Below are 53240 nucleotides of genomic sequence, written 5' to 3' on the forward strand. Positions count from 1 at the left end.
TCGGGGGGGGGGGGGGCCCCCCCGGCCCCCGGTCGCCCCGCGGGGGCGCGACATCCCCGGTTCGCCGCGAGATCGAGGGTGCGAACCGTCGATCTCGCGTCGAACCCACGATCTCACCGCCGGCTGACGGCGACGGGGGCTGGGTCAGGGTGCGACGGCGACCCGGGGGCGGACCGGCTCGGCCCGCCGGGCGCGGCGCAGCAGCTCACCCGGTACCTGGACCGCGCGGGAGCGGGTCGGCATGAACCGCAGGAAGAAGCCGACGCGCATCGCCCACGCCAGCCACCCGGTGAGCGGGACGCCGTACAGGTCGGCCACCCCGCGGCCGACGCCGAACGACGCCGCCTGACCGAGCCCGAGGTAGCGGAACCGCCGGCCCGGTCGTCCTGTCAGCGCGCGGGCGACGTTGCGGCCCACCTGGTCGCCGGCCTTGATCGCCCACAGCGCGTTGGCGGTCACCGGTGTGCCGCTGCGCGGGTGCGCCACGGAGGCGGCGTCGCCGGCGGACCAGACGTCGGGCGCGACGAGCAGCTCCCGGGTGGTCACCAGTCGTCCGCGCTCGTCGCGGGGCAGCCGCTCCAGACCGGGCAGGACGACGGCGCTCTGGCCCGTGGTCGCCAGCACCACGTGGGTGCCCAGCACCGACCCGTCGGACAGGGTCACCGAGCCGTCCCGCGCCGACACCACCCGCACCCCGGTCCGCACGTCCACCCCGAGCCGCGCCAGCTCCGTGGCGCACCGGGCCGCGAGCCGGGGCTGCTCGGCGTGCAGGGCGGGCACCACGCGGTCGGCCGACTGGACCAGCACCACGTGCGGCACCCGTGCGGCCAGCGCGGCGGACAGCTCGACCCCGGCCAGCCCTCCGCCGACCACCACCACCGGACCGTCCACCACGCGCACGCGCTGCAGCAGCTCCGCCAGGTCACCCGGTCCGCGCAGGGTCAGTCCGCGGCCGGCGAGCCCGTCGACCGCGTCGAGCGGCTCGCGCGCACCGGTCCCGACGACGAGGGCGTCGTAGGCCAGCTCGTCGTCCCCGTCGGCGCCATCGGACGTGGAGTAGTGCACCGTCCGGGTGGTCAGGTCCACGCGGGTCACCCGCGCGTGCAGCACCCGGGCGCGCGGCATCGCCTCTGTCAGCGGCGTCTGCGTGAGCCCGATCGGCAGCAACCCGGCGACCACCTCGCCCGTGAACCCGTGGAAGTTGTGCACGGTGTCGGCGCTGACCACGACGAGCTCCAGCTCGCCCCGGCGCAGCGGTCCGCGCAGCCGACGCACGATCGCGCCGTACGCGTGCAGGGTCACGTAGCCGCCACCGAGCAGGACGACCCGCCTCACCGGGCACCCACGAGGGGCCGCCCGAAGGTCGCCGGCGCGGCCGCCGCGAACCCGTGCCGCGCGAACCGCTGTGCGAGGCCGCGCACGTGCGCCACGTGGTCGAGCGTCGGCACCCCGATCGAGAAGTGTCCGCGGTGCCCGGCCAGCCCCAGCAGGAACGTCTCCGCGAAGCACGCGTACGCCTGTCCGCGGGGCAGGCCGATGTCGCCGCCGCGCAGGTGCATCCCGGGGATCTCGACCACGCCCCCGTCGACCAGCGTGACGTCGGGCCGCGCCGCGGCGAGGTCCGGTGAGGTGTTGCGGGGCTGCGTCGCGTCGAGCACGCGGGCGCCGGGCGCCAGGTGCTCCGCGCCGAGCAGGGCCTCGCTCGACGCCGTCAGCAGCACCACCGCGTCGCAGCCGCGCACGTCGAGGAGGTCGGTGGAGGTGGTCGTCGGGACCCGGCGCCCCACCTCCGCGGCGAGCGCCTGCAGCCGGGCCGCGCCGCGCGCCACCAGCAGCAGCGAGTCCACGGAGCCGCCCGCGGCGAGCAGGCGGACCAGCGTGGTGCCCACCGACCCGGTCGCGCCGACGACGGCCACGCGGCGGTCCGTCAGGTCCGCCAGCAGTTCGAGGAGCTGGTCCTCGACGATCGCCGCGGTGTACGCGTTCCCGTTGGTGACCCCGATGTCCGTGCGGCCGCGCAGGGTGGCGCCGCCGGCGGTGACGGTGGCCGTGAGCGCCCCGAGGCCGACGACGCCCGCACCGAGCCGCGCGGCGTGGTCGATCGCCCGACCGACGCGCGCGCGGCCCTCGTGCGGCTGGGACAGCAGGTGCCGAGCCCCGAACGGGACGAGGACCACGTGACCGACGGGACGGTCGTCGAGGTGCACCCGCGCCATCGCGTACGACGGCAGCGGCAGCCGTCGCACCGCGGCGTCGACCAGACCCTCGGGGAGCCAGCCCAGCGGGCGCCAGGCGCGGGCGAGGTCGTCGGCGATGCGGGTGCGCGGGTGGACAAGGAAGGCGAACGGTGGGGCGGTGCTCATCGGTGGCTCCCCTGTGGTGGGTCTGTGCCCCGAAGGGGCGCGAACGCACCCCGGAGATACAGGAGGGAGCCAAGCAAGCGAATGTGTCAGCCAGATGGCGCGCGGGTGGGTTCACCCGCAGGTTCACACGTTCGTGGTCCAGACCTTGCTCAGTCGAGGGTGAACAGCGCGGCGTAGCCCACCAGGGCGGAGCGACGGTCGCCATGCCAGGCCGGCACGCCCACTCCCCTCGTCGTCCGAGCACCCTGTCACTGGAGACAACGAGCGGACGGCCGCAACCGTTGGGGTCAGACCTCGTCGCGCCAGGTGTGCTGCGGGTCGTAGCCGAGGAGGCGCCGGGCCTTGTCGATGGACAGCAGCGTCTCGCGCCCCTCGACCGGGCGCGTCACGGGCACGTCCGGGAAGTACTGCGCCACCAGCTCCGCCGACGGCGTCTCCAGCACGGTGTCCGGCGACGCGATGATGAACGCCTCGAACCCGGTGAGGTCGCTCTCCAGCGCGAGCCGGACAGCCAGGGCACCGTCGCGCGCGTCGATGTAGCCCCACAGGTTCCAGATCCGGCTGCGAGGGTCGGCGGCGAAGCCCGGGAACGCGGCGTAGTCGGCGACCTCCATCACGTTGGAGAACCGCAGGCCGACGAGCTTGAGCTCGGGGTCCCACCGCGTGAAGTGCCGCGCCATCTCCTCCTCGACCGCCTTGCCGAGCGAGTAGGTGCTCTCCGGGCGGACCGCGTACTCCTCGTCGACCGGGACGTACGGCGGCGGCGTCTCGAAGGGCAGGCCGAGGACGGTCTCGCTGGAGGCCCAGACGACGTTCGTGATGCCTGCACGGCGGGCTGCGCTGAACACGTGGTGGGTGGCGACGACGTTGTTGGCGAACGTCGCACCGCTCGGGCGCAGGCCCGGCGCCGGGATCGCCGCGAGGTGGACGACCGCGTCGACGCCGTCGTACCGGTCGTCGATGCCGGTCAGCGCCTCGGTCACCTGGCCGAGGTCCGTCAGGTCGACCCGGCTGAACACCGCCGGCTGACCTGCGGGCGGCAGCACCGTGTCGACGTTCACCACGTCGTACCCGTGCTCCGCCAGGTGCTCCACGACGGCCCGACCGAGCTTCCCGCTCCCACCAGTGACCACGACGCGACTCATGCCCCGACGCTATCCCGCGTCGTTCGTCCTGAGGACCATGAAGCATCCGGCCCTCGCTCGGCCGGATCGTTCACGTTCCCGGGTCAGTCGGCGTCGAGCCAGACGTGCGGCGGCGGGACGAGCGCCTCCAGGGCCGGCCACAGGGCCTCGGGCAGCGGCACCGACGCCAGGTCGAGCGTGCGCGCGACGCGGCCTGGGCGGCTCATCCCGACGACCGTCGACGCGATCCGAGGGTCACGCAGCGAGAACTGCAGCGCCGCGGTACCCAGGTCCACGTGGAAGTCGGCGCAGACGTCCCGCATCGCCTTGATCGCGACGAGCGTCTCGGGCGGGGCCGGGCGGTACCCGTAGCTCGTCGGCCCGCCGGACTGGAACGCCAGGATCCCGCCGCCATACACCGCCGCGTTGAGGATCCCCATCTCCTGCCGGGTGGCCTCCTCCAGCAGCGGACCGGCGCTGCGGTCGACGAGGGTCCACCGGTTGTGCACCAGCAGGACGTCGAACACCCCGAGGTCCAGGTACTTGGCGATCTCCTGCACGCGCCCGCCTGCCAGGCCGATCGCGCCGACCTCGCCCTGCTCGCGCAGCTGCACCAGGGCCTCGACCGCACCGCCCGGTCCCGACATCTCCGCGAAGTCGAAGGACTCCGGGTCGTGCAGGTGCACCAGGGGCAGGTGGTCGATGCCGAGGCGCTCGCGGCTCTCCTCGACCGACGCGCGCACCCGGTCGCCCGAGTAGTCGCGGCCCGACGGGTCCACCTTCGTGCCGATGACGACACCCTCGGGGACGCCCCCGGCCTCCTTCAGCGCGGCACCGATCCGACGCTCGCTCTCCCCGTCGGAGTAGCCGTTGGACGTGTCGATGAACCGGACGGGGCTGTCGAGCGCGGCGAGCACGGTGGCGACGCCCTCGTCGGCGGAGACGTCGCGGCCGAACAGCTCGGGCATGCTGCCGAGCGGTCCGCCGCCGAGGCAGACGGCGGAGACGCGGAGCCCGGTCGAGCCGAGGTCACGGATCCAGCTCGGCTGACCGGGGGCGTAGACGGGTTGCTTCATGACGCCATCTCATCACGGGGGGTCCGAGATGTCCGGACCTTCGACGTACTCGCGGCGGAGCCTCACGGGCAGTCGGGGCTCGCGGTCGGATAGTCGTCGATCGGCTGGGCCGTCGGTGCGAGGCCGACCTCCTCGCGCGGCACCGAGATCGCCTCGCCCGGGGCGGGCCACTCCTCGAACACGCCGGTCGCCCACACCCCGTCGTCCATGGTCACGCGCACCCAGAGCGGGAGCTCGAGCTCGCTCGGCAGCACGCCGTCGGTCACGGCGGCCTCAGGCTCGGGTGCGGACAGAGCGATCTCGAGATGTCGATCGTCGGGCGACGCCGGCACCAGCTCACTCTGCGCGCGGACCCACGGGTTGGTCCCCGTCCCCAGCTCGATGGACGCCGTGCGTCCCCCGCACACGTTGAGGAGAAGGAGGAGGGTTCCGTCGGCCCTCGCTGCGAGCGCGACGTTGTCCGACAGGGGACCGGCGTCGGACGGCAGGCACCCGGCCATCGCCACATACATCCCCGCAAGCACCACCGTCGATCCCAGCATCGCGACGGTTGGCCTCATCACGCCATCTCATCACGGGGGGTCCGAGATGTCCGGACCTTCGCTAGCGTCGACCTCGGAGCGGTTCGAGCCGAGGAGCGCGCATGAGCCAGGCCGAGGTCGTCGTCAAGCCGTCACCCCTGCAGCGGGTGCTCGACGGGATCGAGCGGGCGGGCAACAAGGTCCCCCATCCGGTCATCATCTTCCTGATCCTCATCGCGTTCATCATGGTGCTGTCCGCGGTGTTCCAGGCCGTCGGCAGCACGGTCACGTTCGAGCAGGCGCAGATCGGGGCCGAGGAGCCCGTCACCGTGACGGTGGCCGCGCGGAGCCTGCTCGACGCCGACGGTCTGCGGTTCGTGTTCACCTCGCCGGTGGCCAACTTCAACAACTTCGGCGTGGTCGGCGTCATCGTCGTCGCCATGATCGGCGTGGGCATGGCCGAGGAGGTCGGCCTGATCGCGTCGTTCATCAAGCGGCTGGTCAAGATCGCCCCGCCGCGCGCCATCACGTTCATCATCGTGCTGCTGGGCGTCCTGTCCTCGATCGCCACCGACGCCGGCTACCTGGTGCTCATCCCGCTGGCCGCCGCGGTGTTCCTGTCCCTCGGCCGGCACCCGCTGGCCGGCTGGCGGCGGCGTTCGCGGGGGTCGGCGGCGGGTTCGCGGTGAACGTGCTGATCACGCCCGTGGACGGGATGCTCGCGGAGATCACCAACGAGGCGATCGCGGACCCCGCCAACCACGTGGCGATCACCGGCAACCTGTTCTTCGGCATCGTCTCCACGTTGCTGGTCACCGTGGTGGTCACCCTGCTCACGGAGAAGTTCGTCGAGCCGCGCCTCGGCGCCTACCACCCGTCGGAGGGGCCTGCCGACGCCGACGAGCCACCCTCAGGCGAGCTCACCGACGCCGAGAAGAACGGCCTGCGCTGGGCGTTCTGGGGCTTCCTCGGCACCACCGCCGTCGTGCTCGCGCTGGCGCTCCCGCCGAACGCGGTCCTGCGCAACCCCGAGACCGGCAGCCTGGTCGAGGACTCCCCGCTGCTGAACTCGATCATCTTCCTGATCCTCGTGTACTTCTTCGTGATGGGGCTCTGCTACGGCAAGGGCGCCGGCACCATCACGGGCTCGATGGACGTCATCAACCCGATGACCAAGACCATCGCCGGCCTCTCCGGCCTGATCTTCCTGCTCCTGGTGATCAGCCAGTTCATCGCGTACTTCAACTACTCGAACCTGGGCACCATCGCCGCGGTGAACATGGCCGACACCCTCGAGGCCGCCAACCTCAGCACCGTCTGGCTCATCCTCGGGCTCATCGCGATGACTGCGATCATCGACATCTTCATCGGCGGCGTCGTGCCCAAGTGGGCCATCTTCGCGCCCGTGTTCGTGCCGCTGTTCATCCAGCTCGGCATCTCGCCGGACCTGGCCATGGCCGCCTACCGCGTGGGCGACTCGCCCGTGAACGTGGCCACGCCGTTGATGCCGTACTTCGCGCTGATCGTGATCTTCGCGGAGCGGTACCGGCGCAAGGTCGGCGTCGGGTCGGTGATCTCGCTGATGCTCCCCTACACCGTGGTCCTGCTGGTCACTTGGTCCGCGCTGCTGGTGGTCTGGTACCTGCTGGGCATCCCGCTGGGCCCGGGGGCGTCGATCTACCTGACCTAGGTAGGAGTCGGGCAGGGATAGTCATCCGCCACGCGATCGAAGTACTCCGCTGCCTCGACGACCTCTCCGCCGACGTCGTAATGCCCGACGGGCAGGGACTCCAGGTCCTCCCGATCGCGTGGCGGCTCGACGACGGTGCCATAGGTGCTCGTTCCGGTGTCGATCTCGATGTCGACGGCAGCCAGCCCTGCGTAGCTGCCATCGACCTCCGACCAGTCGCGGGTGTCCAGCGCAACTCCGTTCCTCACCTCGCCGATGAACCCGGTTGCCGTCCAGGAGGGCAGGCCGGACGTGGCATCCGATGACCTCGACGTCACCGCAGCGCCGACGACCGTGACGCCGGGGCAATCAGGGATGAGCACAGTGAGGACGTCCCCATCCTGCCGGAGCCCCACCGGTGGACGGACGGGATCGCTGGGCAGAAGAGCGCACCCGGCGGTTGCCCAGACGGCCGCGAGGAGGGCCGCGGGTTTCAGCACGAACAGCCCCTCCATCCGGATATGTGTAGTCACAGAGTCTGAGCTCCGCCTTCGGTGAGGTGTCGGATGACGCTGAATCTCGGCCCGGTACCCGACCGTGCGCTCAACGACGGCCTGCGCGTCAGGAGGGAGCGTCGAACCTCGAAGTCGCCCCCGAGCACACTGGCCAGAGCAAAGGCGACGACCACGAAGAGCGCGGCGCAGAGCAGCCCAAGCACCCCTCGCGCGGAGAGGGCGAAGTAGTTCAGCGCCTTCACGGCGATCGCATACTCGCCAGACCGGCGACGAGGTGGGTTCGAGGCTCGTTCATCGGCGAAGCCGCACGCCACCGCCCGATAGACCTCTCCCCAGGCGGGTCCGAGAGTGCCCGTCACCAGCCACGCCTCGTGCGGTTGCCGGAACGCGCGAGCCAGCTCGTGCCCGTACTCGCCGCCCGAGGTCGTCACGTTCCGTCCCACCTTTGGTCGACCTAGCGGATCGCTGACGACACGAGAAGGATCGCCGACAGCAGGATCGCGACGCCCGGAAGAAGCTGACCGGTGGTGAGTTCGGTGAGCCGCGCCCGGTCCGTCCAGGTGAGCCGTCTCCGCCGCGAACCCGGGACCGACGGCGTCAGGACCACGAGCAAGCACAGGTACGTCACCGCCAGGGCGCCCGCCAGGCCCGCCAGGCCCGCTGCACCCGACACGCGCGCCGGAGTCGATCTGCTGGTCGTTCGCGTGCTGGATCGCGAGGAACGCCGCCATGCCTGCCAGTCCAGCGCCCAGCGCCTCGGCCGTCGCACCCCAGTGACCCGCCGAGTTCCACCGGTCACGGCGACCGCGGTGGAAGACGGCGCCGCCCGTCCAAGCACCGACCAGGCCGAGGAGCCCTGCCACCGCTGCGAGAGCCTCAGACACCGGGATCGCCGAAAGACACCGGAAGCCGGCACGTGGTGGAGGGCGAGTCCCACTCTCTCGTCATCTCGCCCCGATCGTCGGTGTCGCGCGCAATCTAGCGCAGACGTCAGGCCACCAGAGCGTCGACGCTGCGCGCCCGGCCCACCCCTACCCGTCGAGGAGCGCACGGAGCTGGGCTGACATCGGCAGGTCCGGCCTGTCAGCACGCAGCCGAGCGCCAGGCCTGCGGCGGAACTCGAGGCTGGCATCTCCGAGCGAGTGCACCGCGATGTCGGTCGTGCCGTCGCTGATGCGGAGGTAAGGGTCGAGCTTGGGCGCCCACGTCAATGCCACCAGCCGGATCTCGGCGATGCCGCTGCGCGCCTCCTTTCCCCCGGAGCTCCACGATCTCGTCGCGGATCAGGCCGACCCGATCCGGCCGGTCGAGGGCCGCGAACCCGAGCAGGATCAGGGCCGCTCCTCCCACCGCCCAGCCCCACTCCAGGTACCCAGCCAGGTGCAGCCCGAAGAGATAGATGCAGGTCACGAGGAGAGCGGGCGCGACGAATTCCCACGGGGAGAGCTCCCAGAACGAGGTTCCTTCGCTGTCGTCCACCATCAGCCCTTGTGGCCGGCACGGCCGACGAAGAAGATCGCACCAACCCCGAGGAGCGCGGCAGAGAGGTTCGCGATCCACGAAGCGACGAACATGAAGAACCCGACACCCGCCCCGAGGATGATCAGGATCGAACCGACGCTCGACGAGACGTCTCCGCGACGACGCGGACCTGTGGTCATCAGAGTCTCCCGCTGAGTCGGACTAGAGGTCGTCGACGAGCGCGGTCAGCCCGTCGCTGCTCACGCCGAACAGCCGGTGGTCGACGACCGCGAGAGAGGTGAACGTCGTCGGCACCCGCACGCTCCAGGCGCGGTGCCCGTCGGCGAGGTCCAAGGCCACCACCGACCGGTGCTCCCCCGCGACGAGCACGATCAGGTGCTCGCCGTCGGTGACCATGCTCTCGCCGAGCAGGCCGGTCGACTCGAAGACCCAGGCGCCCTCGCCGGTGCGCAGGTCGCGGACCGTGAGGAGCCCGTCGACGAGCACGGCCAGCCGTTCGTCGGCGACGACGATCGCGGGGAGCGCGCCCCGCACCGCCTGCTGCACCTCCCAGAGCCGGCCGCCGCTCACCCCGCCGACTCCGCGGAGGACGCCCTCGCCCTGGACGACCAGCACGCCCGGCGCTGACCCGTCGTCGGCGGCGATCCACGGAACCACGCCGCCCTCAAGGTCGACGTGGCGACCCGAGTCCAGGTCCGTGAGCCCGGGGGTGCCCATGTCGTACGCCCAGCGACCGCCACGCTGGTGCCAGGAGACGTCGGCGTCCAGCACGCCGGCCGGGGACCCGTCACCTGCGAACTGGTGGACGGAGCCAAGCCAGCTGACCTCGAGCACCTCCCCGTAGAGCTGCACCTGGGCATCGGCGGACCCGCCGGCGGCGGTGGGCCGGGGCACACCGCCGGCGGCGGTGGGCCGGGGCACGTCGACGCTCCACACCTCGTCGCCGGTGGTCGGGTCGAGGCGGGTCAGGGTGGCCGGATCGGTCCCCGACTCCGGCGTCTGCGCGAGCACGACGTCGCCGTCAAGCTCCACGACCGACGAGCGCTGTGCGACCGGCAGGTCCAGGACCTGCCCGCCGGTGCGCACGTCGTACGCCCGCAGCCGCACGGCGGTGGGCTCGACGAGCATCCCCACGTCCTCCTCGTCAGGGTGCTCCGGAGCGATCCTCCAGGACTCCGGCACGAGGCAGACGACGGCGCGGGGGCTGGCCACGCAGGCCGTGGGGTCGGCGACCGCGACGCTCTCGACCTCGCCCAGCTGGGGGGCCGCAGACAGGGCGGTCGTCCAGACCTCCTCGCCCGAGCGGAGGTCGAGCGCGCGCAACATGTGGGACTGCGCCGGACCCCCCGTCGACTCCCGCACGACCAGGACCTCGTCCCTGACCCACGCCTGGGTGTCGATGGCCGCCACGGACAGGCCGCTGATCGGCGGCGACGTCCACGCGACCCGCGGGGCGGAGTCCATCGGCGCGAGCACCCCGGGCAGGGCAGCCAGCGACGCCAGCCGCGCACGGTCCGCGCGCGCGGACACCACGACCGGAGCGGCGATCGCACCGACGACTGCGGCGATCACGACGATCGACAGCACCAGGTGTCGGCGGATCCAGCCCAGGGCGCCGCCGGCGGCCTCCCGCACGGCGCCGCGGGCCCGGTCGACGGCGTCGACGGGCGTCTCCGACGGCCCGTGGTCGAGCTCGAGGAGCTCGACCTGGTCCATCCCGTCGCGGCGCGCCATGCCGGGACGCTACAAGCACCGGAGGCTCGCCAGCGCCCCCGTCACCTGCCCGGAGCAGTTCCGCCGTCCCGCCCACGCTCGCGTGAAGACTTCGTCACGCTCGGAGCGACGAAGTCTTCACGCGAAGGCGTGCCGGACACGGTCCGCGCACGAGTCGGCGCGCGCTGGTTCTCGACCGGCCTCCTACCGCTCACCGAACCCCCCGCGATCGACTCGTGGGTCGCGCGCCGCTCGTTCACCGTTCCGTCACCGGGCCGCAGCGAACGTCGACGCCACCTCCACCAGCAGCCGCGCGCCGAACCCGGTCGCGCCCTTGGTGCGCCAGGCGTCGTCGGACTCGGACCGCATGGTGCCGGCGATGTCGATGTGCGCCCACGGCGTGTCCCCCACCCACTCGGCCAGGAACAGCGCCGCGGTGATGGCCCCGGCGAACTCGCCGCCGAGGTTCTTGATGTCCGCCACCTCGGAGTCCAGCTGCTTGCGGTACCGGCGGTCCAAGGGCAGCCGCCAGACCTGCTCGTCTGTGCGCTCGGCGGCGGCCTCGACCAGGTCGAGCATCCCGTCGTCGTTGCCGATCACTGCGGCCGTCAGCATCCCCAGGGCCGCCAGCGCGGCACCGGTGAGGGTGGCGATGTCGACGATCGCGTCGACGCCGTCCTCCCGCGCGAGCGCGATCGCGTCGACCATGACCAGGCGGCCCTCGGCGTCGGTGTTCACCACCTCGATCGTGCGACCGGCCCGGCTGGTCAGGACGTCACCCAGCTTGGTGGCCGAGCCCGACGGCATGTTGTCCGTGCAGGCGAGGTAGGCGCTGACCGCCACGGGGACGTCGAGGTCCGCGAGCGCGGTCATCGCGGCGAGCACCGCACCGGCACCGCTCATGTCCATCTTCATCGCCGCGTGCATCGCGTTCGACGGCTTGAGGCTGATGCCGCCGGAGTCGTAGGTGATGCCCTTGCCGACGAACGCCAGGTGCCCCCGCGGCTCCCCGGCGGGCACGTACCTGACGACGATCATCCGCGGCTCGACGACCGACCCCGCGTTCACGCCGAGCAACCCGCCGCAGCCCATCTCGACCAGCGCCTGCTCGTCGAACACCTCGATGTCCAGGCCGTGCTCGCCGGCCAGCCAGACGGCGACGTCGGCCAGGTCCGGGGCGGTGAGGTGCCCGGCCGGCGTGCTGGCCAGGTCCCGGGACAGGGCGGCCGCGCGGGCGAGCACGACGCCGTGGTCGGCTCCTCGGCGGGCGTCGTCGGCCGCGGCGTCGTCGACCAGGAGGACGATCTCGCGGACCGGGACGGTGGACGGGTCGGTCTTGAGGGCGTCGTACCGGTAGCGGCCGAGCAGGATCCCCTCGACGACGGCCTGCGCCGACGCGCCGCGGGAGACGCCGGCCGCGGCGAGGTCCGTGGTGAGCACGTCGTCGCGACCGGCCGCCCGGGCGAACGCCGCCGCCGCATCACGCAGTGACGCCTCGGTCGGCTCGTCGCCGATGCCTGTCACGATCACCGCCCCGCCCTCCCGCGGCAGGATCAGCGTCTCGCCGACGCCGCCGCGAAAGCCCCACTCGACCAGCGCGGCGCGGTCCAGCGGCACCGCCGACGGCACCTCACCCGAGGCGGTCACGGCGACGCCCAGGGCCCGGCCGGCGTCGGAACCGGGCGGCGCCACGCGGACGGACACACCCTCGAACAGCGCGCGGGACGGGATCGGGTCGAAGGACATCGTCGTGCTCCTCACGTGGGCCAGATGACGGGAATGAGCAGGAGGGCGACGACGAACCACGCCGCCGTGGTCGCCAGCCCGAGCTTCCAGTAGTCGCTGAACGCGTAGCCGCCCGGACCCATGACCATCATGTTGGCCGGGGTGGCGATCGGGGTGAGGAACGACGCGGCGCCGGCCACCGCGACGAGCATCAGCACCGGCGCGAGTGCCACCCCGGAGGCGTCGGCCATGGCGACCGCAATGGGCGCAACGATGAGCACGGTGGCCGTGTTGCTGATCACCTGGCCGAGCACCAGCGTCAGGACGAACAGGGTGGCCAGCACCACGCGCGGGCCCCCGTCGCCGACGAGGTCGACCAGCCGCCCGGCCACCACGTCCGCGGCGCCCGACGAGGCGATCGCGACGGACAGCGGGATGAGTCCCCCGACCAGCACGACCACCTGCCACGACACCGCGCGGTAGGCCTGCGGGACGCCGACCACGCCGGTCATGACCATGAGCGTGGCACCGATCAGCCCGGCGATCGCGGGCGGCACCACCCCGGTGGCCAGGAGCGCGACCGTGACGACGAGCACCGCGATCGCCCGCCACGCCGTCGGCCCGAGCGCCACGGTCTGCCGGCGGACCAGCTCGGGGCTGTCGACGATGAGCACGTCGTCCCCGGCCGCGAACGCCTCGACGGCCGGCCACGGGCCGTGCACCAGCAGCGAGTCCCCCTCGGCCAGCACCAGGTGGTCGGCGCCCCGGTCCTTGCCCAGCCGGCGCAGGCCGAGCACCGTCACGCCGGAGCGGACCACCCCCGCGAACACCACCTGACCGATCACCCGAGAGCGCGGCCGGACCACCAGCTCCGCGACGCCGACCTCGCGGCCGAGCAGCGCCTCACGTGTGCCGCGGGTCAGCGGCGTCGTCGCGACCGTGAGCGCGTGTTCCTCGACCAGCGACGCGATCCCCGCACTGTCCCCGGTGACCACGACGACGTCGCCCACGCTCAGCGTCTCGTCCTCGGCGGCGGGCTCGCCGGTGGACCGCTGCACCCCGATGAGGACCACACCCTCCGGCACGGAGACCTGCTCGCGCCGGCTGCCGACCACGTCGGACCCCGCGCCGACCAGGAGCCGGAAGAACCCGACGTCGAGGCTGTAGTGCTCGACCAGGGTGTCGACATGCCTCGAGTAGTCGGCGGGCAGGGCGGTGGGTGAGCGGTCGGGCAGCAGCCGCCGGCCGAGGAGCACGGAGACCGCGATCGTCACGAGCACCAGCGGCAGGCCGACCAGCCCGAACTCGAAGAACCCGAACCGCTCGCCGGTGGACGTGAACAGAGCGTCGGAGACGATGACGTTCACCGTGCTGCCGCTGAGCACCAGCAGCGCGCCCGCGCTCGCGGCGAACGCGAGCGGCATGAGCAGCTGCGACGTCGACTGCGTCGAGCGGCGGGCTGCGAGGACCACCACCGGCAGGAGCGCCGCGGCAGCGCCGTTCGGGGTGACCAGCGCGGCCATCACCGCGGACAGCGCCATGAGCGCGATCAGCAGCCGGTTCCGCGCCGTCCCCGCCCGGGTGATGAGCTGCTGACCGGCCCACGCCGTCACTCCCGACGACTCGAGCCCTTCGCTGAGCACGAACAGGGACGCGATGAACACGACGACCGGATCGCCGAACCCGGCGACGGCCTGCCCGGCGTCGATCAGTCCCGTCGCGTACAGCGCCAGCGCGGTGAGGATGGCGACGACGCCGACCGAGAGCCGGTTCCAGACGAACAGCCCGACGCACGCTGCGAGGACGAGCAGGCTGACCGTGGCGTCGGACATATCGCCAAACTAGGGGACGAGCACCCGCTCACGAACAGGCGCGGACACCCCGGTCACCAGGAGCCAGAGCAGGAACACGATCTCGGACACCCCGCCGAGGAACCCCAGCGCCAGCGCGGCGCTGGCGGCACCGGGCGCGACGAGCTCGACCAGCAGCCCCGCGAGGTACCCGAAGCCGCCGACCACCAGCGCGTACCCGAACGGCCGGGGCACCCACCCGGACCGGACCACCAGGTAGCCGAGCGGGATCAGCCACGCGCCGAAGAAGATCTGCGCCACCAGGTACCCGACGCCGTGCAGGTCGAGCAGCAGCACGGCGACCTCGTCGGAACCCCGCTGCGCCGCGAGCACCGCCCCGGCGTGGTTCACCATGTTCAGGCACTGGATGGCCGTGGCGACCGCGTTCATAGTGAGCATCGTGAGCGCGGCCGCGCGGTGCACGCGCCCGAGCAACGCGTAGAGGGCGAGCCCGACGAGCAGGAACGCGGTGAAGGCCACGAGGTCGGCGGCGAACGCGAGCTTCATGAGTCCGGCGTTCTCGCGCAGGGCGTCGGCGACGTCGTCGGAGGCGCGGACCCTGGCCCGGGCGAACAGCTCGGCGAACCCGCCGAAGACGGCGACGACGAGGTAGAGCAGACCGGCGAGGCGTGCGGTGGAGGGCATGGCTGTGCCTTTCTGGGCAGGACGGATCGCGAGACCGGGCGGCCTCGTACGGTTCGTTCGGGGGTCAGACCGGGTACTGGAAGACGTCGTCGAGCGGGACGTCGAACACGCGGGCGATCTGGAAGGCCATCTCGAGCGACGGGGAGTAGCGGCCCTGCTCGATCGCGATGACGGTCTGGCGGGTCACGCCGATGCGGTCGGCCAGCTCGGCCTGGGTCATCTCCCCGTGGGTGAACCGGAGCGTGCGGATGGAGTTGGTGACCTGCGTGGGCTTCACCACGTGGAGAAGCCCCGGCGGTAGGCGGCGAGCTTGGTGGCCGAGCCGACGAGAGCTGACAGGACGAAGCCGAGGTAGATCGCGTTGGCGATCCAGAACCAGTCCGCCTCCAGCATCGCCAGGACCATCGACCCGAGCGCGCCGATGACGACGAACGACTGGCCCGTGACCTCCCCGAGCCGGTTGATCTCCTTGTCGCGCTGGTCCGTCCGGTGTCCGTCGCGCCGGTTGGCCAGGGAGACCCCGATGGTGCCGACGATCGACGCGACGATCGCCCCGCCGATGGACCACAGCAGCGGGCCGACGTAGGCGACCTCGGTCAGCGGCGTGTCCCGTGCGCGGCTGAGCACCACGGCGACGTAGACCGTGTACGCGAGCACGGCGACGACGAGGAACACCCAGACGTTCCGCTCTTCGTACGACATCAGCTCTCCTGGGCGACGGTGAGGACGGTCTTGCCGCGGGCGTGCTCCGCGACCAGCCGGCGCAGCGCCTCCGGGGCGTCGCTCAGAGGGTAGGTGCGCTCGACCGCGGGCGAGAGCACCCCGGACTCGGCGAGCTCGCGGACCCGGTCGAGCTTCGCGCGGCTGGGCGTCGCGAAGACGGGCCGCAGGTGCTGGCTCACGACGAGGTTCACGACGAGCGCCTGCGCGAGCCGGCCCATCGGCCCGATGATCCGGCCGCCGCCGCCACCGGACAGGTGCAGGGTGCCGCGCGGGGCGAGCGCCCGCCGGTAGGCCGCCAGGCTCCGGTTGCCGACGAGGTCGATGATCAGGTCGTACCGGGTGCCGCCGGTGGTGAAGTCGGAGCGCTCGTAGTCGACGACGTGGTCCGCCCCGAGGCTCGCGACGAGCTCGACGTTCCGACCGCTGCACACCCCGGTGACCTCGGCCCCGAGCGCCGTGGCCAGCTGCACCGCGAACGAGCCGACCCCGCCGGACGCCCCGTTGACCAGCACCTTCTGCCCGGGCTGGACGCCGGCGACGCAGTCGAGAGCCGTGCCGGCGGCGAGCGGGAGGGTGGCGGCCTGCTCGAAGCTCAGGTTGGCAGGCTTCCCGCCGAGGAGCTTCGCAGGCACGGCCACGAACTCCGCCCAGGTGCCTCCGGTCGCCTCCCCGACGACCTCGTCGCCGACGCGGAGGTCGGTCACGTCCGCGCCGACCGACTCGACGACCCCCGCGACGTCCCGCCCGGGAACCCGGCGCCGCGGCTGCCGCAGCCCCATGACCGCCCGGATCAGCGCTGGCCGGCCGGTGACCATGGCCACGTCGGCGAAGTTCAGCGAGGACGCGTGCACCCGGACGAGGACCTCGTCCCGCTTCGGCACCGGCCGCGGGAGGGTGCCGGTGGTGAGGACCGCCTCGGGGGCGCCGTAGGCGCGCTGGACGATCGCCTGCATGGTGCGGGTCTCGGTCTCGACGCTCATCGGAGCCTCCGTGTTAAGAATTGTTGACACGGCGAAGGTATGGCGAACCAGACACGATGTCAAGAGTTCTTGACACGGCAGGATGGGAGCATGAAGGTTCTCGCGCTCTCCGGGACGGTCGGCGCCGGCAAGTCGACGGTCGCGGTCGCCCTGCGCAACGAGCTCCTCGCCCGGGGGCACGCGGCCGGAGATCTCGACGTCGACGCCATCGCCACCGAGACTCCGGCGCCGCCCGACGACCCCTTCAACGAGCGCGTCGTCGTCGAGCACCTGCGGACCATGCGCCCGCACTGGCGGGACGCCGGTCTCCAGGTGCTGCTCCTGCCGCGGGTCGTCGAGACACCGGCGCAGCGCGACGCCTACGCGGACGCCCTGGGCGAGGCCGTGCGGGTGGTGCGCATCGACGCGCCCGCGGCCACGCGCCACGCGCGCCTGGTCGCCCGGCACGAGCCCGGCCCGGAACGCGACTGGCACCTGGCCCGCACCGACGTGCTGGCGCTCCTGCTCGAGAAGGCCGCCGTCGAGGAGCTGGTGGTCGAGAACCACGACCGAGCCCCGTCGGCGGTCGCTCGGGAGATCGCCGACCAGCTGGGTCTCTAGAGCACCCGCGCGAGGCTCTCCATCGCGACCAGCGGGTCCGGGCCGACCGGCATCAGGACCGTCGTCGTGACCCCCGCGTCGTGCAGCTGCCCGATCCGGGTGCGGGCGTCGTGCACGGTGCCGACGACGGCGAGCTGGTCGACCCACACGTCCGGCATCCGCGCGACGAAGTCCGCCCGGTCCGTCGCACCGGCGCGCAGGGCACGGAACTCGTCGGCGAACGGCAGCGGCGCGATGTGCACGTCCCAGTCAGGTTCTCCGATCCACTCCAGGGCGGGCCGCGCGGCGTCGCGGGCGGCATCCGCAGAGTCGTCGACCGCCGCGACGCAGTACGCCACGACCCGGTGCTCACGCGTCGGCGCGATGTGCCGGAGCGCCTCGGCGACGTACTCCGGGGTCACCGGCTCGGCCAGGACCGTTCCGTCGGCGGACCGGCCTGCGAGCGCCAGCGACCTCGGCCCGCGGACCCCTGCCAGGATCCGCGGCGCCGGCGGGACGGACTCGAGCTGCACGTCGTCCAGCGTCACGTACCGGCCGTCGGTGCTGGTCGGGGCCCCGCCCAGAATCCCCCGCACGGCATCCAGGTGCTCACCCAGCATCGTCAGCGGGCTCTTTGGCCACGCGCCCACCTGCCGCATCCAGCCGGGCATCCCGTGCCCGATCCCCACGTCGATCCGCCCCGGGAACAGCTCCGCCAGCGTCGAGACCTCCATGGCCGTGAACGCCGCGTTCCGCACGGCCGCGGGCAGGATCCCGATGCCCACGCGGATGCGCTCGGTCATGGCGAGGGCAGACGCGGCCTGCGCGATCCCGCCGCGGAAGAAGCAGTCCTCGACCACCCAGAGCTCGTCGAACCCGAGCGCCTCGGCGCGCTGCGCGTAGGTGCGGAACAGGTGCGCGGGCAGGTCCCGCGGGAGCATGACGCCGACGGCGCGCTCGGTCATCAGATCTCCTTGATCACACGTGCGGGGTTCCCCACCGCGACCACGTCGGCGGGCAGGTCCCTGGTGACCACCGCCCCGGCGCCGACCACCGTGTTGTCGCCGATGGTCACCCCCGGGCAGACGATCACGCCTCCCCCGAGCCAGACGTTGTCGCCGATGGTGATCGGCTTGGCGGCCTCGAGCTTGTCCCGGCGCGGCTTCGGGTCCACCGGGTGGATCGGCGTGAGCAGCTGGACGTTCGGGCCGATCTTCGTGTCGTCACCGATCCGGATGTGCGCGACGTCGAGCGCGACCAGCCCGAAGTTCACGAACGACCTCGCCCCGACGTGCAGGTGCACCCCGAGATCGACGTACACCGGCGGGCGGATCCACGAGCCCTCGCCCAGCGAGCCCAGCAGCTCACGCAACCGGTCGACGGCGTCGTCGTCACCGTCGCGCACCGCCTGTGCGAACCGTTCGGCGCGCGCCTGCGCGGCGCTGGTCAACGCGTGGATCTCGGCGTCGGCCTCGTACCAGTCGCCGGCGACCATGCGCTCGTACTGGCTGCGGGTGTCCTCGGTGCTCACCCCTGCGCCGCCCGGAGGAACTGCTCCAGCAGCGGTCCCGCCGTGGTCGACCCGTACTCGCCGACGTCCACGAACACCGCGACCGCGAGGTCCCCCTGGACCGCGATCATCCACACGTGGTTCTGCAGGTTGCCCGCCTCGCCGAACTGGGCGGTGCCGGTCTTGGCGGCGACCTCGTCGCCGGGGACGTCCAGCAGGAACGTCGCGCCGCCCTCGGTCACCACGCCACGCATCAGCTCGCGCAGGGTGGCGGCCTCCTCGGCCGTCAGCGGGGCGGCCGGCACAGAGGTCTCGCTGGGCTCCGTGGCGTCCTCGTCCGTGGGCGTCGCGGCACCCTCGGCGGGGACGACGAGCCGCGGGACGACGGTCGCCCCGCGGGCCACGGAGGCCGCGACGGTAGCCATGCCGAGCGGCGAGGCCAGCACGCGGCCCTGCCCGATCATCGACGCGGCGTGGTCCGTGCCGTCCGAGTCGGCCGGGACGTCGCCGAGGAACGCGGGGAACCCGAGGGAGGCGTTCGGGTCGAGACCGAGCGAGCCGGCGGCGTCGATGAGCGCCGCCTGGTCCGCCTGGTCGCGCGCGGAGATGAACGCCGTGTTGCACGAGTAGGCGAAGGCCGTCCGCAGCGGGACGGTGCCCAGCTTGTCCGAGGGATACTCGGGGAAGTTGTTGAACACCCGTCCGTCGACCGAGACCGTGGCGGGGCAGCTGGTGTCGCTGTCCGCGGTGAGCCCGGACCGGAGCAGGGCGAGCGCGCTAACCACCTTGAACGTCGAGCCGGGGGCGAACTGGCCGAGCGTGGCGGTGGACATGCCCTCGCCGCCCAGACCGCTGGCGGCCGCGAGCACGTCGCCGGTCGAGGGCCGCAGGGCGACGATCGCGTTGGCCGGCCCGACGGTGGCGACGATCGACTCCGCCGCGTCCTGCAGCGCGACGTCCAGCGTCGTCGTCAGCGGGGTGCCTGGCGTGGGCTCGACGGCGTAGAGCTGGCGCGGCGCGGCACCGTCGGGAAGCGCGGCGGTGATGGTGAGCCCGGGCAGCCCGCGCAGCTGCGCGTCGTACTGGCGCTGCAGACCGGAGAGCCCGGCCAGGTCGCCGGCGGCCACCGCGCCGTCGGACTTCTCGACGATCTCGGCCGTGGCCGGACCCACCGTCCCGAGGATCGGCCGCGCGAACTGCCGGGTGGGAGCGAGCGGGAGGGTGTCCGGCACGTCGATCACGCCGGGCAGCCCGACGAGCGCCACCAGGTCGTAGCCCAGGTCGCCCTCACGGATGGTGATGGCCTCGACGAACGCCTTCTCCCCGGCGCCCAGGACCTTGGCGGCGTACGCGTCGGGGTCCATGCCCAGCTGGCCGGCCAGGCCGCGCGCGGCGGCGTCCTGGTCCGGGGCGGCGACCTTCGTCTTGTCGATGCCGACGCGGTGCACCTGGCGCGGCTCGACGATCACGGCGCCGCCCGCACCGAGCACGTTGGCGCGCTCGGCGCGCGTCCGGTCGACGCTGAGCACCTCGCCCGCGGAGAGGTCCGGAGCGAGCAGCGAGGGGGACCAGGTGACGAGCCACGCGTCCTCGTCGTCCCGGTCCAGCCGCGCGTGCGTCTCGTAGGTCCAGTCGGCGTCGCTCTCGTCGACGTCCCACGTGAACCCCAGCACCGCCGTGGCGACGTCCTCGTCCTGCTGGTCCACGGTGGCCGAGACGACCGTCACCGTGGGCTCCCACGGGGCGAGCCCCTCGTACGCGCTGGTCCGGGCGGTGGTCGCGGCGGTGACGTCCGCGCCGCCACCGGCGAAGGGGGCGCCGGCGAAGTCGCCGGACTGGAGCGCGGCAGCGAGCGCGTCGGTCGCACTCCGGGGCCCCGGCGGCTCGGCGGAGCAGGCCGCGAGCCCGGCAGCCGTGACCACCACGGCCAGGGCACCTCCCACCCACCGCCGAGCACCCTCGACGCGTCCACCTACCCGTTCACCTGCGAACGTCATGCTGTCCCCTCGTCGCGCGGCGCCGCCGCCGCATCGTGCCGGTGCATCGTGCTGGTGTGTCGGCTCAGGCTCGGGGTCCCACGGGGCAGCACCCGACGGCACGACGCCCCGCGAGCCTCCCACCGGCGGGTCTCCCCGCGGGCGGGAACGGCGCACCCTTCACCCTTCCTCCCCAGACGGGTCAGGCGAACACCCCCGCCGGGTCGTAGGTGCGCCGCACCCGGGTCAGCCGGTCCGCGGTGGAGGGGGCCCATGAGGCCGTCCCGAAGCCGGCGAAGTTGGGGTTGACCTCGGCCGACGCCCAGGGGGCCACCGCCTGCACGATCGCGTCCGCCGCGGCCGGCATCTCCCCGAACCGGCTCGGGTCCGCACCGACGATCCCGAGCACGAACGCCGCCCCACGCCCCGACACCGCCGAGCCGCCCGGCACGTCGGGGCCGGTCGCACCGGCGACGTGCCGCAGCTCGGCGGCGACGAACGGGTGCGAGGCGTCAGGGCCGACGTGCGCGAGCCAGGTGCTCGCCAGGTCGCCGTCCGCCCGGTCGAGCAGCAGCCCGCGCACCCAGCTGGGCCCCGGCTCGGTCGGATCGTTGTGGATCTCCGCGGACCGCGCGACGGGCAGCACCCCGACCGTGTCGAGGAACGCCGGAGCCAGGGCGCGCAACGGTGCCGCCGCCGCCGCGCCGGCGCCCTCGTCGCCCGGCCGGGCCACGCGCAGGAGCAGGACGGTCCGGCCCCGCAGGAACGGCGGCACCACCTCGAGCGGCGGGAAGCGGACGATCGCCGCGCTGGTCGTCGTGTCCGGGTCTGCGGTCGCCGTCCACGCCAGCCACCCGCGCAGCACCGTGTCGATGTGCTCGATGTCGAAGAACAGCGTGCCCGCGTAGAGGGCGGGCATCTCCACCAGCAGCAGGCGCACCTGTGTCACCACACCGAGCCCCGTCTTGCCGCCCCGCAGGGCCCAGAACAGCTCCGGGTGCTCCCCTGCCGACGCCTCGACCACCTCGCCCGTGCCGGTGACCACCGTGACGGACTCCAGCCGGTCCGAGCTGAACCCGTGGCTGCGGGCGAACGGACCGAGGCCCCCGCCGAGCAGGTAGCCGACCACGCCGACGTGCGCGGACGAGCCGGCGACCGGGGTCAGCCCGTGGGCGTCGGCAACGGGGACGACGTCGGTCCAGGCCGCACCGGCGCCGATCGTCGCCACCCGCGCGACCGGGTCCACGGCGACGCCGCCCAGCCGGTGGGTGGTGAGCAGGACGCCGGAGGTGACCGGTGTCGTGGCGCCGTGCCCGGTGGCCTGCACATGCACGGGCATGCCCTGCTCGGCAGCCCAGCGGACGGTCTCGACGACGTCCTGCGTGCTGGTGGCGCCGACCGCGACGTCGGGCGCGTGCACCACCGCGCGGTTGTGGGCCGCCACCTCGTCGGAGAACCCCTCGTCGTCCGGGGTCAGCACGGGGCCGGTGACGCGGGAGGTCAGGGGGTGGGACATGCCGCTGCTCCTTCGTGCGAGGTCGGTCGGACGGCAGGCTGCCACGCGGCAGGTGCCCGATGCACGACCTTTGCACCGACCACCGACACCCCGCGTGCGCGACGATCACCTGGTGACCGACGAGTTCACCTACGTCACCCACCGCCCGGCCGGTCCGCTGGGCCGGTACGTGGCGAGCATCTGGTACGCCCGCGGCCGGCTCCGGGCGCCCGCCGAGCGCGTGGCGCCGACGGGGTCGGCGGTGCTCGGGCTGGTGCTCGGGCCACCGATCGCGCAGGTGGCCCGCGACGGCACCGGCGACGTGCACCTGGCCAGGACCGGGTTCCTGCTGGGGCCGGACGACCGGCCGATGCTCAACCGGCCGCTCGGGGAGACCTGGTGCGTGGGCGTCGTCGCGACCCCGATCGGGTGCGCGACCGCGTTCGGCGTCGACCCCCGGGCCGTGCGCGGGCGCGTGGTCGGTGCGGAGGCCTGGGCGCCGCTGTGCCGCGACCTGCGCGCGCTCGACGGACCGGACGCGATGATCGCCGCCGTCGAGGCCGCCCTGGAGGAGCCGGCGGCGGAGCGCGCACGCATGCTCCCCCGCGCGACTGCTGACGTCGAGGCCGCGGTGGACGCCCTGACCGCGGACCCCGGCCGCCCGGTGGCGGACGTCGCGCGGGCGGTGCACCTCTCGCACGCGCACCTGGACCGTGCGTTCCGGCGGGTGGTCGGCCTGAGCCCCGGCACGTTCGCGCGGGTGGTCCGCATGAACCACCTGCTCGCGTCGCTCGACACCGGCCGACCCGTCGGGTGGGGGCAGGTGGCCGCCGACCGCGGCTGGTACGACCAGGCGCACCTGATCCGCCACTTCCGGCGGCACACGGGGACGACGCCGGCCGGCTACGTAGCGGCCTACCGTGCGGTCTACGGCGACGCACCGACCGAGCCGGGGTTCGCGCCGGTGGTCAATCCCGTCCAAGACGACGCCTCCGCGGGCGCCTAGCGTCCGACCATGACGACCGCGATCGACACGACCACCACCATCGCCGCACCCCCCGAGGCCGTGTGGGCGGCCCTCACGGACTGGTCGCTGGCGCCGCGCTGGATGCCCGGCGTGACCGCGATGCGGGGGCGATTGTCGGCGGGTGCCGAGGTGACGTTCACGGTCCGCGGGAAGGAGCGCACCGCGACGACAGAGCGGCTCGACGCACCCCGCGCGCTCGCGCTGCTGTCCAGGTCCGGGCCGGTGTCGGCCGTCTACACGTACACGCTCACACCCGTGGTGGCCGGCACCGAGCTCCGCCTGGTCGCGGACGTCGGGGTGAGGGGCCCGCTGGCGCTCCTCGCCGGCGTCATCCGGCGTTCGATCGCGAAGGAGGACGGCGTCCAGCCCGAGCGCCTGCGCGCGGTCGTCGAGGCCGTCAGCCGACCAGCAGGCTGACCGCCCGGTGCAGGTCGGCGCGGGTCTGGTCCAGGTCCGGCCCGGGGGCGAGCGTCACGCCGTGCACCAGGCCGAGCACCTGCGCGAGGAGGCGGTCCGCCTGCCACTCGTCGTCGCCCCGCGCCGCGCGCAGCGCCGCCACCTTGCGCGCGTGCGACTCCACCGACTGCGGCAGCCGCGCCAGCACCGCCGGACGCTCGAGGTGGTGCCACAGGAGCAGCCGCACCAGCGAGGGGTGCGCGCGGTTGAAGTCGAGGATCCGCACCGCGTAGCCGGGCAGGTCGGCGGCGTCGAACGGCACCGCGTCCAGCAGCTGCTCGATCCGGTCCTCGATCACGGCGTCGAACAGCCGGTCCTTGCTGCCGAAGTATGCGTAGATCCGCTGCTTGTTGGCGTCCGCACGCTCGGCGATCCGGTCCACGCGCGCGCCGGCCAGCCCGCGCTCGGCGAACTCGTCGGCGGCCGCGTCGAGGATCCGGCGCGGGGTGTCGGCCGTGCTCATGCGGGCAGCTGCGTGCCGGTCAGGTCCTGCGCCACCGCCCAGAGCCGCGCTGCGGTGTCGTCGTCGCGCATGCGGCGGTTCAGCCGGGCGGGGCCGGTGGGACCGACGAGCCCGAACCGGCCGGACGGGCCGTAGTAGCCGTCCTCGACCGCGCGGGGGTCGGCCGCCGCGAACAGCATCGGCTCGGCGCCCTCGGCCGGCTGCTGCGACGGCACGAAGGGCAGGTTGCCGATGGGCGACCGGTGCACCGAGTCCCGCCCGAGCGACGCGCCCGCCGTCTGGAGGTTGGTCTGCGTGAACCCCGGGTGGGCGGCGTTGCTGCGCAGGGCCCAGCCGCGCTGCATCGAGACGCGCGCGAGCTGCCGGGCGAGCAGCAGGTCGGCCAGCTTGGACTGCGCGTACGAGCGCGTGGGGCTGTACCGGCGGCGGGTCCACTGCAGGTCGTCGAACCGGATCCGGCCGACGTTGGCCATGCCGCTGCTCATCGTGGTGACGCGGCCCTCCGGGGCGGCCAGCAGGAGGGGGATCAGCAGGTTGGTGAGCGCGAGCGGCCCGAGGAAGTTGGTGCCCAGCTGAAGCTCGAAGCCGTCCTCGGTCTCGAAGCGCGTGGGCGGCGCCATGACACCGGCGTTGTTGACCAGCGTGTCCAGGTGCGGGAGGTCGCGGGAGAGCGACTCGGCGAACGCCCGCACCGAGGCCAGCGAGGCGAGGTCCAGCAGCCGCACCTCGGCGGAGGCGTCGGGGTGGGCGGCGAGGATCTCCGCGAGCGCCTTCTCGCCCTTCTCTGCGCTGCGGACCGCCAGCACCACGTGCGCGCCGGCCGCCGCGAGGCGCTCGGCAGCCTCCCGGCCGGTGCCGCTGTTGGCTCCGGTGACGACGACGGTGCGGCCGGACTGGTCGGGGACGACGTACACGATGGACTCCTCGCGGTGAGCAACCAACTGGTTGGTTGGCAACCATAACAGGCGCCCGCGCCCGCGCCGGGGTCGAATGGAGGCATGAGCACCGTCCCTCTCCTCACCCTGAACACCGGCGTGCAGATCCCCCAGCTGGGCTTCGGCGTCTTCCAGATCGACCCGGCCGAGACCAAGGACGCCGTCCTGCAGGCGTTCGAGGTGGGCTACCGGCACATCGACACCGCGCAGATGTACGGCAATGAGAAGGGCGTCGGCGACGCGGTCGCCGAGTCCGGCCTGGACCGCAAGGACGTCTTCCTCACCAGCAAGCTGAACAACGACATGCACGACCCCGAGTCGGCCGCGATCGCGTTCGACGTCACCCTGGAGACCCTGGGCACCGACTACGTGGACCTGTTCCTCATCCACTGGCCGCTGGCGACCGTGAGCGACTTCGTCGAGACCTGGAAGGCGATGGAGGACTTCTACCGGTCCGGCCGCGCCAAGTCGATCGGCGTCTCCAACTTCCAGCCGCACCACCTGAACCGCCTGCGGGCGGAGGCCACCATCACGCCCGCCGTGAACCAGATCGAGGTGCACCCGTACCTCACGCAGGAGGCGGTGCGCGCGTACGACGCCGAGCACGGGATCGCGACCGAGGCGTGGAGCCCGATCGCGCAGGGCAAGGTGCTGGACGACCCGACCATCGTGCGGATCGCGGAGGCCCTGGGCCGGACGCCCGCGCAGGTCACGCTCCGCTGGCACCTCCAACGCGGCGACATCGTCTTCCCCAAGTCGGTGACCCGCAGCCGCATCGAGGAGAACTTCGCGGTGTTCGACTTCGAGCTCTCCGACATCGACGTGGCGGACATCTCCGCGCTGAACCGCGACGAGCGCACCGGCCCGGACCCGGACACGTTCGACTACGTTCCCTCCTAGCTGTCGATCCGGCTGCCCACCGTTCGTACAGACGGTGAGCAGCCGGCGCAGGGCCGGCGGCCGCAGCCCGAGGAGGACGCCATGAGCCACTACCTGCTGAGCGTGATGGAGCCGACCGGTCCCCGCCCCGCGCCCGAGTTCCTGGAGCCGGTCATGCGGGCGGTCGGCGAGGTCGACCAGGCGATGCGGGACGCCGGGATCTGGGTGTACGCGGGGGGTCTGCACGACCCGAGCACCGCCACCGTGCTGCGCGCCAAGGACGGCGACGTCATCCCCACCGACGGCCCGTTCGTCGAGGCCCGCGAGCACCTGGGCGGCTTCACGATCATCGACGCCGACGACCTCGACGCGGCCCTCGACTGGGGCGGCAGGCTGGCCGTCGCCACGGGGCTGCCGATCGAGGTCCGGCCGTTCCGTTACTAGGGACGGGCGTGGACGAGGACGCGATCGCCCGGGTCTTCCGCGCGGAGCACGGCCGCGCGGTCGCGGTCCTGGCCCGGTCGTTCGGTGACCTCGACGTCGCCGAGGAGGCGGTGCAGGACGCATTCGTCGCCGCCCTCCAGCACTGGCCGGGCGAGGGGCTGCCCCCGAGCCCGGCCGGCTGGATCATCACCACGGCCAAGCGCAAGGCGATCGACCGGCTGCGCCGTGAGGCGTCGCGCGACGACCGGCACGCGCAGGCCGTCCTGCTGCACGAGCGCGACGACCCGGTGGAGGTGGGGCCCGTGCGCGACGACCGGCTCCGGCTCCTCTTCACGTGCTGCCACCCGGCCCTGTCCGTGGAGGCGCAGGTGGCGCTCACGCTGCGGCTGCTCGGTGGGCTGACCACCGAGGAGATCGCTCGCGCGTTCCTGGTGCCGGAGCCGACGATGGCGCAGCGGCTGGTGCGCGCCAAGGGCAAGATCCGCGACGCCCGCATCCCCTACCGGGTGCCCCGCGACGCCGACCTGCCCGACCGCCTCCGGTCCGTGCTCGCGGTGGTCTACCTCGTGTTCACCACCGGCTCGGCGGCCCTCACGCGCGACGACCTGTGCGCCGAGGCGGTCCGGCTGGGGCGCGTGCTGGTCGAGCTGATGCCCGACGAGCCCGAGGCCCTCGGCCTGCTGGCCCTGATGCTCCTCACCGACGCCCGCCGCGGCGCCCGCGTCTCTCCCTCCGGCGACCTGGTCCTGCTGCGTGACCAGGACCGCTCGTTGTGGGACGCCGCGCAGCTCGACGAGGGCCGTGAGCTCGTGCGCCGCTGCCTGCGCCGCGACCACCTCGGGCCCTACCAGCTGCAGGCCGCGATGCAGGCTGTGCACAGCGAGCCCGCCGGGACGGACTGGCGGCAGGTCGTGCTCCTCTACGACCAGCTCATGTCGGTCGCGCCCAGCCCGGTGGTCGCCCTCAACCGGGCGGTCGCGGTCGCGGAGCTGGAGGGACCGGAGGCGGGGCTGGCGCTGGTGGACGCGCTGCCCCTGGAGGGCTTCTACCTGTTCCACGCGGTGCGCGCGGACCTGCTGCGCCGCCTGGGCAGGGCCCCGGACGCGCGGGCGGCGTACGACGCCGCGCTCGCCCTGACCGCCAACGACGCCGAGCGGGAGTTCCTGACCCGCAGCCGGGACGCGCTCACCCCAGCCGGCTGACCAGCCCGGCCCGCACCGTGAACCACTCCGCGGCGACGATCGAGAAGTAGGCCGTGTCCCGCAGGCCCCCGTCGGTGGCGACGGTGTGCACGCGGCGGACCCCCTCGAACCGGCCGCCGACCCGCTCGATGGCCGCGCGCGACGCGGTGTTGCGGGCGTCGGTCTTCAGGGTCACCCGCAGGGTCCTCCACACCTCGAACGCGTGCGTGAGCAGGAGCAGCTTGGTCTCGGTGTTCACCGGTGTCCGCTGGGCCGACGCGGAGTACCAGGTGCTGCCGATCTCCGCGACGGACGGCGGGTTGTCGTCGCTCGGTGCGCCGCCCACGCCGATCCCGGGCGGCCAGGGCGCAGGGTCCTGGAACACCTCGAGGTCCAGGAACCGCGTGCTGCCGACCAGGGCCCCGTCAGACAGCCGCCGCACGGCGAACGGCACCGCCCGGCCGGAGGAGGCGTGCTCGACGGCCGCCTCGACGTAGCGGGCCGTCTCGTCCGGCCCGTCGGGTACCCAGGTGAACCCGTAGCTGCCGCGGTCCTCGGCGGCTGCCGCGGAAAGGCCGTGGACGTGCGAGCGGTCCAGCGGCTCGAGCCGGACGTGCCGGCCGGTCAGGGTGAAGGGCGCGAGCATGGCGTCATCCTGCCGGAACCCTCAGACGGTCGCGTGCTCGTCCGCCGCCCGCATCGCACGCCGACCGCCGGGGACGACGAGAGCGAGCACCACGACGAGCAGCAGCGCGACGCCGGCCCAGATGAGCAGCGACTCCACCGAGAACCGGTCCGCCAGCGGCCCGAACACCGCCATGCCGAACGGCATGGACAGCGCCATGACGATGCCGACGAACCCGAACACGCGGCCCTGCATCTCCGGTTCCACCGTCTCCTGCAGGACGGTGAACGAGGGCGTCGAGAAGGCAGGGACCGACAGGCCGAGCAGGAACATGAACGCGAAGAAGACCCAGATGTTGGTGGACAGCCCGAGCCCGACGGAGATGCCGCCGAACACGAGCGTGGAGCCCAGGATCATCCGGACCCGGTTCCAGGTCCCCGCCCAGGCCGCCACCGCCGCACCTCCGAGCACCATGCCGATGCTGAACGCCAGCTCGTTGGCGGTGAGCTTCCACACCTCCTCCCCGAACGTCCGCACGATCATCAGCGGCGTGAGGAACGACGGCGCGACGATGAGCACGAACACCACGGCGTACAGCGCGAGGATCCAGCGCACGAACGCGTGGGTGACCACGTACTTCACGCCGCCGACCAGGTCGTCGAAGTAGCCGAGCTTCTCCTCGGTGCGCACCAGTCGCGGCACGGTGACCAGCAGGAGCAGCCCGATGCCGATCACGGCGGTGACCACGTCGATGTAGAACACGGCCACGATCGACATACTGGCGTAGACGGCGGCCGCGGCGGCTGGGGCCACGAGCATCATGGCCGACTGGATGGTGCCGTTGATGCCGTTGACGCGCATGAGCGTGTCCGTGGGGACGATCTGCGGCAGCAGCGCCGCGACCGCGGGCATCTGGATCCCCGCGCCGGCCGAGCGGATGGCGATCGCGACGAAGATGAGCCACAGGTCGGTGGCGCCGGCCGCCATGAACATGGCCAGAGTGAGCGTGACGACCGCGATGGTCGCGTCCGCCCCGATGATCAGCTTCTTGCGGTCGAGCCGGTCCGCCCACACGCCGCCGAAGATCGAGATCACGGCCTGCGGCAGGAACCCGAACACCGCGTACAGGGCCATCACGCCGCCGGACTTGGTCTCCAGGGTCAGGTGCCACATCACGGCGTACTGCACGAGCATCGACCCGAACAGCGAGATCGTCTGCCCGGTGAGGAACAGCGCCGTCTCGCGACGCCAGCCGGGCTTCTCCTCCACGGCGGACGGGCTCGGGGTCTCCTCGGTCATGTCGGCCATCGTGTCAGTCGCCTCCCACACCGGGCACGGGAGATTCCGCGACCGTCACCATGACGTCGAACGGCGCGGATCCGGATCGACAGCTCGGTGGGACGCTGGACGCATGAAGCTGCGTCGTGGCCGGGTTCCCGCGGACGTCGGCGGCGGGTTCGTCGCCGGGGAGGCGGTCGCGCTGCAGACCGCCTTCGCAGGAGCGCTGACCCCTGCGGAGCGACGCTCGCCCGACCCGGTGCGCGTCGACCTGTCGCTGGAGACCGAGGGCGGCGGGCGCGTGGTGGTCGTGTGCCGCAACCACGTCGTCGGCTTCGTCCCGCCGTCCCACGAGCAGTCCCTGCTGGCACAGGTCGCCGCCGCGGGCCGCGCGCGGCTCGAGACGTCCGGCCAGATGTACCGCGAGGCGGAGGGGTGGTGGCGGCTCTGGGTCGGGCCGCCCCGCGCCGGGCACTTCCCCGCCCCCGAGCCGGGTGCCGACACGCTCGGTGAGCCGACGCGCAGGATCTTCGGGCTGGCCCTGCCGGACGACTGATCGTGGGTTATGGTAGGTAGACTAGTTCGTCTACCTCGCAGTATGACCACAGGAGTCTCCCGTGCCCGCTCTGTACACCGCCATCGCCACCGCCACGGGCGAGGGACGCGCCGGCGGGCGTGCCGTCAGCGACGACGGGACTCTCGACGTCACACTCGCCGTGCCCGCCGAGCTGGGCGGCCGCGGCGGCGGCACGAACCCGGAGCAGTTGTTCGCGGCCGGCTGGGCGTCGTGCTTCCACTCGGCCATGAAGTCGGTCGCGGCGGCGGAGAAGACCCTGATCACCGACTCCGCGGTCGTCGCGGAGATCGGTCTGGTGGCGGACGGGTCCGGCGGCTTCACCATCGAGGCGGCCCTGCACGTCGAGGTCTCCGGGCTGGACCAGGCGGCGGCCGAGCAGCTCGTCGCCCGCGCGCACCAGGTCTGCCCGTACTCCAACGCCACGCGCGGCAACATCGCCGTCCGCTTCACGGTGACGACGGCATGAGCGTCCGGCGGACGGTCCGCGCGCTCGGTTCCGTGCTCCGCGGCGACGTGGTCGCGGACCCGCCGAGCCGGCGCAGCGGCGTGCTGCGGACGATCGGGCGCGTGTGGCTCGGCGGGACCCTCGCGCTGGCGGGGACGTCGCACCTGACGGTCGCGCGCGAGGAGTTCCAGGCGCAGGTCCCGACGTGGTTCCCCGCCGACCCCGACGCCGTCGTGCTGGCCTCAGGGGTCGTGGAGATCGCCCTGGGCTGCGCGCTGCTGGTTGCGCCCGGACGGCGTCGTGCGGCCGTCGGCTGGATCGCCGCTGGCTTCTTCGTCGCGATCTTCCCCGGCAACATCTCCCAGCTGGTCACCAGGACCGACGCCTTCGGGCTCGAGTCCGACACGGCGCGGGCGGTCCGGCTGCTAGGCCAGCCCGTCCTCGTGCTCTGGGCGCTGTGGTCCACCGGCGCCTGGCGCTCGCTGCGCGCCGCGCTGGCCTCGCAGCCCGCAGCGGCGCTGCCACGATGACGGTGACCCTGGCCGACCCGCCGATCGTGGGGCGGCCGACGCGCGACGGCGGTCAGTCCGACGTCGCCCGACGGATCCTCGAGGCGGCGGCACCCCGGTTCTACCTCGAGGGGATCCGCGCGGTCAGCGCCGACGCCGTCATGGCGGACGTCGGCGTCACCAAGGTGACCTTCTACCGGCACTTCCCGACGAAGGACCACCTGGTCGAGGCCTACCTCGAGACCGTGGCCGCGGCGGAGCGGCAGGCCGTGGCCGGCTGGCGTGCCGCGCACGTGGGCGACGCCGTGGCGGTGCTGGCGGCCTATGCGGACCAGCTCGCGGCGCAGGTGTGCGGGGAGGCGTTCCGCGGGTGCCCGTTCCTCAACGCGGCCGCCGAGTACCCCGACGTGACGCACCCGGTCCGCACCGTGGCCGAGCGGCACCGTGAGTGGTTGCGGGACGTGGCCGAGGAGCTGGTCGCCGACCTGGCTGTCGCCGAGCCCCGGTCGGTCGCGGTGCAGCTCGTGATGCTCCGGGACGGCGCCATGGCCGCCGGCTCGGGGGTCGATCCGGCGGAGGTCGGCCGGGCGCTGCGCCGCGCGGGCCGGGCGGTCCTGGGCCGCTGACGACGAAGGGCCCGACCGTGATGGTCGGGCCCTCCGCGGTCACCGGTCAGCTCAGGGGACCGGCCACTCCAGCACCGTGCTCGGACCCGCGAAGGTCGGCGTCACGGGGTCGCCCGTGTCGTTGACCACGTGGTCGATGGTGCCCGCCGCGTTCAGCGAGACCGTGAGCACGTTGTGCAGCTTCACGCCCGGCGTGACCGGCACCTCGTACGCCCGGCTGAGGTGCAGGGTCGGGTTGACGTTGGTGTAGATGTACGCGCCCATGCCCCAGCCCTCGTGCACCTTGACCTTGTCGCCCACCTTGTAGGCGGCCCACCCGTTCACGCCGTCGTGCTGCCAGGACTCCTGGTTCGGCGGGTCGTACGGCAGCTCGTTCTGGAACATGATCGTCCTGCCGCGCTCGCCGTTCCAGATGACGTTGTACTTCTGGTAGTGCTCGGCGAAGAGGCCCGTCGCAGTGACGTCGTTGCCGTTGACCAGCACACCGGTCTCGGCGGTGTTGAGGTCCCAGCCGACGCCGGTGCCGTGGTCGGCCCGCCACGCCCACGTGTGGTCGATGATCGTCTGGTTGGTGTTCACCACCAGGCTCTGTGTGGCCTTGCCGACGTCCTCGCCGCCGATGCGGAAGAACACGTCCTGCACGGCCGTCGGGTTGCTCGCGCTGCTCAGGACCGGCTTCTTGCGCTTGCCGTCGAGCGCCGAGATCTTGGTGCCCAGCTGGAGCAGCGCCGGGGAGTTCGTGGTGCCGGCGTCGAACATGATCCCGGCGATGTCGATGCCGGGGACGTCGAGCGTCTGCATGGCCACCACGCCGTTGTCCGGGATGATCGTCGCCAGCCCGAGGCCGAGCACGACCTGGTTGGGCCAGATCACGTTGAGCGTGCGGTTCACGTGGTAGACGCCCGGGGTGAACAGCACGTTCTTGCCCAGCGCCAGCGCGGTGTTGATCTTCGACGCCTTGTCACCGGGCTTGGCGACGAAGAACTTGCTCAGCGGCAGGGACTTGCCCGGCGTGCTGCCCGCGGCCCACGTGGCACCCGCGGAGTTCGTCTGCGCCGACGGGACGAAGACCTGGTACTTCCCGGCGTCATCGAGGTACAGGTACGGCTTCTCCTTGGAGGCCGGGGTGGTGTCGAGCGTCGTGTACTTGGGCTCGCCGACCACCGGGCTGAAGTCCGTGGCGGGGGCACCCTGGACGCCGGCGAACACCTGGTTCCAGACGCTGTTGCTCCAGCCGGCCACCGAGCCGTTGCGCACCAGGAACTGCTGCTGGCTGCCGCTGACCACGAAGGGCAGCGTCGAGTCGGCGATGAAGCCACCCGAGGCGTACTGCGGTCCGGCCGTGCAGTAGTCCATGAGGCTGACGTTGGCACCCGTGACGTTCACGCGGCGCATCGGGGCGGCCTGCGAGACGGCCCAGAAGTTGGCGGAGCTGCGGCAGCCGTCGGCGTCGCCCGCCGCGTACTGGATGGTGAGGTTGGACAGCGAGCGCCAGAAGTTCACCAGCGCGATGCAGTTGGGGTCCGCACCCTCGGGCACGGGCAGGCACTGGTTGTAGACCTCGATGGCGCCGTTGATGACCACGTCGCCCGGGTCCTGACCCAGACCGGCCACCTCGGTGAAGTAGCCGACCTCGAACCGCAGCGGCTGCTCGGGCGTGCCGTACGTGCCGGGCTTGAACAGCAGCGCGTAGCGCCCCTGGCCGAAGTGCGCCGGGACCTGCTGCGTCGCGATGGCGTCGACGGTCGCCTGGATCTCCTCGATCGGCTGGCTGGGGTCGAAGACGATGGTGTTCGGGCCCAGGTCGACGGGCGGCGCCGCCTGGGCGGGAGCCGCGATCAGGGGGACCATGGCGACGGCGAGCGCGGTGGCGAGCACCGTCGCCGTCCGCCTGCGCCCGGGACGCGAGGGGCTCTGCCTACGAAGGAGCATGAGGGACCTTTCTCCGCACAGGGGACGTCGCAATGACGGGTCCCCCGCACGCGGGGAAGGCACCGCCGTTGGCGCCGGTGACCGGACATTCGTCGCCGGTCAGGACGAAACGTACCGGGTTAGTGGCACGTGTCAACTCTTACTGGTCAGTAAGTGTTTTCCGTCGTGGGGGAGTCACCCGCGCGGCGTACTCGTCCCCGCGAGGCGGGTGATCCAGGCCGGCGTCGACCGCCCCCGGCCGCGGTCTGTGATCACCCGGAGCCGCGCCGCCGCCACCTCGGAGCGCGCGACCGTGACGGCCGGACGTGCCGACGACGGCCGCACGGGAGCCTCGTCCTGCGGGACGAAGTCGGCGTCCTCGACCGGCCCGCGCTCGCGCACCTCCTCCAGCACGTCGAGCGACAGACCGGAGAGGAACGCGTCGTCGTCCGGGGTGGCCAGCGGCGACGACGCCAGCAGCGCGAGCGCGTCGAACCCGACCGTCCGCCTGCCCTCGTCCGGGGAGAACGACAGGTCCACCGCCCACTGCACGCGCGCCCACCACTGCGACCGGGCGTCCGCTGCGGTGCGCTGCCGCACGGTCAGGATCCCGACGATCAGCGCACCGATCGCACCGAGGGCCGCCGCGAGCGGGCCGAGCGTCGCGACGACCTCGTACCAAGCCTCGTCCGTCGTGGCGGCCGCCAGGCCCGTGGTCACCAGGGTCATCACACCTCTTCCGTCGACGCCGGTCGCGAGCGTATCGAGAGCGACCGCTCGACGTGCGCCGGGAGCGGGTCGATAGTGGCCGGATGACCGGCTCCGGAACGAAGGACGACCCCTGGCGGCTCACCACCGCGCCCGGGTCGTCGGCGTACACGATGTACCGCGACGAGTCCGCCGAGCCGCCCGCACTCGTCTGCCAGGTCGGCTCGACGACGTTGCGCTACCACCTGAGCGCCGTCGAGGACCTGCACGCGTGGCTGCTCGCGCAGGGCGACGCGGTCCCGCTGGGCGCCGCGGACGAGAGCAAGCCGGCCGCACCCGGGACCGTCGAGGCGTGGGGCCGCGACGAGACCAACCCCGTGGGCGGCTGGTACGGGCTGCGCAAGGGCTACCGCGGCCGGTTCGGCATGTACCTGCCGCCGCTGCTCGAGGAGCTCGGCCTGGCGGAGCTGACCCACGACGCCCGCAACAACACGGTCCGCGCGCGCTGAGGGGCCGCTGAGAGGCACAGGCACTCATCCTCGGCTCGCCCTAGCGTGGCCCGCATGACGATCGCCACCGCGTGGGGCGTGACCGCGGCCGAGCAGGACCGCACCTACCCGTGCGACGCCCTGGTGCCAGAACCCGCGCGGCGGCTGTTCCGCGGGGTGGACGTCGCGGCGCCCCCGGACGTGGTGTTCCGGTGGGTGTGCCAGTTCCGCGTCGCGCCCTACAGCTACGACTGGATCGACAACGCCGGCCGCCGCAGCCCGCGCGTCCCGGTGCCCTGGACGTGGGACCTGGAGGTCGGTCAGACGTTCTCCCGGATCTTCGCGCTCGTCTCGTTCGTCCCCGGCGAGCACCTGACCGTGCGGATGAACCCCGACGGCACGCGGTGGTTCGGAGACGTCGCGGTCACCTACGCGGTCGTTCCGGCCGGTCCGGCGCGCAGCCGGCTGGTGGCGGTGCTCCGGACCCCCGAGCCGACCAGCCGGACCGGAGCGGCGGGGGCGTGGCTGCTGGCGTGGGGTGACCTGGTGATGATGCGCAAGCAGCTGCTGACGTTCGCGGCGCTGGCGGAGGCGGATCCTCAGCCGAGCGTGTAGTCGAACCGCATCCGGTGCGTGCCGCGCGCCACGCTAGCCACCGACACCCTCGTACAGCCCGACCAGCTCCGCACCCAGCACCGCGAGCTCGGCCTGGACGGAGACCGGCTCCAGCACCTCGACGGCCGATCCGAACCCGGCCAGGTGCTCGGCCACCGACCGCGCGGTGTGCGACCCGACCTGCAGCCGCACCCGCCCGTCGCCCTCGGTCCCGAGCTCGGTGGCGTGCCGGCCGAACAGGTCCCGCACCACCCGCACCAGGAACGGCGTCGTCAGCACGGTGGCGGTGACGCGCGACCGGCGCTCCTCCACCTCGTCGACCACCGACTCCCAGATCCCCGCCACGTCGAGGTCGTCGGGCCGCGCCGCCGGAGCATCCTGCACGACCAGGCCCGCGATCCGGTCCAGCCGGAACGTGCGGCGGCCCGCGGAGGTGCCGGCCACGAGGTACCAGTGCTCGCCCTTGTCGACGAGCGCCCAGGGGTCGACCGTCCGCGCGGACGGACCGGTCCTGCCGGAGTAGTCCAGCGTCACCTGCCGCCGGCGCACGACCGCTCCCTGCAGCTCCTCGACCCACGGCTGTCGCGCCCGCGCCGACGACCCCCAGCTGGCCGGGTCCACCAGCACCGCGCGGCCGGCCGCCTCAGCGTCGGCCCGGAAGGTGGCGGGCAGCGCGCGGACCAGCTTGCGCAGGGCGGAGGTGGCGTCGGCGGACCGGTCGGTCGAGGAGCCGAGCAGCAGGAACAGCGCCTGCGCCTCGGACGCGGTCAGGCCCGTGAGGTCGGTGCGGGCGCCGCCGACGAGTGACCAGCCACCTCCGCGCCCCGGCTGCGGGTACACCGGGATGCCGGCCGTGGACAGCGCCTCCAGGTCCCGCCGGGCGGTGGCCACCGACACCTCGAGCTCGTGCGCGACCTCCGCGGCGGTCACCCGCCCACGGGCCTGCATGAGCAGGAGGGTGGCCACCAGCCGGTCCGCGCGCATGCCTCCAGGATGACGGGAAAAGTGCTCAGAAGGTGAGCACTTAGCAGAGGAAGGTGGAGACATGACCACAACGAAGAGCACCTTCCGCGGCCTCGCCAACGTTTCCTTCTTCGCCGACGACCTCGCCGCCGCCCGCACCTGGTACACCGAGCTGTTCGGCGTCGAGCCGTACTTCGTCCGTGAGGGCTACATCGAGTTCCGGATCGGCGACCACCTCGACGAGCTCGGCATCATCGACCGCCGGTACGTCCCGGACGGCGGCGGCCCGAGCGGCGCGGTCGTGTCCTGGCACGTCGACGACCTGCTCGGGACGTTCCAGCGCCTGCTCACCCTCGGCGCCACCGAGCACGAGGGCATCCGCGAGCGCGGGGAGGGCTTCACCACCGCCTCCGTCGTCGACCCGTTCGGCAACCTGATCGGCATCATGACCAACCCGCACTGGCTGGAGATCGCCGGCTGACCGTCCACCCGTGAGCAGCCAGACGATCCCGAGGATCTTCTCGGGCAGGCGGATGCTCATGACGTCCACGCCAAGAACCTCAGCGGTCAGCTTCCGCCCGCTTCTTCGCCTGCATGTAGTGCCCCCGCACGCCGGGGTCCAGCCGCTCCAGCGCGTACCGCAGGGTGGTCCGCGGCATCGTCGACGCGTGCGCGTCCAGGTACGCCAGCAGCCGCACCTCGTCCTGCTTGCCGGCCTCGCGCAGCATCCACCCGATCGCCTTGTGCATGAGGTCGTGCCGGTCCGGCTCCAGCAGCGCCGCCAGCGCGAACGTGTGGTCCAGCGACCCCGCACGGATGAGGGGGAACGTCCCGACGACCGCGATCCGCCGCTCCCACAGGAGGTCCGAGGCGGCCAGCCGGTAGAGCACGTCGCTGGACAGCCCCGCCAGCACCGCGCGTCCCAGCACGTCCGGCGCGCTCGCGTCGACCAGGTCCCAGCCGTTCACGCGGTCGGTCCGCCGCAGGTAGAGGTCCAGCATCTGGCGACGACGCTCCGCCGACGTCCGCGCGGCCGCGCACTGCATCGCCATGATCTTGAGCGCCAGCAGCCGGACCTCGTGGCGCTCGTCCTCCAGCAGGCGTTCCAGCTGGTCGACGGGCAGGCCGAGGTGCTGCTTGGCCACCGCCGTCACCTGGGGAACGGTCAGCCCGAGGAACCGGTCGCCCTCGCCGTACTGCCCGGGACCGGTCTGGAAGAACGACGCCATCCCCACCGCCCGCTCGGGGTCGGCCAGGGACACCAGCGTCTCGACGGCATCGGCGGCTGCGCTCACCCGCCGATCGTCCCAGCGGGCGCCGACACCAGGGTCCCGACGACGACGGTGGCCTCGGTGTCCTCGTCGACCACCACGCGCGCCACCAGCCCGGCCGCCGCGAACGCGTCCACCGCGTCCGGCGACTGCTCCTCGCTGGTCTCCACCAGCAGGTGACCCCCCGGCGCCAGCCACCGGGGCGCCACGGCGGCCACCCGCCGCAGCACGTCCAGCCCGTCCGGCCCGCCGTCCAGCGTGACCAGCGGCTCGTGCCAGCGCGCCTCGGGCGGCATCAGCGCGATCGCCTCGGTCGGCACGTACGGCACGTTGGCGACGAGCAGCTGCACCCTGCCCCGCAGCGACGCGGGCAGCGGCTGGTCCAGGTCGCCCTCGAACACCTGCCCGCCGACCGCACCCACGTTCCGCCGTGCGCAGCGGACCGCCGCGGGCTCCACGTCGGCGGCGACCAGCTCCACGGAGCCCAGCACGTGCGCGAGCGCCACGCCCAGTGCCCCGGAGCCGCAGCAGAGGTCGAGCACCACGACCGGGTCGGTGGAGGGCGGGGCCAGCCGCGCCGCCTCCCGCACCACCAGCTCCGTGCGCCGGCGCGGCACGAACACGCCGGGGTCGATCTCGATGCGCAGCCCGCAGAACAGCGCCCACCCGAGGACGACCTCCAGCGGCTCCCCGGCGACCCGACGCCCGACCAGCCCGGCCAGGTCGTCGGACCCCGTCCCGAGCAGCAGTGCGGCCTCGTCCTCCGCGAACACGCAGCCGGCGGCGCGCAGCGTGGTGGTGATCTCGTCGTAGGTCAAGGGCACGGCGGGCAGGCTACTCCCGCGTGATCCGCACGATCACCCGGTTGTCGTCGCCCTTGCGGCCCAGCTTCTCGATCCCCATCATCACGCGGTACTCGAGACCGTACTTCTCGACCATCACGTCGTTGCACCGCTCGCGGGCCGCGTCGTCGTCGAGGATCTCGCCGACGCCGGCCACCGTGGGGGCGTCGTCGTCGACGTTCCCGAACCGGCTGCTCGGCGACATCTCCACCCGGGGGTCCCGGCGCAGGCGCTTGACCTTCCCGCTGCCTCGCGGGGTGGTCACCAGGAGCGCGTCGCCGTCGCGGCCCACCCACACCGTGGTCGGCACCGGCTTCCCGGACTTCCGGAACGTGGTCAGGGAGATGAACCCCTCGTCGGCGAGGGCGTCGAAAGTCGTCATGCGCGATGGTCACCCACGCACGAGGCGGCCGCACCCCGTGGGGCATGCGGCCGCCTCGGAGAGCAGGGTCAGGCGGTGGCGTAGCCGACCGGTGCGGCGGCGTCCGCGCCCCGGTAGGGGTTGGAGTCGTAGCCGAGGATGAACAGGAAGATGATCGGCAGGAAGAACAGGCCCACCGTGAAGCCGGCACCGTGGCCGAACGACGTCGACAGGGCGTTGTAGAGCAGGACCAGGACCACGATGTTCACGATCGGGATGAGGAACAGGACGATCCACCACAGCGGCTTGCCGGCGACCTTGAGCAGGACGATGGTGTTCCAGATCGGGACGAACGCCTGCCAGACGGGCTCGCCCGACTTCTTGAAGACCCCGTACAGCGCGAAGGCGCCGATCAGATAGCCGACCAGGCCGCTGATGTACATGCCGGGACCGACGGCGGCAGTGGTCGTGGTGGCCACCTCGGTGGCGAGAGTTGTGATCATGCGCGGACAGTAGCGACAAAGGTGGTCGGCGCGTGCGCGATTCCGGACACGATCTGATCAGGATCTCCGCTGGACCCGGGGTGCACCGCACTCCTACGGTTGCCCCGAACGCACAACGACGGCCCGGAGGCGTGGGCCCCCTCCGAGAGGCCCGCCCATGACGGTCCAGCAGAAGTCGTCCCTGAGGGCGCAGATCTGGCGCAAGAAGCCGATCACCCCCGCCGCCGTGCGGTCCAGCGAGGGCCTGGAACGGTCGCTGGGCACGTTCACGCTCATGATGTTCGGCGTCGGCGCGACCGTCGGCACCGGCGTCTTCTTCGTCATGCACGAGGCGGTCCCCGACGCGGGACCCGCCGTGATCGTCTCGTTCCTGCTCGCCGGGCTCGCCGCCGGCCTCGCCGCGCTGTCCTACGCCGAGATGGCGTCGGCGGTGCCCGTCTCGGGGTCGACCTACTCCTACGCCTACGCGACGCTCGGCGAGGTGGTCGCGATGGGTGTCGCCGCCTGCCTGCTCCTGGAGTACGGCGTCTCGACCGCCGCGGTGGCGGTCGGCTGGAGCGGCTACGTCAACCAGCTGCTGGACAACCTGTTCGGGTGGCAGATCCCGACGGCGCTGTCGTCGGCACCGTGGGACGTGGACCCCGGGTTCATCAACCTGCCGGCGCTCGTGCTCGTCGCCCTGTGCGCGGTGCTGCTGATCAGGGGCGCCTCGGAGTCCGCCAAGGTGAACGCGGCGATGGTCGTCATCAAGCTGGCGGTCCTGCTCATGTTCGTCGCCATCGCCTTCACCGGCTTCCAGGCGGACAACTTCGCGGACTTCGCCCCCCGCGGCATCACCGGCATCACCGCCGCCGCGGGCACGATCTTCTTCACGTTCATCGGGCTCGACGCCATCTCCACCGCCGGCGACGAGGTCCGCGACCCGCAGAAGACCATGCCCCGCGCCATCCTCGGCGCCCTGGCGATCGTCACCACCATCTACGTCCTGGTCGCGGTCTCCGCGCTGGGCACGCAGCCCTGGCAGGCGTTCGACGACCCGGAGCAGGGTGAGGCGGGGCTGGCCAAGATCCTGCAGGACGTCGTCGGCGCGTCCTGGCCCGGCACGATCCTGTCTGCCGGCGCGATCATCTCGATCTTCTCGGTCACGCTGGTGACGCTGTACGGGCAGACGCGCATCCTCTTCGCGATCGGCCGCGACGGGCTGCTGCCCCGGTCGTTCGCCCGCGTCAACCCCCGCACCCGCACCCCGGTGCACAACACGGTCGTCGTGGCGGTCGTCGTCGGCCTGCTCGCCGCGTTCGTGCCGCTCGACTACCTGTGGGACCTGGTGTCCATCGGGACGCTCATCGCGTTCATCGTCGTCTCGATCGGCGTCATCATCCTGCGCCGCACGCGCCCCGACCTGCCCCGCGGGTTCAAGGTGCCGGGATACCCGGTCACCCCGGTGCTCGCCGTGCTGGCCTGCGTCTACATCCTGTCCGGGCTGCCCTGGTACACGTACGTGTGGTTCCTGCTCTGGCTGAGCGTCGTGCTCGCGTTCTACTTCCTGTGGGGGCGCAAGCACTCGGTGCTCCAGCGGGCGGTCGAGGCCGACATGCTCCAGGACGAGGACCTGCGATGACGATCGTCGTCGGCGCCAACCCGTTCGGGGACCTCCACGGCGCGATCGACCTCGGGGTGACGCTCGCCCACACCCTGCCGGAGGCCACGGGTGCCAACGTCCTGGTGGTGGCGACCGTGATCCCGCCCGGCTGGACGGTGCCGTCGATGGCCCGCGTCGACGGCGAGCTGCAGGACTGGGTCCAGGCGCGGGCCGACGAGGCCGAGGCCGCCGCGCTGGCCTTCCTCGGTGAGCGTGCGCAGGGCCTGACCGTCGAGTTCGTGCGGCTCTCGGAGCGGTCGACGCCCCGGGCGCTCGCCGCGCTCGCCGAGGAGCGGGACGCGACCGCGTTGGTGCTCGGCTCGTCGCCCGACGGGCCGCAGGGGCGCGTCGTCGTCGGGTCGACCGCGGACTACCTGCTGCACTCCTCGCCCGTGCCGCTGGCGGTCGCGCCCCGCTCCTACCGGTGCGCGCCGGGCACGCCCGACGTCGCCGCACGCCGGCTGACGTGCTCGTTCAGCGGCTCCAGCCTGGCCGGGTCGGCCGTGCGGTGGGCGGCGCGGCTCACGCGGGAGATCGACGTGCAGCTCCGCGTGGCGTCGTTCGGGGTCCGGTCCGCGACGATGTACCCGCCCGAGATCGGCACCGACATCGAGTCCGAGGTCACCGAGCAGTGGCGCGCGCAGATGGCGGAGGCGCAGTCGGCGCTGCGGTCGTCGATGGGCGACCTGCTGGACGACGACGTCGAGCTGGTCGTCGCGTCCGGGGCCAGCTGGTGGGAGACGCTCAGCTCGGTCGGCTGGCTGCCCAACGAGCTGCTCGTCCTCGGCTCGTCCAGCGCCGGCGCGCTGCGGCGGGTGTTCCTGGGCACCAACGCGACCAAGATCATCCGGCACTCGCCGGTGCCCGTCCTCGTGGTGCCGCGCGACGAGCTCTGAGCAGGTCAGTCGCCCTCGGGCGCGCCCTCGGCCAGGTCCTCGGACTCGTCCGGCTGGTAGACGCAGACCACCAGGTCGTCCGGGCGGACGATGACCGCGAGGGTGTCGGACTTGTCGATGACGTCGCCGTCCAGCTGGCGCGGCTGCGGGCGGTCGCTGGTCACCGTGATCCGCGAGCCGCGCAGCACCTCCATGTTCGGCACCTTCTTGCGCGCCGGCCGCAGCACGCCGAACGCGGTCTGGATCCAGTGGCCGAGGTTGCGGGGGGCCAGCACGGCGACGTCCATCTGGCCGTTGTCCGGCTCGGCGTCGGGCAGCAGGTTGACCCCGCCCTGGAGCCGTCCGACGTTGCCGACGAGCACCGAGCGCGCCCGGCGGCGCAGCACCGGGTAGTCGTCGACCTGGACCTCCACCTTCATCTCGGCGTCGTTGATGTGCTTGAGCGCGGAGAAGACGTAGGCCACCGGTCCGAGGACCGCCTTGAGCTTGGTGTGGGCGTCGTCGACCATCGCCGCGTCCAGCCCCATGCCGGCCATCACGGCGAACGTCTGGCCGTCCACCTCGCCCAGGTCGACCGTGCGACGGCCCCGCTCCAGCGCGAGCTTCACGCCCTCGATGGTGTCCGTGGGCACCCCGAGGTTGGTGGCCAGCAGGTTGCCCGTGCCGCCGGGCAGGATCGCGAGTGCCGCGCCCGTGCCGGCCAGCCCGTCGATGCACGCACGCACCGTGCCGTCACCGCCGGCGACGAACACCACCTCGGCACCGTCCTCGACCGCCTTCTTCGCCTGCCCCGTGCCGGGGTCCTCGGCCGTCGTCTCCAGCCACGCCGGCTCCGGCCAGCCCGCCTCGGCCAGCTGCTCCACGATGCCGGCGCGCAGCTCGTCGAGACCCTCCACGCGGTTGGGGTTGACGATCACCGCCGACCGCAGGGGGCCGTCGTCGTGCCGCTGCTCGGCGGTGGTCTGCTGGGGGGTCGTCACGTCGGCGAGTATGTCCCGCCCGGTGCCGAGCGGCCACTGGTGGCCCAGCGGTCCCTCGGGAGGCGGTACAGGACGCTCCGGCGCAGGGGGTGGCCCTCGACGCGGTTCGGGTTGTCGAAGTCGTCGGCGGGGTCCCGCGTCATGCCGAGCCGGCGCATCACGGCCCGCGAGCGCGCGTTGGGCACCGCGGTGAACGAGACGATCTCCGCCAGGCCGACCTCCTCGAACCCGACGCGGAGCGCCTCGTCCGCAGCCTCCGTCGCGTACCCGTACCCCCACGCCCAGCGCGGCAGCCGCCAGCCGACCTCGACCATCGACGCGTCCCAGGACGGGCGCGCCAGCCCGGTGAACCCGGCGAAGCGGCCCTCGACCTCCAGCGCCCACAGCCCCCAGCCGTGCTCCTGCAGCCACTGCTCGCAGCGGTCCGCCAGCGCGTCGCTCTGGGCCCGCGTGAGGGTGGACGGGAAGTGTTCCATGACCTCGGGGTCGGCGTTCATCGCCGCGAACGGCTCCAGGTCGGCGTCCCGCCAGGGGCGCATGAGAAGGCGAGCGGTCCGCAGCTCGAGCGTCATCCCGGCACCGTACGCTTCCGCGGTGATCACCGACGCGCTGGACTCCTGGACCCCGCGCGACCCGGCGCAGCGCATGCTCCTGGCGGAGTACCGCGCGTTCGTCACCGCCTCGGGGACCGCCGCGGTGGACCGCTCCCTGGCGCCCGAGCACCTCACGGCCAGCTGCTTCGTGCTCACACCCGACCACTCCCGCGTCCTGTTGTGCTTCCACCGCAAGGGGCAGTTCTGGGTGCAGCTGGGCGGCCACCTGGAGCCCGGTGACAGGTCACTGTCCGAGGCGGCCTACCGCGAGGCGCGCGAGGAGGGCGGCATCGCCGACCTGCGCCCGCGGGGGACGCTGCCGGCCGACGTCCACCGGCACGAGCTCTCCGCGAGCTTCGGACGCTGCCGGACGCACTGGGACGTCGGCTTCGTCGCCTACGCCTCCGCGTCGAGCGTCCCCGTGGTGAGCGCCGAGAGCGAGCAGGTGGCGTGGTTCGGCGTCGACGCCCTGCCCGCCGGGACGACCGACGACTTCGCGGTCCGGCTGCGGACCGTGCTGGCAGAGATCGGCTAGGCGTCGACCGGGTCGATGGTGCCCACCTGGACGGTGCCGCCGGTGAGCGTGGCGGACAGGCAGTCGGCGACCCGGCGCACGTCGGTCTCGGTGGCAGCCGGCGCGGACACCACCATCACCGTGCCCTCGCGCGTGACCGGCTCCGTCATCGCCGGGTCGTCGACGCACGTGGCCCAGTCGCCCTGTGGTGCGGAGAGCACGATCGCCCACGGCCCGTCGGCCGGGATGCCGGTCGGACGCGAGCTGAGTCCGGCGAGCGCCGACAGCGCGAGGGCGATCGCCAGCACCAGCGCGGCGACGACCCCGATCTTGCCCCGGATGGCTCTCACCCCCTGATCCTACGATCCGTCATTGCACCAATCGGTTCAGTGTCGTAAGGTGAACCATATGGTTCAGCAAGAAGAGCTCGACCGGGTCTACTCGGCGCTCGCCGACTCGACCCGGCGCGACATCCTCACCCGGCTCGGAGAGGGCCCCGCCAGCATCGGGGAGCTCGCCGAGCCGCACGGCATGACCCTCACGGGGATGACCAAGCACGTCCGGGTCCTCGAGGACGCGGGCCTGGTCCGCACCGAGAAGGTCGGCCGGTCCCGGCAGTGCCGCCTCGGCGAGGAACGACTGGACGACGCCATGGCATGGATCTCCTTCTACCAGCGGCTCTGGGAGCGTCGGCTCGACGGTCTCGAGGCCTACTTCACCCTGCAGAAAGGCACGGAGCGATGACCACCACCGACACGCTCGAGCTGCGCATGACGCGCGTCCTGCCCGCCACGCCGGAGCAGGTGTTCGACGCCTACACCGATGCGGAGAAGCAGAAGATCTGGTTCTCGATCCTCGACGAGGAGCCCGGCGTCGTGGAGATCGAGGTCGACCTGCGGGTCGGCGGCCAGCAGACCGCCGTCTGGGGACCGGACCGCGACACGCTCTTCCACGAGACCCAGACGTTCCTGGTCATCGACCGCCCGCGCCGGCTGGTCACCGAGTCGACCGGCGGCGGCCCGGACGGCTCGACCATGTCCACGCACGTCGACATCACCTTCGAGGCCGTCGACGGCGGCACGCTCATGACCATCGTGCAGAGCGGCTTCCCGGCCGTCGAGGTGCGCGACTTCTTCTCGCAGGAGGTCTGGGTGGGGGCGCTCGCCCGCATCGAGGCGTACCTGGTGCGTCAGTGACGAGCGCTGTCGCACCCGTCCGCACGCGACCGGCCGCGGTCGTCGTGGTCGGCGCCGTCCTGGTGGCCGTCGTGGTGAACCTGGCGATCTACGCGATCGGCCGCGCAGCGGGCGCGGGCTTCGGCTTCACCGCCGCGGGCGGGTCGCCGTCGACGGTCGACGCCGTCACCGTCGCGGGGTTCACCGCGGTGCCCCTGCTCGTCGGGCTCACCGCGGCCGCGCTGCTGCGGCGCTGGTCGTGGGCGATCCCTGCCGCGCTCGTCGTCGCGCCGGTGCTCGCCGTCGCGACGATCTTCCTCATGACGATCCCGGCCGACCTCGACACCGCCAGCACCGTCACGCTCGCGTGCTGCCACCTGGCCCTGGTGCCGGTCTCGGTGCTCGCCCTCCGCGCGCTGCGGAACTGACGTCGCCCCACCGCGGGGCGGGCACCAGGCTGGCTGGATGGTCGGCCTGGTGCCCGTCCCGGCGGACCGCGTGGTGATCCTGTTCGGCGCGCGTGCGAGCATGCGTCGGTGACCGGGACCACGCAGAGCACCTGGCACCCGGGGACGGTGCGCGAGGCCGGCGGCGGACTGGGCGCCCTCACGCTGGCGACGTTCGTCGCGATCACGACCGAGCTGGTGCCCGTCGGGCTGCTGCCGCAGATCAGCTCCGACCTCGACGTGACCGAGTCCGTCGCCGGCCTGCTGGTCACCGTGTACGCGTTCATGGTGGCAGCCCTCGCGATCCCGCTGACCCTGGGCACACGTCGCCTTCCGCGCAAGGGCCTGCTCCTGTGCACCCTGGTCGCCTACACGCTCAGCAACGCGCTCGTCGGGCTCGCGCCCTCGTTCGAGCTGGTCGCCGCCGGGCGGGCGGTCGGCGGCATCGCGCACGCCCTCTTCTTCTCGCTGAGCATCGGGTACGCGTCACGGCTCGTCCTGCCGCGGGTGACCGGTCGGGCGCTCGCGCTGGTCACTGCCGGGGCGTCCGCAGGGCTCGTGCTCGGCGTCCCGCTGTCGACCGCCCTGGGCATCGCCGTGGGCTGGCGCAACGGGTTCCTCGTCCTCGCCGCGGTGTGCGCGCTCGCGACCCTGCTGGTAGCCCTGCTGCTTCCACCGGTCTCTGCCGCCGACGACACCCGCCATCCCGAGCACACCCGCACCGACCGGCGGACCAGGCTCGTGGCGGTGTCGGCGGCGAACACGCTCACCTACCTCGGGCAGTACACGGTCTACACGTACGTCTCAGTGATCCTGCTGGCCACCGGGCTGAGCGAGACGGCAGTCGGTCCGGTGCTCCTCGGGCTCGGTGCCGTGGGACTGGTCGGCACTGCGTACGCTGCGCTGTCGCTCGACCGGAACCCCCGGCGCGGAACCCTGGTCGTGCACACCGTCATGGCGCTCGCGCTGCTGGCTCTCGGGCTCGTGTTCCCGTCGCGCGTCGCGGTCCTGGTCGCGGCCGCCGTGTGGTCCGGCGCGTTCGGCGCGATGGCGTCCGTGTTCCAGGCCGCCGCCATCCGCTCGCGCGGCGGCTCGCCCGACGTCATCGGCGCCCTGGTGAACGCGACCGCGAACGTCGGGATCGGTGGCGGTGCCGCACTCGGCGCGCTGGTCCTCGTCGGACCAGGTCTGGGCGCCCTGCCCTACGCCGGTGCGGGCCTGGTGGCGGTGAGCCTGGTGGTGATCGCGGTGTCGCGTCGCGCCTTCCCGCCGGGGATCGAGGACCCCGCGTAGCCGACGCGGTCGGGCGTCCTCCGGTCGCGACGACTCACGGCGTGAACAGGTAGCCGGTCGTGCTGCGGTCCTGCATCCCGCCCCACGCGAAGACCGAGTCGGGCGACGCCGCCAGCGACGGCGAGTCGTCACCCGACCACGGCGCGTCCGGCACGGGCGTCGTCGTTCCGGTGACCGGATCGAGCAGCACGTCGCCGACCCTGACGAGGTCGCCGACCACCAGCCGTGGCCACGACGACCTGCCCGGCACGTCGGGTAGGTCGCTCCACGCACCGGACGCCGGGTCGTAGATCCCTCCGTACGGGTAGGTGCGGCCCCAGTTGCCGATCTCGCCACCGTCCGCGCCACCCACGTCCGGGAACACCAGCCGCCCGGCCGCCGCGACCGGGTCGGAGCCGATGACCTCTCCGCCCGCCAGCACCGTCCAGGCGGACAGCGTGGGGTCGAGCTCGGCCAGCCGGACCAGGGACGGCTCGTGCGCTCCGGGGCTGGGTACCAGATCGTGCGCCGAGAGGACGATCTGGTCGTCGACGACCGTGATCGACCGGTCGAAGCTCGGTCCCAGCGGATCGTCGGGGAGTCGGTGCCAGGTGGTGGTGGCGGGGTCGAACCACGCATCGGTCGTCAGGGCGTGCTCGTCGGAGCCGGGCACCGCCAGCAGCACCCCGCCGACCGGCACCAGCCGACCGGTGCCGTCCGGGGGCATCGGCAACGTGGTCCAGAGGTCCGCGGGCCGGTCGTACGCGAGGAACGCCGACGAAGCGCCCTGAACCTCGTTGTCCATCAGCAGGTAGAGCACCTCGCCCACCACGGCCACGCTTGGCCACGCGACCGGCACCGGCGCCTCGGCGATGGGCTCCCATGCACCCGTCGCCGGGTCGAACGTCGCACCGTCCCGGAGCAGCTGGCCGGTCGGCGCCGCGCAGTCCGCGTGAGGCGGGCAGGGCGGCCCGTCGTCGCCACCGACGACCACGAAGCGGTCGCCCACCCAGGACACCGACGCGTCCTGCCGCGCGGACAGAGGGCTGCCGGCCACCGGCTGCCAGCCCTCACCGGGAGCGCCCCGCGACTCTCGCGCCGGGCCGCACGCCGCGAGCATCGAGACGACAGCCAGGACGGACGCTCCCGCACCGAGTCGCATCCGATGACCTCCGTCCGTCACCTCGCTTGTGTCGCGGCGACCCCGACCCTTGCAGGCGGTCACGGACCCGCTCCTGGGGAGGAGCGGGCGACGCTCCGCGGCGGCGGCGGGTCGACGTGCTCGGGCGACAGCGCATCGACGTGCTCAGGCGGCGCGTTGCGGACGCGCCCGTCGGAGGTCCAGAACGTGTACCGGGCGGGACCGGGGTCGAACGGTCTCCCCCGGGCGCGCTCTCGCCGCGCGTATCCCGGTGGCTTGACGTGCCGCTCGATCGTCAGGTCGAGGCTGTGCACGACGCCGTGGTGGTAGCGGCAGAGCAGGACTCCGTTGTCGAGCGACGTCTCGCCGCGGTCCCGGTCCCACCAGCGTCGGTGGTGTACCTCCGACCACCGCGCCCCGGACTGGCATCCGTTCCAGGCGCACTGCCGGTCCCGGGCGATCACCGCGCGACGGTGCACGCCGGAGTAGGTGCGCTGGGTTCGACCGAGGTCCACCGGCACCCCCTCGGCGGTCATCACGATGCGGGTGACGTCGCAGTCGCACAGCGCCTGAGCCAGCACCGACATGGGCACCGGCGTGCCGTCCTCGAGCGTCGCGGGCTCGACCGGAGTCCACCCCAGCGCCTGCGCGATCGGCAAGGCGTCCGGCGCCGCTGCGGCCTCTCGTGTGCGGTAGTGGCGGCGCAGCTCGGCGAACGTCTCGGCGGGCACTATCAGCGACACGTGCGCGCGAGCGGAGGCGCCGGCCGCGACGTCGTCGGCGTCGTCGAGGACGGGGATCGTCGGCTCACTGTGCCCGGCGGATCCCTCCGCACCACCCACCCGACCCCGAGCGCCCAGCGCGCGCCGCGTCCGCGGTGGCAGTCCGGCGCACGCGCGGTCGACCACCAGCAGCAGAGCGTCCGCGGCGGCCTGGCCGGGGGAGCGGTTCTCGTCGGAATCTGTCCCGTCGAGTCCAGCGCCGTCTGGAGTGCCTCCGCCGAGACGCGGTCCAGGAATCCCTTCAGGTAGGTGCCGCGGCTCTGGTGGGAGAGCGTGAGGAACCGTTCGCGGCGGGCGTCCTGGTGGGCGGCCTCGAGCGCGGCGGGATCCTTGGCGGCGACGAACCGGGCCAGGGTCTTCCCGAAGTCCGGCTCCGACTGTCCCGCAGCCATGCGCACGACGGTCGCCTGCACGTCCGCCGACCTCAGCACCGACGCGACCTGCGGGGACGCCGTGGCGGCCACCCGCGCGAGCGTGTCCAGGTGCCCGAGGGGCATGCGCCCGTCAGCGACGGCGTCCGCGACGGCAGGCATCGACACCAGGGCGTCGGCCTGCTGCACCTGCCGGGTCGCCTCCCTGGACGACGACCGTGACAGCCGGGCGCGCGCCGCCTCGAACGAGCGGTCGCCGGGCCGCTGTGAGGTGCCGGCGTCGCGCTCGGCAACCAGGAGGTGCGCGCGAGCACGAGCCAGTGACGCGAGGACCAGGTCGAGGGAGATCAGCGCGGTGCTGCGCTCCGGCCCTGACCACGCCCCGGCCGCGGTGGCGTCCGCCACCAGAGCGGCCGCGTCCGCGCGCAGCCGCTCCAGCCGGGAGTCCATCGCCGTCTCGAACATGTGTACGAATCTACCCGAAACGGACCGGCGAGACAGTCGCTGACCTGCACAAACATGGCCACAGGGTGTGCGCGGCGAGCCGCCCACAGCCCGCCGGGGTCAGTCCTGGACGCGCTCCGGCGCGGGATCGAGGGTCGACGTCGGAGACGGCGCACCGTCGCGATCTGCGGAGAGGGGCGAGTCGGCGTCGCGAGTGGTGGTCGGAGGTGCGAGGCGCGCAGCTGAAGAGGTCGGCGAGGTGGCAGCGTCGAGCGCCGAGGAGTCCTCAGCTGCAAGCGCGCCCTCCACACCCAGCCCTGGCGAGCGGGCAGCCTTCTTCGGCAGGTCCTCCCCCGACAGCCACGCGTACCAGGCCGTCTCCGCCCCGCCCCGCAGCAGCACCGCCCGGGTCAGCAGGGTCAGCGGCACGGCGAGGATCGCACCGAGCGGGCCGATGACGAACGTCCAGAAGATGACGGACACGAAGCTGAGCGTGAGCGTGATGTTCACGGCGTCGGACACGAACTTCGGCTGCACCAGCACCTGCAGCACGACGTTGACCACCGCGTAGACCCCCACCACCGCGAGCGCCAGCGGCCAGCCGCCCACCACGAGCGCGAGCAGCGCGGGCGGGACGACACCGATGACGAACCCGATGTTCGGGATGAAGTTGGTGACGAACGCGAGGATCGCCCACACGGCCGGGGCGGGCACACCGAGCGCCCACAGGGCCAGCCCGTCGACGATCGCGACCACCGCACCGAACGTCGCGCTCACCACGAAGTAGCGCCGGACCCCGATGTTGAACGTGGTCCCCCGGCTGAGCACGTCGCCGTGGGTGGCCCCGAACTGGTCGTCGGCGTCGTCGTACCGGGCGGCGTCGACGGACATGAAGATCACGTAGGTGACCACGACGAACAGCGTGGTGGCGACGCCGACCACGGTCCCGCCGAGGCTCGTCGCGACGCTCAGCAGCTGCGACGGCTGGAGGGCGTCGCGCGCAGAGTCGACCGCGGTCTGGTCGAGCCCGAGGGTGCCCAGCCACGTGGCGAGGTCGGACGCGCCCGCCTGGAGCTCGGGCAGGTAGTCCTGGACCAGGCCGACGAACTGGATGCCGGCGAACGTGAGCATCGCGACCAGGGCGAGCAGGATCAGGTACACGACGACGACCACGACGGTCGTCGCGGCGGAGCGCGGCCAGCCGCGGCGCTCAAGCGGGTGCCGCACGGGGTGCACGATGATGACGAGCACCGCCGCCAGGAACAGGGGCGCGAGCACCTCTCGGGCGGCATGCATGCCGGCGAGCACCACGACGGCGGCCGAGAGGAACAGGAGCGTGCGGGTCGAGGGCGCGAGGCCCTGCGGCGGTGCCATGCGCGCAAGATAGCGCGGTGTCAGCCCGCGACCCGCCACTCGCGCGGTGTCACGCCGAACGCGTCCGCGAACGCCCGGCGAACCGCCGCGCTGGCGACCCTCGGCGAGCCGTCCGGGCCGCCCGCGTGGAAGACGCTCCCGTCCTGGAACCTGGTCGCGTCCTCGGACCGGGTCATCCCCCCGGCCGCCGAGCGGGCGATGGACCTGCGCGCCGGGTCCACCACGGTGGGGATCGACTGCTCGCACGTCGCGATGATCAGCCACCCCGACGAGGTCACCGCCCTCATCCAGCAGGCGATCGCCGCGGTCGGCTGACGGGCCGGACCAGGGGAGCAGGGAACCGGGGTACCACCGGCTGACCGGTCAACCAGCCGGTCAGCCGGTCGGCCTCGGCCTCGAGGGCGGCCCGGGCGTCGGCACCCACCTCCTCCAGCAGGACCACCTCGACGACGCCCGCCGTGGCCGCCCAGCCGCCGACGATCCGCCCGTCCACCCACGCCGTCGCACCCCCGTTGCCGACGGAGTCGAACAGCTGCGCGCGGTGCGGGCCGAGGTACCAGTCGCGCTCGAACCAGCCCATCGTCGTGGGGTCCAGCCCAGGCAGCAGCGCGACCCACGGCTCCACCGGTCCGACAGGTTCGACGTCGTCGGGCAGGACCCATCCGGACCGTGCGCCGTCCAGCGACACCTCCACCGCGCCGACGTCGTGCAGCGCCTGCCGCACCGCACCCAGGGTCGAGCCGAGCCACCACTTCACGTCGAGCGTCGTCCCGGGTCCGAACCGGCGCAGCCACCGCCGCACCAGCTGCGCGCGGGCGACGTCCTCCGGCACGGGCGCGATCGGGTCGCCGAGCCAGTCGGAGGCGAGCGCCCACGTCGGCCGCGAGCTGGTCCACGACCCGAGGTTCCCCGCGCGCACCACGGTCCCGCTTGCCTGCAGGCACGTCATCACGCGCGAGACCACCGCGAACGAGCCCGCCCAGGACTTCCCGTGGCCGTACGCGATCGACCCCTCCAGCGCGGGCACCCGGTCGCGCAGCTGGGCGGCGGTGAGCGGGCCCTCGGCCAGCCCGGCGACGGCAGCCGCGCAGACCTCGTCGAACCACCGCTCGGCGTCGTCAGCGAGCCCCGCCTCCCGGACCTCCTTCTCCAGCCGTCGACGCTCGACGCCCGCGACCCGGTTGCTCGACGCCGCCTGCGCCACCGGCAGCAGTTCACGCGTCACCGCGAACAGGGTCCGCCGCATCGCCAGGTGCTTGACCAGCGTGCGGTCCTCGTACAGCGCGCGGTCCAGGTCGGCGACGGCGAACCCGTCCGTGCGGGCCCACGCCGACAGGTACAGCCCGGCCGGGTCGGTGGCGTGCAGGCAGACCATCGCGTCGGCGGCCGCCTCGACCGACCCCACCCGGGACCCGGGCGCCACGGCGTGCCGACGAGCGAGCCGGGCGCGGCGCTCGGCGTCGTCGAGGTGGATCACCCGCCGATCGTGGCGGGCGCCGTCCGCCGGGCACAACCTAGGCTCGACCGGTGGTCGACGCGACGATGGTCCAACTGCCCGACGGCCGCGCCCTGCGCGCCTACGACGTCCCCGGAGACGACCCCCGCCTGACCGTGTTCTGGCACCACGGCACGCCCAACGTCGGTACCCCGCCGGAGCCTCTCCTGCCCGTGAGCGCGGAGCTCGGCATCCGCTGGGTCTCCTACGACCGGCCCGGCTACGGCGGCTCCACGCCGCACCCCGGGCGGGACGTGGCCTCCGCCGCCGCGGACGTCGCCGCGATCGCCGACGCGCTCGACATCGACCGGTTCGCGGTGCTGGGCCACTCCGGCGGGGCACCGCACGCCCTCGCCTGCGCTGCCCTGCTGCCCGACCGGGTGACGGCAGCGGTGAGCGCGTCGGGCACGGCGCCGTTCGGGGCGGCCGGCCTCGACTGGTTCGCGGGCATCAACCCCACCGGCACGGCCGAGCTCCGGGCAGCGGTGGCCGGTCGCGCCGAGCTCGAGCGCGAGCTGACCGCCGGCGAGTACGACCCGGAGATGTTCACGCCGGCCGACCACGACGCGCTCGCCGGCGTCTGGGGCTGGCTCGGGCGCATCGCGAACGAGGCGCAGCGGGACGGCATCGGCGGCATGGTCGACGACGACCTCGCCTACGTCGCGCCCTGGGGCTTCGACCCCGCGCAGATCGCCGTCCCTGTGCTGGTCCAGCACGGCGACGCCGACCGCGTGGTCCCCGTCGCGCACGGCCGCTGGCTCGCGGAGCGCATCCCCTCGGCCGAGCTGCGGGAGCACGCCGGGGACGGACACGTCTCCGTGCTGCGGACCGCCGTCGACGCGCTGGACTGGCTCCTCGACGTCTGATCTCGAAACTCCACGTCACGGCCGTGTGAATCGCTTCGGCGCCTGGTCAGCGGGCGGCTCAGGCGGTGAGGGTGGACGGACGCCCCCGTCGCCCCGTCAGCGACGCGGTTGCTGGCGGGGGGCGCTCCCGGGGGGTCGATGACGACGTCTTCGAGAAGGAGACCCTATGACTGTCCGAGCACGACCTCGCACGCTG

The 53240-nt window shown here is 73.0% G+C and carries 62 protein-coding genes and 1 pseudogene (1 of these 63 running past the window's edge); 23 read left to right on the plus strand and 40 right to left on the minus strand.

Annotated elements, in window-relative coordinates; all coding sequences use genetic code 11:
• Positions 1 to 144: 144 nt before the first annotated feature.
• The 5 genes from RYN42_RS05050 to RYN42_RS05070 all read right to left on the minus strand — a co-directional run bounded on the left by RYN42_RS05050 (position 145) and on the right by RYN42_RS05070 (position 5123).
• Complete coding sequence (locus RYN42_RS05050; RefSeq protein WP_315094273.1) at positions 145 to 1335, minus strand: FAD-dependent oxidoreductase; 1191 nt, start codon at positions 1333 to 1335, stop codon at positions 145 to 147.
• A complete protein-coding gene (locus RYN42_RS05055; protein WP_315094275.1) occupies positions 1332 to 2363 on the minus strand; it encodes a semialdehyde dehydrogenase in 1032 nt (343 codons plus the stop codon). The genes RYN42_RS05050 and RYN42_RS05055 overlap by 4 nt, the downstream gene beginning before the upstream one ends.
• A 287-nt stretch (positions 2364 to 2650) precedes the next feature.
• Positions 2651 to 3508 carry an NAD(P)-dependent oxidoreductase gene (locus tag RYN42_RS05060; RefSeq protein WP_315094276.1) on the minus strand — a complete coding sequence of 286 codons (858 nt, stop codon included), beginning with the start codon at positions 3506 to 3508 and terminating at the stop codon, positions 2651 to 2653.
• A gap of 83 nt (positions 3509 to 3591) precedes the next feature.
• Entirely contained in the window at positions 3592 to 4563 is a 972-nt protein-coding gene (locus tag RYN42_RS05065; RefSeq protein ID WP_315094278.1) for an aldo/keto reductase, read from the minus strand.
• 62 nt (positions 4564 to 4625) lie between these two features.
• Positions 4626 to 5123, minus strand: a complete 498-nt coding sequence (locus RYN42_RS05070) for a hypothetical protein (protein WP_315094279.1) — start codon at positions 5121 to 5123, stop codon at positions 4626 to 4628.
• An 83-nt stretch (positions 5124 to 5206) separates the two neighbouring features.
• On the opposite strand from RYN42_RS05070, the pseudogene RYN42_RS05075 reads away from it, so the two are divergent.
• Positions 5207 to 6774: pseudogene (locus tag RYN42_RS05075) on the plus strand (AbgT family transporter).
• Here RYN42_RS05075 and RYN42_RS05080 read toward each other — a convergent pair.
• From RYN42_RS05080 to RYN42_RS05130, 11 genes are all read right to left on the minus strand, one after another.
• Positions 6771 to 7268, minus strand: coding sequence for a hypothetical protein (locus RYN42_RS05080; protein WP_315094281.1), 498 nt, complete (start codon positions 7266 to 7268; stop codon positions 6771 to 6773). The pseudogene RYN42_RS05075 and the gene RYN42_RS05080 sit on opposite strands and share 4 nt — an antisense overlap.
• Before the next feature lie 14 nt (positions 7269 to 7282).
• A complete protein-coding gene (locus RYN42_RS05085) occupies positions 7283 to 7699 on the minus strand; it encodes a hypothetical protein (protein ID WP_315094282.1) in 417 nt (138 codons plus the stop codon).
• Positions 7700 to 7722: 23 nt separating this feature from the next.
• Positions 7723 to 7941, minus strand: coding sequence for a hypothetical protein (locus RYN42_RS05090; RefSeq protein WP_315094284.1), 219 nt, complete (start codon positions 7939 to 7941; stop codon positions 7723 to 7725).
• Between the two features lie 808 nt (positions 7942 to 8749).
• Complete coding sequence (locus RYN42_RS05095; protein WP_315094286.1) at positions 8750 to 8929, minus strand: hypothetical protein; 180 nt, start codon at positions 8927 to 8929, stop codon at positions 8750 to 8752.
• A 22-nt stretch (positions 8930 to 8951) separates the two neighbouring features.
• Complete coding sequence (locus RYN42_RS05100; RefSeq protein ID WP_315094287.1) at positions 8952 to 10484, minus strand: PQQ-binding-like beta-propeller repeat protein; 1533 nt, start codon at positions 10482 to 10484, stop codon at positions 8952 to 8954.
• Positions 10485 to 10730: 246 nt separating this feature from the next.
• Positions 10731 to 12209: a leucyl aminopeptidase gene (locus tag RYN42_RS05105; RefSeq protein WP_315094289.1), complete on the minus strand. Its 1479-nt coding sequence runs from the start codon at positions 12207 to 12209 to the stop codon at positions 10731 to 10733.
• 11 nt (positions 12210 to 12220) lie between these two features.
• A complete protein-coding gene (locus RYN42_RS05110) occupies positions 12221 to 14020 on the minus strand; it encodes an SLC13 family permease (RefSeq protein ID WP_315094290.1) in 1800 nt (599 codons plus the stop codon).
• Between the two features lie 9 nt (positions 14021 to 14029).
• Positions 14030 to 14683: a DUF4386 domain-containing protein gene (locus RYN42_RS05115; RefSeq protein WP_315094292.1), complete on the minus strand. Its 654-nt coding sequence runs from the start codon at positions 14681 to 14683 to the stop codon at positions 14030 to 14032.
• Between the two features lie 64 nt (positions 14684 to 14747).
• The gene (locus RYN42_RS05120) at positions 14748 to 14963 is read right to left on the minus strand and encodes a helix-turn-helix transcriptional regulator (RefSeq protein ID WP_315094296.1); all 216 of its coding nucleotides are present in this window, start codon (positions 14961 to 14963) and stop codon (positions 14748 to 14750) included.
• Complete coding sequence (locus RYN42_RS05125; protein WP_315094298.1) at positions 14957 to 15385, minus strand: hypothetical protein; 429 nt, start codon at positions 15383 to 15385, stop codon at positions 14957 to 14959. Before RYN42_RS05125 ends, RYN42_RS05120 begins: the two co-directional genes overlap by 7 nt.
• Positions 15385 to 16386, minus strand: a complete 1002-nt coding sequence (locus RYN42_RS05130) for an NAD(P)-dependent alcohol dehydrogenase (protein ID WP_315094299.1) — start codon at positions 16384 to 16386, stop codon at positions 15385 to 15387. Before RYN42_RS05130 ends, RYN42_RS05125 begins: the two co-directional genes overlap by 1 nt.
• A gap of 90 nt (positions 16387 to 16476) precedes the next feature.
• Between RYN42_RS05130 and RYN42_RS05135 the strand changes: the two genes are divergently transcribed.
• Complete coding sequence (locus tag RYN42_RS05135; RefSeq protein WP_315094300.1) at positions 16477 to 16986, plus strand: adenylyl-sulfate kinase; 510 nt, start codon at positions 16477 to 16479, stop codon at positions 16984 to 16986.
• Here RYN42_RS05135 and RYN42_RS05140 read toward each other — a convergent pair.
• From RYN42_RS05140 to RYN42_RS05155, 4 genes are all read right to left on the minus strand, one after another.
• Positions 16983 to 17930, minus strand: a complete 948-nt coding sequence (locus RYN42_RS05140) for an LLM class flavin-dependent oxidoreductase (protein ID WP_315094302.1) — start codon at positions 17928 to 17930, stop codon at positions 16983 to 16985. The genes RYN42_RS05135 and RYN42_RS05140 overlap by 4 nt on opposite strands.
• Positions 17930 to 18496, minus strand: coding sequence for a sugar O-acetyltransferase (locus RYN42_RS05145; protein ID WP_399552394.1), 567 nt, complete (start codon positions 18494 to 18496; stop codon positions 17930 to 17932). The genes RYN42_RS05140 and RYN42_RS05145 overlap by 1 nt, the downstream gene beginning before the upstream one ends.
• Positions 18493 to 20418, minus strand: a complete 1926-nt coding sequence (locus tag RYN42_RS05150) for a penicillin-binding transpeptidase domain-containing protein (RefSeq protein ID WP_315094303.1) — start codon at positions 20416 to 20418, stop codon at positions 18493 to 18495. Before RYN42_RS05150 ends, RYN42_RS05145 begins: the two co-directional genes overlap by 4 nt.
• A gap of 235 nt (positions 20419 to 20653) precedes the next feature.
• A complete protein-coding gene (locus tag RYN42_RS05155) occupies positions 20654 to 21967 on the minus strand; it encodes an FAD-binding oxidoreductase (protein ID WP_315094304.1) in 1314 nt (437 codons plus the stop codon).
• 112 nt (positions 21968 to 22079) lie between these two features.
• On the opposite strand from RYN42_RS05155, the gene RYN42_RS05160 reads away from it, so the two are divergent.
• Complete coding sequence (locus tag RYN42_RS05160) at positions 22080 to 22952, plus strand: AraC family transcriptional regulator (RefSeq protein WP_315094305.1); 873 nt, start codon at positions 22080 to 22082, stop codon at positions 22950 to 22952.
• A gap of 9 nt (positions 22953 to 22961) precedes the next feature.
• Positions 22962 to 23390, plus strand: coding sequence for an SRPBCC family protein (locus RYN42_RS05165; RefSeq protein WP_315094306.1), 429 nt, complete (start codon positions 22962 to 22964; stop codon positions 23388 to 23390).
• On the opposite strand, the gene RYN42_RS05170 is transcribed toward RYN42_RS05165, so the two are convergent.
• Entirely contained in the window at positions 23371 to 23892 is a 522-nt protein-coding gene (locus RYN42_RS05170) for a TetR family transcriptional regulator (RefSeq protein WP_315094308.1), read from the minus strand. The two genes, RYN42_RS05165 and RYN42_RS05170, sit on opposite strands and share 20 nt — an antisense overlap.
• Positions 23889 to 24806 carry an SDR family oxidoreductase gene (locus RYN42_RS05175; RefSeq protein ID WP_315094309.1) on the minus strand — a complete coding sequence of 306 codons (918 nt, stop codon included), beginning with the start codon at positions 24804 to 24806 and terminating at the stop codon, positions 23889 to 23891. Before RYN42_RS05175 ends, RYN42_RS05170 begins: the two co-directional genes overlap by 4 nt.
• A gap of 84 nt (positions 24807 to 24890) precedes the next feature.
• On the opposite strand from RYN42_RS05175, the gene RYN42_RS05180 reads away from it, so the two are divergent.
• The 3 genes from RYN42_RS05180 to RYN42_RS05190 all read left to right on the plus strand — a co-directional run bounded on the left by RYN42_RS05180 (position 24891) and on the right by RYN42_RS05190 (position 27352).
• Positions 24891 to 25727, plus strand: a complete 837-nt coding sequence (locus tag RYN42_RS05180) for an aldo/keto reductase (RefSeq protein WP_315094310.1) — start codon at positions 24891 to 24893, stop codon at positions 25725 to 25727.
• 81 nt (positions 25728 to 25808) lie between these two features.
• Positions 25809 to 26150, plus strand: a complete 342-nt coding sequence (locus RYN42_RS05185) for a YciI family protein (RefSeq protein ID WP_315094311.1) — start codon at positions 25809 to 25811, stop codon at positions 26148 to 26150.
• 8 nt (positions 26151 to 26158) lie between these two features.
• On the plus strand, positions 26159 to 27352 hold the full coding sequence (locus RYN42_RS05190; protein WP_315094313.1) for a sigma-70 family RNA polymerase sigma factor: 1194 nt from the start codon (positions 26159 to 26161) through the stop codon (positions 27350 to 27352).
• Here RYN42_RS05190 and RYN42_RS05195 read toward each other — a convergent pair.
• On the minus strand, positions 27336 to 27977 hold the full coding sequence (locus tag RYN42_RS05195; RefSeq protein WP_315094315.1) for a GNAT family protein: 642 nt from the start codon (positions 27975 to 27977) through the stop codon (positions 27336 to 27338). The two genes, RYN42_RS05190 and RYN42_RS05195, sit on opposite strands and share 17 nt — an antisense overlap.
• A gap of 21 nt (positions 27978 to 27998) precedes the next feature.
• Positions 27999 to 29255 (minus strand): MFS transporter, encoded by a 1257-nt coding sequence (locus RYN42_RS05200; RefSeq protein WP_315094317.1) that lies wholly within the window; start codon positions 29253 to 29255, stop codon positions 27999 to 28001.
• A 112-nt stretch (positions 29256 to 29367) separates the two neighbouring features.
• Between RYN42_RS05200 and RYN42_RS05205 the strand changes: the two genes are divergently transcribed.
• The 4 genes from RYN42_RS05205 (at position 29368) to RYN42_RS05220 (ending at position 31391) form a co-directional block, all read left to right on the plus strand.
• Entirely contained in the window at positions 29368 to 29790 is a 423-nt protein-coding gene (locus RYN42_RS05205; protein ID WP_315094319.1) for a hypothetical protein, read from the plus strand.
• Positions 29791 to 29851: 61 nt separating this feature from the next.
• Positions 29852 to 30277 carry an organic hydroperoxide resistance protein gene (locus RYN42_RS05210; RefSeq protein ID WP_315094321.1) on the plus strand — a complete coding sequence of 142 codons (426 nt, stop codon included), beginning with the start codon at positions 29852 to 29854 and terminating at the stop codon, positions 30275 to 30277.
• A complete protein-coding gene (locus RYN42_RS05215; RefSeq protein WP_315094323.1) occupies positions 30274 to 30786 on the plus strand; it encodes a DoxX family membrane protein in 513 nt (170 codons plus the stop codon). The genes RYN42_RS05210 and RYN42_RS05215 overlap by 4 nt, the downstream gene beginning before the upstream one ends.
• Positions 30783 to 31391 carry a TetR/AcrR family transcriptional regulator gene (locus RYN42_RS05220; protein WP_315094325.1) on the plus strand — a complete coding sequence of 203 codons (609 nt, stop codon included), beginning with the start codon at positions 30783 to 30785 and terminating at the stop codon, positions 31389 to 31391. Before RYN42_RS05215 ends, RYN42_RS05220 begins: the two co-directional genes overlap by 4 nt.
• 51 nt (positions 31392 to 31442) lie before the next feature.
• Here RYN42_RS05220 and RYN42_RS05225 read toward each other — a convergent pair whose 3' ends face one another.
• A complete protein-coding gene (locus tag RYN42_RS05225) occupies positions 31443 to 33323 on the minus strand; it encodes an adenylyl cyclase (protein ID WP_315094326.1) in 1881 nt (626 codons plus the stop codon).
• A gap of 174 nt (positions 33324 to 33497) precedes the next feature.
• The gene (locus RYN42_RS05230) at positions 33498 to 34031 is read right to left on the minus strand and encodes a hypothetical protein (protein WP_315094328.1); all 534 of its coding nucleotides are present in this window, start codon (positions 34029 to 34031) and stop codon (positions 33498 to 33500) included.
• Between the two features lie 83 nt (positions 34032 to 34114).
• On the opposite strand from RYN42_RS05230, the gene RYN42_RS05235 reads away from it, so the two are divergent.
• Together RYN42_RS05235 and RYN42_RS05240 are read left to right on the plus strand one after the other, a co-directional pair.
• Positions 34115 to 34519 (plus strand): DUF6855 family protein, encoded by a 405-nt coding sequence (locus RYN42_RS05235; protein WP_315094330.1) that lies wholly within the window; start codon positions 34115 to 34117, stop codon positions 34517 to 34519.
• 54 nt (positions 34520 to 34573) lie between these two features.
• Entirely contained in the window at positions 34574 to 35113 is a 540-nt protein-coding gene (locus RYN42_RS05240; RefSeq protein ID WP_315094331.1) for an SRPBCC family protein, read from the plus strand.
• Positions 35114 to 35146: 33 nt separating this feature from the next.
• On the opposite strand, the gene RYN42_RS05245 is transcribed toward RYN42_RS05240, so the two are convergent.
• Complete coding sequence (locus tag RYN42_RS05245; protein ID WP_315094333.1) at positions 35147 to 36097, minus strand: YafY family protein; 951 nt, start codon at positions 36095 to 36097, stop codon at positions 35147 to 35149.
• 61 nt (positions 36098 to 36158) lie between these two features.
• Between RYN42_RS05245 and RYN42_RS05250 the strand changes: the two genes are divergently transcribed.
• Positions 36159 to 36557 carry a VOC family protein gene (locus tag RYN42_RS05250; RefSeq protein ID WP_315094335.1) on the plus strand — a complete coding sequence of 133 codons (399 nt, stop codon included), beginning with the start codon at positions 36159 to 36161 and terminating at the stop codon, positions 36555 to 36557.
• Between the two features lie 79 nt (positions 36558 to 36636).
• On the opposite strand, the gene RYN42_RS05255 is transcribed toward RYN42_RS05250, so the two are convergent.
• The 4 genes from RYN42_RS05255 to RYN42_RS05270 all read right to left on the minus strand — a co-directional run bounded on the left by RYN42_RS05255 (position 36637) and on the right by RYN42_RS05270 (position 39053).
• A complete protein-coding gene (locus RYN42_RS05255) occupies positions 36637 to 37371 on the minus strand; it encodes a DNA alkylation repair protein (RefSeq protein ID WP_315094337.1) in 735 nt (244 codons plus the stop codon).
• Positions 37368 to 38171: a putative protein N(5)-glutamine methyltransferase gene (locus RYN42_RS05260; protein WP_315094339.1), complete on the minus strand. Its 804-nt coding sequence runs from the start codon at positions 38169 to 38171 to the stop codon at positions 37368 to 37370. The genes RYN42_RS05255 and RYN42_RS05260 overlap by 4 nt, the downstream gene beginning before the upstream one ends.
• A gap of 10 nt (positions 38172 to 38181) precedes the next feature.
• Positions 38182 to 38571, minus strand: a complete 390-nt coding sequence (locus tag RYN42_RS05265) for a PPOX class F420-dependent oxidoreductase (protein ID WP_315094341.1) — start codon at positions 38569 to 38571, stop codon at positions 38182 to 38184.
• Between the two features lie 68 nt (positions 38572 to 38639).
• Positions 38640 to 39053 (minus strand): DUF5684 domain-containing protein, encoded by a 414-nt coding sequence (locus RYN42_RS05270; protein WP_315094343.1) that lies wholly within the window; start codon positions 39051 to 39053, stop codon positions 38640 to 38642.
• Between the two features lie 157 nt (positions 39054 to 39210).
• Here RYN42_RS05270 and RYN42_RS05275 point away from each other — a divergent pair, with 157 nt between their 5' ends.
• Complete coding sequence (locus tag RYN42_RS05275; protein ID WP_315094345.1) at positions 39211 to 40674, plus strand: amino acid permease; 1464 nt, start codon at positions 39211 to 39213, stop codon at positions 40672 to 40674.
• Entirely contained in the window at positions 40671 to 41591 is a 921-nt protein-coding gene (locus RYN42_RS05280; RefSeq protein ID WP_315094346.1) for a universal stress protein, read from the plus strand. Before RYN42_RS05275 ends, RYN42_RS05280 begins: the two co-directional genes overlap by 4 nt.
• 5 nt (positions 41592 to 41596) lie before the next feature.
• On the opposite strand, the gene RYN42_RS05285 is transcribed toward RYN42_RS05280, so the two are convergent.
• Together RYN42_RS05285 and RYN42_RS05290 are read right to left on the minus strand one after the other, a co-directional pair.
• Positions 41597 to 42571, minus strand: a complete 975-nt coding sequence (locus RYN42_RS05285; protein WP_315094348.1) for a diacylglycerol kinase family protein — start codon at positions 42569 to 42571, stop codon at positions 41597 to 41599.
• The gene (locus tag RYN42_RS05290) at positions 42568 to 43143 is read right to left on the minus strand and encodes a GNAT family N-acetyltransferase (RefSeq protein ID WP_315094350.1); all 576 of its coding nucleotides are present in this window, start codon (positions 43141 to 43143) and stop codon (positions 42568 to 42570) included. Before RYN42_RS05290 ends, RYN42_RS05285 begins: the two co-directional genes overlap by 4 nt.
• Positions 43144 to 43165: 22 nt before the next feature.
• Between RYN42_RS05290 and RYN42_RS05295 the strand changes: the two genes are divergently transcribed.
• Positions 43166 to 43699, plus strand: coding sequence for an NUDIX domain-containing protein (locus RYN42_RS05295; RefSeq protein WP_315094353.1), 534 nt, complete (start codon positions 43166 to 43168; stop codon positions 43697 to 43699).
• On the opposite strand, the gene RYN42_RS05300 is transcribed toward RYN42_RS05295, so the two are convergent.
• The gene (locus RYN42_RS05300; RefSeq protein ID WP_315094355.1) at positions 43696 to 44028 is read right to left on the minus strand and encodes a hypothetical protein; all 333 of its coding nucleotides are present in this window, start codon (positions 44026 to 44028) and stop codon (positions 43696 to 43698) included. The two genes, RYN42_RS05295 and RYN42_RS05300, sit on opposite strands and share 4 nt — an antisense overlap.
• Positions 44029 to 44086: 58 nt before the next feature.
• Here RYN42_RS05300 and RYN42_RS05305 point away from each other — a divergent pair, with 58 nt between their 5' ends.
• The 4 genes from RYN42_RS05305 to RYN42_RS05320 all read left to right on the plus strand — a co-directional run bounded on the left by RYN42_RS05305 (position 44087) and on the right by RYN42_RS05320 (position 46592).
• Positions 44087 to 44422 (plus strand): metalloregulator ArsR/SmtB family transcription factor, encoded by a 336-nt coding sequence (locus RYN42_RS05305; RefSeq protein WP_315094357.1) that lies wholly within the window; start codon positions 44087 to 44089, stop codon positions 44420 to 44422.
• Positions 44419 to 44874, plus strand: coding sequence for an SRPBCC domain-containing protein (locus tag RYN42_RS05310; protein ID WP_315094359.1), 456 nt, complete (start codon positions 44419 to 44421; stop codon positions 44872 to 44874). The genes RYN42_RS05305 and RYN42_RS05310 overlap by 4 nt, the downstream gene beginning before the upstream one ends.
• Positions 44871 to 45281, plus strand: a complete 411-nt coding sequence (locus tag RYN42_RS05315) for a DUF6069 family protein (protein ID WP_315094360.1) — start codon at positions 44871 to 44873, stop codon at positions 45279 to 45281. Before RYN42_RS05310 ends, RYN42_RS05315 begins: the two co-directional genes overlap by 4 nt.
• Positions 45282 to 45389: 108 nt before the next feature.
• Positions 45390 to 46592, plus strand: a complete 1203-nt coding sequence (locus tag RYN42_RS05320; protein ID WP_315094362.1) for an MFS transporter — start codon at positions 45390 to 45392, stop codon at positions 46590 to 46592.
• 34 nt (positions 46593 to 46626) lie between these two features.
• Here RYN42_RS05320 and RYN42_RS05325 read toward each other — a convergent pair whose 3' ends face one another.
• The 6 genes from RYN42_RS05325 to RYN42_RS05350 all read right to left on the minus strand — a co-directional run bounded on the left by RYN42_RS05325 (position 46627) and on the right by RYN42_RS05350 (position 52160).
• Positions 46627 to 47733 (minus strand): hypothetical protein, encoded by a 1107-nt coding sequence (locus tag RYN42_RS05325; protein ID WP_315094363.1) that lies wholly within the window; start codon positions 47731 to 47733, stop codon positions 46627 to 46629.
• 59 nt (positions 47734 to 47792) lie between these two features.
• Positions 47793 to 48443 carry an HNH endonuclease signature motif containing protein gene (locus tag RYN42_RS05330; RefSeq protein WP_315094365.1) on the minus strand — a complete coding sequence of 217 codons (651 nt, stop codon included), beginning with the start codon at positions 48441 to 48443 and terminating at the stop codon, positions 47793 to 47795.
• 2 nt (positions 48444 to 48445) lie between these two features.
• On the minus strand, positions 48446 to 49330 hold the full coding sequence (locus RYN42_RS05335; protein ID WP_315094366.1) for a hypothetical protein: 885 nt from the start codon (positions 49328 to 49330) through the stop codon (positions 48446 to 48448).
• Between the two features lie 99 nt (positions 49331 to 49429).
• Positions 49430 to 50683: an AI-2E family transporter gene (locus tag RYN42_RS05340; RefSeq protein WP_315094368.1), complete on the minus strand. Its 1254-nt coding sequence runs from the start codon at positions 50681 to 50683 to the stop codon at positions 49430 to 49432.
• A 20-nt stretch (positions 50684 to 50703) separates the two neighbouring features.
• A complete protein-coding gene (locus tag RYN42_RS05345) occupies positions 50704 to 50970 on the minus strand; it encodes a hypothetical protein (protein ID WP_315094369.1) in 267 nt (88 codons plus the stop codon).
• Complete coding sequence (locus RYN42_RS05350; RefSeq protein WP_315094370.1) at positions 50967 to 52160, minus strand: winged helix DNA-binding domain-containing protein; 1194 nt, start codon at positions 52158 to 52160, stop codon at positions 50967 to 50969. The genes RYN42_RS05345 and RYN42_RS05350 overlap by 4 nt, the downstream gene beginning before the upstream one ends.
• Positions 52161 to 52210: 50 nt before the next feature.
• Here RYN42_RS05350 and RYN42_RS05355 point away from each other — a divergent pair, with 50 nt between their 5' ends.
• Both RYN42_RS05355 and RYN42_RS05360 read left to right on the plus strand, forming a co-directional pair.
• Positions 52211 to 53044 carry an alpha/beta hydrolase gene (locus RYN42_RS05355; protein WP_315094372.1) on the plus strand — a complete coding sequence of 278 codons (834 nt, stop codon included), beginning with the start codon at positions 52211 to 52213 and terminating at the stop codon, positions 53042 to 53044.
• A 166-nt stretch (positions 53045 to 53210) separates the two neighbouring features.
• Positions 53211 to 53240, plus strand: partial view of a lytic polysaccharide monooxygenase gene (locus tag RYN42_RS05360; protein ID WP_315094375.1) — the start only. Its footprint extends 1041 nt past the window's final position; 30 of the gene's 1071 nt are visible here — the first part of the coding sequence; it begins with the start codon at positions 53211 to 53213; the stop codon falls past the right edge of the window.

The organism is uncultured Cellulomonas sp. (genome assembly GCF_963527515.1).
In the GTDB taxonomy this organism is placed as follows: domain Bacteria; phylum Actinomycetota; class Actinomycetes; order Actinomycetales; family Cellulomonadaceae; genus Cellulomonas.

Coding starts and splice junctions, on each gene's coding strand:
- RYN42_RS05055 (WP_315094275.1), bottom strand. CDS start 2,363: ATGAGCACCGCCCCACCGTTCGCCTTCCTTGTCCACCCGCGCACCCGC.
- RYN42_RS05060 (WP_315094276.1), bottom strand. CDS start 3,508: ATGAGTCGCGTCGTGGTCACTGGTGGGAGCGGGAAGCTCGGTCGGGCC.
- RYN42_RS05065 (WP_315094278.1), bottom strand. CDS start 4,563: ATGAAGCAACCCGTCTACGCCCCCGGTCAGCCGAGCTGGATCCGTGAC.
- RYN42_RS05070 (WP_315094279.1), bottom strand. CDS start 5,123: ATGAGGCCAACCGTCGCGATGCTGGGATCGACGGTGGTGCTTGCGGGG.
- RYN42_RS05080 (WP_315094281.1), bottom strand. CDS start 7,268: ATGGAGGGGCTGTTCGTGCTGAAACCCGCGGCCCTCCTCGCGGCCGTC.
- RYN42_RS05095 (WP_315094286.1), bottom strand. CDS start 8,929: ATGACCACAGGTCCGCGTCGTCGCGGAGACGTCTCGTCGAGCGTCGGT.
- RYN42_RS05100 (WP_315094287.1), bottom strand. CDS start 10,484: ATGGCGCGCCGCGACGGGATGGACCAGGTCGAGCTCCTCGAGCTCGAC.
- RYN42_RS05105 (WP_315094289.1), bottom strand. CDS start 12,209: ATGTCCTTCGACCCGATCCCGTCCCGCGCGCTGTTCGAGGGTGTGTCC.
- RYN42_RS05110 (WP_315094290.1), bottom strand. CDS start 14,020: ATGTCCGACGCCACGGTCAGCCTGCTCGTCCTCGCAGCGTGCGTCGGG.
- RYN42_RS05115 (WP_315094292.1), bottom strand. CDS start 14,683: ATGCCCTCCACCGCACGCCTCGCCGGTCTGCTCTACCTCGTCGTCGCC.
- RYN42_RS05125 (WP_315094298.1), bottom strand. CDS start 15,385: ATGTCGTACGAAGAGCGGAACGTCTGGGTGTTCCTCGTCGTCGCCGTG.
- RYN42_RS05130 (WP_315094299.1), bottom strand. CDS start 16,386: ATGAGCGTCGAGACCGAGACCCGCACCATGCAGGCGATCGTCCAGCGC.
- RYN42_RS05135 (WP_315094300.1), top strand. CDS start 16,477: ATGAAGGTTCTCGCGCTCTCCGGGACGGTCGGCGCCGGCAAGTCGACG.
- RYN42_RS05140 (WP_315094302.1), bottom strand. CDS start 17,930: ATGACCGAGCGCGCCGTCGGCGTCATGCTCCCGCGGGACCTGCCCGCG.
- RYN42_RS05155 (WP_315094304.1), bottom strand. CDS start 21,967: ATGTCCCACCCCCTGACCTCCCGCGTCACCGGCCCCGTGCTGACCCCG.
- RYN42_RS05165 (WP_315094306.1), top strand. CDS start 22,962: ATGACGACCGCGATCGACACGACCACCACCATCGCCGCACCCCCCGAG.
- RYN42_RS05170 (WP_315094308.1), bottom strand. CDS start 23,892: ATGAGCACGGCCGACACCCCGCGCCGGATCCTCGACGCGGCCGCCGAC.
- RYN42_RS05180 (WP_315094310.1), top strand. CDS start 24,891: ATGAGCACCGTCCCTCTCCTCACCCTGAACACCGGCGTGCAGATCCCC.
- RYN42_RS05185 (WP_315094311.1), top strand. CDS start 25,809: ATGAGCCACTACCTGCTGAGCGTGATGGAGCCGACCGGTCCCCGCCCC.
- RYN42_RS05195 (WP_315094315.1), bottom strand. CDS start 27,977: ATGCTCGCGCCCTTCACCCTGACCGGCCGGCACGTCCGGCTCGAGCCG.
- RYN42_RS05200 (WP_315094317.1), bottom strand. CDS start 29,255: ATGACCGAGGAGACCCCGAGCCCGTCCGCCGTGGAGGAGAAGCCCGGC.
- RYN42_RS05205 (WP_315094319.1), top strand. CDS start 29,368: ATGAAGCTGCGTCGTGGCCGGGTTCCCGCGGACGTCGGCGGCGGGTTC.
- RYN42_RS05215 (WP_315094323.1), top strand. CDS start 30,274: ATGAGCGTCCGGCGGACGGTCCGCGCGCTCGGTTCCGTGCTCCGCGGC.
- RYN42_RS05220 (WP_315094325.1), top strand. CDS start 30,783: ATGACGGTGACCCTGGCCGACCCGCCGATCGTGGGGCGGCCGACGCGC.
- RYN42_RS05225 (WP_315094326.1), bottom strand. CDS start 33,323: ATGCTCCTTCGTAGGCAGAGCCCCTCGCGTCCCGGGCGCAGGCGGACG.
- RYN42_RS05230 (WP_315094328.1), bottom strand. CDS start 34,031: ATGACCCTGGTGACCACGGGCCTGGCGGCCGCCACGACGGACGAGGCT.
- RYN42_RS05235 (WP_315094330.1), top strand. CDS start 34,115: ATGACCGGCTCCGGAACGAAGGACGACCCCTGGCGGCTCACCACCGCG.
- RYN42_RS05240 (WP_315094331.1), top strand. CDS start 34,574: ATGACGATCGCCACCGCGTGGGGCGTGACCGCGGCCGAGCAGGACCGC.
- RYN42_RS05245 (WP_315094333.1), bottom strand. CDS start 36,097: ATGCGCGCGGACCGGCTGGTGGCCACCCTCCTGCTCATGCAGGCCCGT.
- RYN42_RS05250 (WP_315094335.1), top strand. CDS start 36,159: ATGACCACAACGAAGAGCACCTTCCGCGGCCTCGCCAACGTTTCCTTC.
- RYN42_RS05265 (WP_315094341.1), bottom strand. CDS start 38,571: ATGACGACTTTCGACGCCCTCGCCGACGAGGGGTTCATCTCCCTGACC.
- RYN42_RS05270 (WP_315094343.1), bottom strand. CDS start 39,053: ATGATCACAACTCTCGCCACCGAGGTGGCCACCACGACCACTGCCGCC.
- RYN42_RS05275 (WP_315094345.1), top strand. CDS start 39,211: ATGACGGTCCAGCAGAAGTCGTCCCTGAGGGCGCAGATCTGGCGCAAG.
- RYN42_RS05280 (WP_315094346.1), top strand. CDS start 40,671: ATGACGATCGTCGTCGGCGCCAACCCGTTCGGGGACCTCCACGGCGCG.
- RYN42_RS05290 (WP_315094350.1), bottom strand. CDS start 43,143: ATGACGCTCGAGCTGCGGACCGCTCGCCTTCTCATGCGCCCCTGGCGG.
- RYN42_RS05305 (WP_315094357.1), top strand. CDS start 44,087: ATGGTTCAGCAAGAAGAGCTCGACCGGGTCTACTCGGCGCTCGCCGAC.
- RYN42_RS05310 (WP_315094359.1), top strand. CDS start 44,419: ATGACCACCACCGACACGCTCGAGCTGCGCATGACGCGCGTCCTGCCC.
- RYN42_RS05325 (WP_315094363.1), bottom strand. CDS start 47,733: ATGCGACTCGGTGCGGGAGCGTCCGTCCTGGCTGTCGTCTCGATGCTC.
- RYN42_RS05335 (WP_315094366.1), bottom strand. CDS start 49,330: ATGTTCGAGACGGCGATGGACTCCCGGCTGGAGCGGCTGCGCGCGGAC.
- RYN42_RS05340 (WP_315094368.1), bottom strand. CDS start 50,683: ATGGCACCGCCGCAGGGCCTCGCGCCCTCGACCCGCACGCTCCTGTTC.
- RYN42_RS05345 (WP_315094369.1), bottom strand. CDS start 50,970: ATGAGGGCGGTGACCTCGTCGGGGTGGCTGATCATCGCGACGTGCGAG.